Origin of the sequence: Micromonospora sp. NPDC048935, assembly GCF_043197875.1 — a bacterium.
Taxonomy (GTDB): Bacteria; Actinomycetota; Actinomycetes; order Mycobacteriales; family Micromonosporaceae; genus Micromonospora.
On sequence record NZ_JBICTZ010000011.1, the window covers coordinates 1 to 56750 of the forward strand.

49 protein-coding genes and 1 rRNA gene are annotated in these 56750 nt (G+C 72.0%); 34 read left to right on the top strand and 16 right to left on the bottom strand.

Translation table 11 applies throughout. From position 1 onward, the window contains the following. A 5S ribosomal RNA gene (rrf, locus tag ACGFIW_RS26215) occupies positions 1-89 on the top strand; the annotation flags it as partial. Positions 90-376: 287 nt separating this feature from the next. Here rrf and ACGFIW_RS26220 read toward each other — a convergent pair. Further along, positions 377-1063: a hypothetical protein gene (locus ACGFIW_RS26220; RefSeq protein ID WP_393320871.1), complete on the bottom strand. Its 687-nt coding sequence runs from the start codon at positions 1061-1063 to the stop codon at positions 377-379. Positions 1064-1132: 69 nt separating this feature from the next. Here ACGFIW_RS26220 and ACGFIW_RS26225 point away from each other — a divergent pair, with 69 nt between their 5' ends. From ACGFIW_RS26225 to ACGFIW_RS26235, 3 genes are read left to right on the top strand one after another with little or no spacing between them, the layout of a single operon-like run. Beyond that, positions 1133-3751, top strand: a complete 2619-nt coding sequence (locus ACGFIW_RS26225) for a valine--tRNA ligase (RefSeq protein ID WP_393320874.1) — start codon at positions 1133-1135, stop codon at positions 3749-3751. Next, the gene (locus ACGFIW_RS26230; protein ID WP_393320877.1) at positions 3748-5082 is read left to right on the top strand and encodes a bifunctional folylpolyglutamate synthase/dihydrofolate synthase; all 1335 of its coding nucleotides are present in this window, start codon (positions 3748-3750) and stop codon (positions 5080-5082) included. Before ACGFIW_RS26225 ends, ACGFIW_RS26230 begins: the two co-directional genes overlap by 4 nt. Further along, the gene (locus ACGFIW_RS26235; protein WP_393320879.1) at positions 5079-5504 is read left to right on the top strand and encodes a DUF4233 domain-containing protein; all 426 of its coding nucleotides are present in this window, start codon (positions 5079-5081) and stop codon (positions 5502-5504) included. The genes ACGFIW_RS26230 and ACGFIW_RS26235 overlap by 4 nt, the downstream gene beginning before the upstream one ends. Positions 5505-5552: 48 nt before the next feature. Here the strand turns inward: ACGFIW_RS26235 and ACGFIW_RS26240 are convergent, their stop codons facing one another. Then, positions 5553-7016 (bottom strand): VOC family protein, encoded by a 1464-nt coding sequence (locus tag ACGFIW_RS26240; protein WP_393320882.1) that lies wholly within the window; start codon positions 7014-7016, stop codon positions 5553-5555. Between the two features lie 141 nt (positions 7017-7157). On the opposite strand from ACGFIW_RS26240, the gene ndk reads away from it, so the two are divergent. After that, complete coding sequence (gene ndk, locus ACGFIW_RS26245) at positions 7158-7583, top strand: nucleoside-diphosphate kinase (RefSeq protein ID WP_357558912.1); 426 nt, start codon at positions 7158-7160, stop codon at positions 7581-7583. A gap of 56 nt (positions 7584-7639) precedes the next feature. Here the strand turns inward: ndk and sigJ are convergent, their stop codons facing one another. The 3 genes from sigJ to ACGFIW_RS26260 all read right to left on the bottom strand — a co-directional run bounded on the left by sigJ (position 7640) and on the right by ACGFIW_RS26260 (position 10487). Then, positions 7640-8518 carry an RNA polymerase sigma factor SigJ gene (gene sigJ, locus ACGFIW_RS26250; protein WP_393320885.1) on the bottom strand — a complete coding sequence of 293 codons (879 nt, stop codon included), beginning with the start codon at positions 8516-8518 and terminating at the stop codon, positions 7640-7642. Continuing rightward, positions 8515-8958 (bottom strand): carboxymuconolactone decarboxylase family protein, encoded by a 444-nt coding sequence (locus tag ACGFIW_RS26255; RefSeq protein WP_393320888.1) that lies wholly within the window; start codon positions 8956-8958, stop codon positions 8515-8517. The genes sigJ and ACGFIW_RS26255 overlap by 4 nt, the downstream gene beginning before the upstream one ends. Positions 8959-9464: 506 nt before the next feature. After that, on the bottom strand, positions 9465-10487 hold the full coding sequence (locus ACGFIW_RS26260) for an ArsR family transcriptional regulator (RefSeq protein WP_393320890.1): 1023 nt from the start codon (positions 10485-10487) through the stop codon (positions 9465-9467). A 310-nt stretch (positions 10488-10797) separates the two neighbouring features. Between ACGFIW_RS26260 and ileS the strand changes: the two genes are divergently transcribed. Further along, positions 10798-13944: an isoleucine--tRNA ligase gene (gene ileS, locus ACGFIW_RS26265; protein WP_393320893.1), complete on the top strand. Its 3147-nt coding sequence runs from the start codon at positions 10798-10800 to the stop codon at positions 13942-13944. A 96-nt stretch (positions 13945-14040) separates the two neighbouring features. Then, positions 14041-14727, top strand: a complete 687-nt coding sequence (locus ACGFIW_RS26270) for a lysophospholipid acyltransferase family protein (protein ID WP_393320896.1) — start codon at positions 14041-14043, stop codon at positions 14725-14727. A 74-nt stretch (positions 14728-14801) separates the two neighbouring features. Here ACGFIW_RS26270 and ACGFIW_RS26275 read toward each other — a convergent pair whose 3' ends face one another. Further along, entirely contained in the window at positions 14802-16112 is a 1311-nt protein-coding gene (locus tag ACGFIW_RS26275) for a hypothetical protein (protein WP_393320899.1), read from the bottom strand. Positions 16113-16190: 78 nt separating this feature from the next. Here ACGFIW_RS26275 and ACGFIW_RS26280 point away from each other — a divergent pair, with 78 nt between their 5' ends. From ACGFIW_RS26280 to ACGFIW_RS26330, 11 genes are all read left to right on the top strand, one after another. Further along, the gene (locus ACGFIW_RS26280) at positions 16191-18263 is read left to right on the top strand and encodes a TIGR03960 family B12-binding radical SAM protein (RefSeq protein ID WP_393320902.1); all 2073 of its coding nucleotides are present in this window, start codon (positions 16191-16193) and stop codon (positions 18261-18263) included. 256 nt (positions 18264-18519) lie between these two features. Continuing rightward, complete coding sequence (locus ACGFIW_RS26285) at positions 18520-18960, top strand: hypothetical protein (RefSeq protein WP_393320905.1); 441 nt, start codon at positions 18520-18522, stop codon at positions 18958-18960. 10 nt (positions 18961-18970) lie between these two features. Further along, a complete protein-coding gene (locus ACGFIW_RS26290) occupies positions 18971-20410 on the top strand; it encodes a WXG100 family type VII secretion target (RefSeq protein ID WP_393320908.1) in 1440 nt (479 codons plus the stop codon). 10 nt (positions 20411-20420) lie between these two features. Beyond that, positions 20421-21854 (top strand): type VII secretion-associated serine protease mycosin, encoded by a 1434-nt coding sequence (gene mycP / locus ACGFIW_RS26295; protein WP_393320911.1) that lies wholly within the window; start codon positions 20421-20423, stop codon positions 21852-21854. Between the two features lie 148 nt (positions 21855-22002). Further along, positions 22003-22815: a TIGR03936 family radical SAM-associated protein gene (locus ACGFIW_RS26300; RefSeq protein ID WP_393320913.1), complete on the top strand. Its 813-nt coding sequence runs from the start codon at positions 22003-22005 to the stop codon at positions 22813-22815. A 131-nt stretch (positions 22816-22946) separates the two neighbouring features. Then, positions 22947-26027, top strand: a complete 3081-nt coding sequence (locus tag ACGFIW_RS26305; RefSeq protein WP_393320916.1) for an Rne/Rng family ribonuclease — start codon at positions 22947-22949, stop codon at positions 26025-26027. Positions 26028-26144: 117 nt separating this feature from the next. Next, entirely contained in the window at positions 26145-26639 is a 495-nt protein-coding gene (locus tag ACGFIW_RS26310; protein ID WP_393320919.1) for a hypothetical protein, read from the top strand. Between the two features lie 320 nt (positions 26640-26959). Next, positions 26960-27274 carry a 50S ribosomal protein L21 gene (gene rplU / locus ACGFIW_RS26315; RefSeq protein ID WP_007464063.1) on the top strand — a complete coding sequence of 105 codons (315 nt, stop codon included), beginning with the start codon at positions 26960-26962 and terminating at the stop codon, positions 27272-27274. Positions 27275-27285: 11 nt separating this feature from the next. Next, positions 27286-27540, top strand: coding sequence for a 50S ribosomal protein L27 (rpmA, locus tag ACGFIW_RS26320; protein WP_074313740.1), 255 nt, complete (start codon positions 27286-27288; stop codon positions 27538-27540). Between the two features lie 97 nt (positions 27541-27637). Next, positions 27638-29107: a GTPase ObgE gene (gene obgE / locus ACGFIW_RS26325; protein ID WP_393320922.1), complete on the top strand. Its 1470-nt coding sequence runs from the start codon at positions 27638-27640 to the stop codon at positions 29105-29107. Positions 29108-29177: 70 nt separating this feature from the next. Next, a complete protein-coding gene (locus tag ACGFIW_RS26330; protein ID WP_393320925.1) occupies positions 29178-29627 on the top strand; it encodes a GNAT family N-acetyltransferase in 450 nt (149 codons plus the stop codon). 3 nt (positions 29628-29630) lie between these two features. Here the strand turns inward: ACGFIW_RS26330 and ACGFIW_RS26335 are convergent, their stop codons facing one another. Beyond that, on the bottom strand, positions 29631-30290 hold the full coding sequence (locus ACGFIW_RS26335) for a DUF6766 family protein (RefSeq protein ID WP_393320929.1): 660 nt from the start codon (positions 30288-30290) through the stop codon (positions 29631-29633). A 66-nt stretch (positions 30291-30356) separates the two neighbouring features. Then, on the bottom strand, positions 30357-30848 hold the full coding sequence (locus ACGFIW_RS26340) for a DUF4383 domain-containing protein (protein WP_393320932.1): 492 nt from the start codon (positions 30846-30848) through the stop codon (positions 30357-30359). 230 nt (positions 30849-31078) lie between these two features. Between ACGFIW_RS26340 and ACGFIW_RS26345 the strand changes: the two genes are divergently transcribed. From ACGFIW_RS26345 to ACGFIW_RS26355, 3 genes are read left to right on the top strand one after another with little or no spacing between them, the layout of a single operon-like run. After that, a complete protein-coding gene (locus ACGFIW_RS26345) occupies positions 31079-31924 on the top strand; it encodes a hypothetical protein (RefSeq protein WP_393320935.1) in 846 nt (281 codons plus the stop codon). A gap of 31 nt (positions 31925-31955) precedes the next feature. Continuing rightward, positions 31956-32423 carry a phage holin family protein gene (locus ACGFIW_RS26350; RefSeq protein ID WP_393320938.1) on the top strand — a complete coding sequence of 156 codons (468 nt, stop codon included), beginning with the start codon at positions 31956-31958 and terminating at the stop codon, positions 32421-32423. Beyond that, the gene (locus ACGFIW_RS26355; RefSeq protein ID WP_393320941.1) at positions 32420-33070 is read left to right on the top strand and encodes a DUF3618 domain-containing protein; all 651 of its coding nucleotides are present in this window, start codon (positions 32420-32422) and stop codon (positions 33068-33070) included. The genes ACGFIW_RS26350 and ACGFIW_RS26355 overlap by 4 nt, the downstream gene beginning before the upstream one ends. Here ACGFIW_RS26355 and ACGFIW_RS26360 read toward each other — a convergent pair. Further along, complete coding sequence (locus ACGFIW_RS26360) at positions 33060-34202, bottom strand: glycosyltransferase (protein WP_393320944.1); 1143 nt, start codon at positions 34200-34202, stop codon at positions 33060-33062. The genes ACGFIW_RS26355 and ACGFIW_RS26360 overlap by 11 nt on opposite strands. A 100-nt stretch (positions 34203-34302) precedes the next feature. Continuing rightward, entirely contained in the window at positions 34303-35550 is a 1248-nt protein-coding gene (locus tag ACGFIW_RS26365) for a cytochrome P450 (RefSeq protein WP_393320947.1), read from the bottom strand. 146 nt (positions 35551-35696) lie between these two features. Here ACGFIW_RS26365 and ACGFIW_RS26370 point away from each other — a divergent pair, with 146 nt between their 5' ends. Continuing rightward, a complete protein-coding gene (locus tag ACGFIW_RS26370) occupies positions 35697-36098 on the top strand; it encodes a hypothetical protein (RefSeq protein WP_393320950.1) in 402 nt (133 codons plus the stop codon). Positions 36099-36230: 132 nt separating this feature from the next. Here the strand turns inward: ACGFIW_RS26370 and ACGFIW_RS26375 are convergent, their stop codons facing one another. Beyond that, on the bottom strand, positions 36231-36449 hold the full coding sequence (locus ACGFIW_RS26375; RefSeq protein ID WP_030491749.1) for a DUF397 domain-containing protein: 219 nt from the start codon (positions 36447-36449) through the stop codon (positions 36231-36233). A gap of 69 nt (positions 36450-36518) precedes the next feature. Between ACGFIW_RS26375 and pepN the strand changes: the two genes are divergently transcribed. Then, complete coding sequence (pepN, locus tag ACGFIW_RS26380; RefSeq protein WP_393320953.1) at positions 36519-39035, top strand: aminopeptidase N; 2517 nt, start codon at positions 36519-36521, stop codon at positions 39033-39035. Positions 39036-39356: 321 nt separating this feature from the next. Here pepN and ACGFIW_RS26385 read toward each other — a convergent pair whose 3' ends face one another. Both ACGFIW_RS26385 and ACGFIW_RS26390 read right to left on the bottom strand, forming a co-directional pair. Further along, complete coding sequence (locus tag ACGFIW_RS26385; protein WP_393320956.1) at positions 39357-40571, bottom strand: FAD-dependent monooxygenase; 1215 nt, start codon at positions 40569-40571, stop codon at positions 39357-39359. Positions 40572-40730: 159 nt separating this feature from the next. Continuing rightward, a complete protein-coding gene (locus ACGFIW_RS26390; protein ID WP_393320959.1) occupies positions 40731-41393 on the bottom strand; it encodes a PadR family transcriptional regulator in 663 nt (220 codons plus the stop codon). An 818-nt stretch (positions 41394-42211) separates the two neighbouring features. Here ACGFIW_RS26390 and nadD point away from each other — a divergent pair. The 4 genes from nadD to ACGFIW_RS26410 all read left to right on the top strand — a co-directional run bounded on the left by nadD (position 42212) and on the right by ACGFIW_RS26410 (position 44927). Then, positions 42212-42808: a nicotinate-nucleotide adenylyltransferase gene (gene nadD / locus ACGFIW_RS26395; protein WP_238642693.1), complete on the top strand. Its 597-nt coding sequence runs from the start codon at positions 42212-42214 to the stop codon at positions 42806-42808. A 110-nt stretch (positions 42809-42918) separates the two neighbouring features. Further along, positions 42919-43329 carry a ribosome silencing factor gene (rsfS, locus tag ACGFIW_RS26400; RefSeq protein ID WP_357077026.1) on the top strand — a complete coding sequence of 137 codons (411 nt, stop codon included), beginning with the start codon at positions 42919-42921 and terminating at the stop codon, positions 43327-43329. Continuing rightward, complete coding sequence (locus tag ACGFIW_RS26405; RefSeq protein ID WP_393320962.1) at positions 43326-43985, top strand: histidine phosphatase family protein; 660 nt, start codon at positions 43326-43328, stop codon at positions 43983-43985. Before rsfS ends, ACGFIW_RS26405 begins: the two co-directional genes overlap by 4 nt. A gap of 48 nt (positions 43986-44033) precedes the next feature. After that, a complete protein-coding gene (locus ACGFIW_RS26410) occupies positions 44034-44927 on the top strand; it encodes a DegV family protein (RefSeq protein ID WP_393320965.1) in 894 nt (297 codons plus the stop codon). A 6-nt stretch (positions 44928-44933) separates the two neighbouring features. Here the strand turns inward: ACGFIW_RS26410 and ACGFIW_RS26415 are convergent, their stop codons facing one another. Further along, complete coding sequence (locus tag ACGFIW_RS26415; RefSeq protein ID WP_393320968.1) at positions 44934-45596, bottom strand: HAD family hydrolase; 663 nt, start codon at positions 45594-45596, stop codon at positions 44934-44936. Between the two features lie 472 nt (positions 45597-46068). On the opposite strand from ACGFIW_RS26415, the gene ACGFIW_RS26420 reads away from it, so the two are divergent. The 4 genes from ACGFIW_RS26420 (at position 46069) to ACGFIW_RS26435 (ending at position 50813) form a co-directional block, all read left to right on the top strand. Then, complete coding sequence (locus ACGFIW_RS26420) at positions 46069-46734, top strand: helix-hairpin-helix domain-containing protein (RefSeq protein ID WP_393321496.1); 666 nt, start codon at positions 46069-46071, stop codon at positions 46732-46734. Continuing rightward, a complete protein-coding gene (locus tag ACGFIW_RS26425; protein ID WP_393320971.1) occupies positions 46731-49136 on the top strand; it encodes a ComEC/Rec2 family competence protein in 2406 nt (801 codons plus the stop codon). Before ACGFIW_RS26420 ends, ACGFIW_RS26425 begins: the two co-directional genes overlap by 4 nt. 277 nt (positions 49137-49413) lie before the next feature. Next, on the top strand, positions 49414-50394 hold the full coding sequence (gene holA / locus ACGFIW_RS26430) for a DNA polymerase III subunit delta (RefSeq protein WP_393321499.1): 981 nt from the start codon (positions 49414-49416) through the stop codon (positions 50392-50394). Then, on the top strand, positions 50391-50813 hold the full coding sequence (locus tag ACGFIW_RS26435; protein ID WP_393320974.1) for a hypothetical protein: 423 nt from the start codon (positions 50391-50393) through the stop codon (positions 50811-50813). The genes holA and ACGFIW_RS26435 overlap by 4 nt, the downstream gene beginning before the upstream one ends. Before the next feature lie 155 nt (positions 50814-50968). On the opposite strand, the gene rpsT is transcribed toward ACGFIW_RS26435, so the two are convergent. Then, on the bottom strand, positions 50969-51235 hold the full coding sequence (gene rpsT, locus ACGFIW_RS26440) for a 30S ribosomal protein S20 (protein ID WP_030336508.1): 267 nt from the start codon (positions 51233-51235) through the stop codon (positions 50969-50971). A gap of 333 nt (positions 51236-51568) precedes the next feature. Further along, on the bottom strand, positions 51569-52555 hold the full coding sequence (locus ACGFIW_RS26445) for a phosphotransferase (RefSeq protein WP_393320976.1): 987 nt from the start codon (positions 52553-52555) through the stop codon (positions 51569-51571). 61 nt (positions 52556-52616) lie between these two features. Here ACGFIW_RS26445 and ACGFIW_RS26450 point away from each other — a divergent pair, with 61 nt between their 5' ends. From ACGFIW_RS26450 to ACGFIW_RS26460, 3 genes are all read left to right on the top strand, one after another. Beyond that, positions 52617-53153, top strand: a complete 537-nt coding sequence (locus ACGFIW_RS26450) for a DUF4240 domain-containing protein (protein WP_393320979.1) — start codon at positions 52617-52619, stop codon at positions 53151-53153. A gap of 116 nt (positions 53154-53269) precedes the next feature. Then, complete coding sequence (gene lepA, locus ACGFIW_RS26455; protein ID WP_393320981.1) at positions 53270-55147, top strand: translation elongation factor 4; 1878 nt, start codon at positions 53270-53272, stop codon at positions 55145-55147. 676 nt (positions 55148-55823) lie between these two features. Further along, positions 55824-56108: a GlsB/YeaQ/YmgE family stress response membrane protein gene (locus ACGFIW_RS26460; protein ID WP_357410540.1), complete on the top strand. Its 285-nt coding sequence runs from the start codon at positions 55824-55826 to the stop codon at positions 56106-56108. Positions 56109-56750 lie beyond the last annotated feature (642 nt).

The window sequence follows — 56750 nt, forward strand, 5'->3', positions numbered from 1 at the left end:
CCGGTTACATTCCGAACCCGGAAGCTAAGCCCTCCAGCGCCGATGGTACTGCACTCGTGAGGGTGTGGGAGAGTAGGACGCCGCCGGACAATCTTTCAGATAGGGCCACCCCGATACGGGGTGGCCCTATCTGCATGTCCCCATTCCTGTACGGGCGCGCCCGCCGAACGCGCCCCCGGATCCCGCTTGATCGACTCGACTTTCTTGATATCGGGCTATCTACGAGCGCGGGACACCCCGATATCAGCAAACCCGAGTCGATCAACAGGTAGACGGGGTATCCACGAGCGCGGGACACCCCGATATCAGTGAACCCGAGTCGATCAGGCGAGGGCTGGACGGGGCTCGACCTTGGGACGACGAGCCGTGTGTGGGGTCAGTTGCGGGTCTGCATGTCCTTGCGGAGGTCGCGGAGCAGGGCACCGGCGTCGGTGACCGATCGTCCGGGGAACATCGCCATCACGACGCTGCCGTGGTCGGCCCATCCGCACACCGCGAAGTCGCCGCCCTCGCCGCTGGTGCTGCCGCACCTCATCACGCCGCCCAGGTCGCCCGCGGGCACCTCGCGCAGCCCGTTCACCGCACCGGTCTCGTCGGACATGAGGCGGAACAGGCTCTCCAGGTCGCGTTCCGGCTGCCAGAGGAGCGTGGTGCCGCCGAAGATGAGCACCGAACGCTTGTCGTCGGCCGGGTCGCGGTAGACGGTGCCGAAGCTGCGGTCCAACTCGATGTCCGCCGCCAGGCCGCTGCGCAGGTAGTCGGCCGTGCTCTTCGCCCGTTCGCTGTCGTCCCGGGCCAGGCCGGCCACCTGCGGGGGTGAGGTGAGCTCGGTGTCCTTCTGCTGCGCCACCAGCCAGCCGGCGGCACCCAGCACACCGGCACCCGCGAGGCCGACCACCAGCGCGACCGTCCAACCGATCTTGCGCCGTCTCGACCAGCCGCCGGAGTGCTCGTCGGGGTCGCCCCAGGAGTCCCGGGTGCTGAGGTGGATCGGCTCTTCGGTCAGCTCGACCGGCTCGCGACCGCCGTCGAGCGACCGCTCGGTGAGATGTGCGTCGGACATAGCCGACACCGTACGCGAACCACAGGTGGCGCACGTCAGGTCCGCGGAAGCCCTCCGTAGACTTGTCAGGTGACCGAGAGACTGGATGCCCAACGCCCCGACGCCCCGACCCTTGCCGGCCAGTACCAGCCCGGCGAGGTAGAGCAGCGACGGTACGAGCAGTGGGTAGCCGCCGGCCACTTCCGGGCCTCCGCCGACAGCGACAAGCCCCCCTTCACCATCGTCATCCCGCCGCCGAACGTGACGGGCTCGCTGCACATGGGCCACGCGTTCGAGCACACCCTGATGGATGCGTTGACCAGGCGTAAGCGGATGCAGGGGTTCGAGGCGCTGTGGCTGCCCGGCATGGACCACGCCGGCATCGCCACCCAGAACCTGGTGGAGCGTCAGCTCGCCGCCGAAGGGCTGTCCCGCCACGACCTCGGCCGGGAGAAGTTCGTCGAGCGGGTCTGGCAGTGGAAGGCCGAGTCCGGTGGGGCGATCCTGGGGCAGATGCGTCGCCTCGGCGACTCCGTCGACTGGGACCGTGAGCGCTTCACCATGGACGAAGGGCTGACCCGCGCCGTCCAGACGATCTTCAAGAAGCTCTTCGACGAGGGCCTCATCTACCGGGCCAACCGGATCATCAACTGGTGCCCGCGCTGTCTGACCGCGCTCTCCGACATCGAGGTCGAGCACACCGACGACGACGGTGAGCTGATCTCGATCCGCTACAGCGACGAGGTCGTGGTGGCCACCACCCGGGCCGAGACGATGCTTGGCGACACCGCCGTGGCGGTGCACCCGGACGACGAGCGGTACCAGCACCTGATCGGCACCGAGGTCGAGTTGCCACTGACCGGCCGCCGCATCCCGATCGTCGCCGACGCGCACGTCGACCCGTCGTTCGGCACCGGCATGGTCAAGGTGACCCCGGCGCACGACCCGAACGACTTCGAGATCGGCCAGCGGCACGACCTGCCCGCGCTCACCGTGATGGACGAGCGTGGGGTGATCACCGTGCCCGGCCCGTTCGAGGGGTTGGACCGGTTCGAGGCGCGGCCCGCGATCGTGGCGGCGTTGCGTGAGCAGGGCCGGATCGTCGCGGAGAAGCGGCCCTACGTGCACGCGGTGGGGCACTGCTCGCGGTGTAAGACGACAGTCGAGCCGCGGTTGTCGTTGCAGTGGTTCGTCAACACCGCCCCGCTGGCCCAGGCCGCCGGTGACGCGGTGCGCGACGGTCGGGTCCGCATCGAGCCGGCCGAGTTGGCCAAGCGCTACTTCGCCTGGGTCGACAACATGCACGACTGGTGCATCTCCCGCCAGCTGTGGTGGGGGCACCGGATCCCGGTCTGGTACGGCCCGCAGGGCGAGATCGTCTGCGTCGGCCCGGACGAGCAGCCGCCGACCGGTGACGGCTGGCGGCAGGACGAGGACGTGCTGGACACCTGGTTCTCCAGCGCGCTCTGGCCGTTCTCCACGCTCGGCTGGCCGGAGCAGACCCCGGACCTGGCCAAGTTCTACCCGACGAGTGTCCTGGTCACCGGCTACGACATCCTGTTCTTCTGGGTCGCCCGGATGATGATGTTCGGCCTGTACGCGATGGACGGCAAGCAGCCGTTCGACGTGGTGGCCCTGCACGGCATGGTCCGTGACGAGCACGGCAAGAAGATGTCGAAGTCGTTCGGCAACGTAGTCGACCCGCTGGACTGGATCGACCGGTTCGGTGCCGACGCCACCCGGTTCACCCTGGCCCGGGGCGCCAACCCCGGGCAGGACGTGCCGGTCAGCGAGGAGTGGTGTCAGGGTTCCCGCAACTTCTGCAACAAGCTCTGGAACGCCACCCGGTTCGCCCTGATGAACGGTGCGCACACCACGGGCGCCCTGCCGCCGGCCGAGCAGCTCTCCACCGTCGACAGGTGGATCCTGTCCCGGCTGGCGCACGTCACCGCCGAGGTCGGCGAGCAGTTCGAGGCGTACGAGTTCGCCAAGGTGTGTGACCTGCTCTACCACTTCGCCTGGGACGACGTCTGCGACTGGTACGTGGAGCTGAGCAAGCCGGTGCTCGCCGAGGGCGGTGTACGGGCCGAGGCCAGCCGTCGGGTGCTCGGGCACGTGCTGGACCAACTGCTGCGGCTGTTGCACCCGGTCATCCCGTTCGTCACCGAGGAGCTGTGGCTCGCGCTGACCGGCGGCGAGACGGTGCAGACCGCCGCCTGGCCGGTGGCCGACCGGTCGCGTGTCGACGACGCCGCCGAGGCCGAGCTGGCCAGTGTGCAGCGCGTGGTCACCGAGATCCGGCGGTTCCGCTCCGACCAGGGGCTGCGCCCCACCCAGCGGGTGGCCGCCCGGTTGGACGGGCTCGCCGGGGCGGGCATCGACGCGCACGAGCCGCTGATCCGCTCCCTGGTCCGGTTGGACCCGGCCGGCGACGATTTCCAGGCCAGCGCCACGCTGGCCATGCCCGGTGCCGTCGGTGTCGCGTTGGACACCCGGGGGTCGATCGACGTGGCCGCCGAGCGGGCCCGGCTGACGAAGGACCGCACTGCCGCCGAGAAGGAGGTCGCGCAGGCCCGGGCGAAGCTCGACAACCCTGCCTTCATCGGCAAGGCCCCCGAGCCGGTGGTCGCGAAGATCCGCGACCGGCTCGCCACCGCCGAGGCCGACCTGGTCCGGATCGACGCTGCTCTGGAGACACTGTCCTCGTGACCGACCGTACCGAATTCGCCGCCGTCGAGGCCGAGCTGAACGCCCGTGGCTTCACCCGCATGGTCTTCGAGCTGGACCGGATCGAGTCGCTGCTCGACCTGCTCGGCAGCCCGCAGCGGGCGTATCCCGCGATCCACCTGACCGGCACCAACGGCAAGACCTCCACCGCGCGGATGATCGACTCGTTGCTGCGGGCGTTCGGGCTGCACACCGGCCGGTACACGAGCCCGCACCTGGAGACCGTGCGGGAGCGGATCAGCCTGGACGGGGAGCCGGTCAGCGAGGAGCGGTTCGCGGCGGTTTACCGGGAGATCAAACCGCTGGCCGAGCTCGTCGACGCGCGGTCGGACGAGCCGCTGACGTACTTCGACATGACGACGGCGTTGGCGTTCGCCACGTTCGCCGACGCGCCTGTCGACATCGCGGTGGTCGAGGTGGGCCTCGGCGGTGCCGAGGACGCCACGAACGTCATCCAGGCCGGGGTCTGTGTGATCACCCCGATCGGGCTGGACCACACCGAGTGGCTGGGTGACACGCTTCAGGACATCGCGCTGGCCAAGGCCGGCATCATCCATCCGGGCGCCACGGTGATCGCGGCGGCGCAGGAGGAGGAGGCCGCGGGTCCGCTCCTCGACCGCTGCGCCGAGGTCGGGGCGACCATCGCCCGGGAGGGCGCCGAGTTCGGCGTACTCGGTCGGGCGGTCGCGGTCGGCGGCCAGGTGCTGCGCCTGCAGGGCCTGGGCGGCGTCTACGACGACGTGTTCATTCCCCTGCACGGTGCCCACCAGGCGCAGAACGCGGCGGTGGCACTCGCCGCCGTGGAGGCGTTCCTGGGTGCCGGGGCACGACGTCAGCTGGACATCGAGGCGGTCCGGGAGGGCTTCGCCTCGGCCAGTTCCCCGGGTCGGTTGGAGCGGGTCCGTAACGCCCCGACCGTGCTGCTGGACGGGGCGCACAACCCGCACGGCATGAAGGCCACCGTGACCGCGCTCCAGGAGGAGTTCGCGTTCAGCAAGCTGGTGGCCGTGATCGGCGTCCTCGCGGACAAGGACGCCGAAGGTCTGTTGGAGCTGCTGGAGCCGGTGGTCGACCAGGTGGTGGTCACTCGCAACAGCTCGCCACGGGCGATGCCGACGGAGGAGCTCGCCGCGCTGGCCGCCGAGATCTTCGGCGAGGAGCGGGTGGAGTCGGCCGAGGAGATGCCGGACGCGATCGAGTTGGCCGTCGCGCTGGCCGAGGAGGACGTTCCCGGTGAGCTGAGTGGGGTCGGGGTGCTGGTCACGGGGTCAGTGGTGACTGTCGCCGACGCGCGCCGGCTGCTGAAGCGATGACCGGCCCAGAGCCGGAGCCGCACACCCCGACCGGCCCACCGGTCGAGCGGCCTGCGGGGGAGGAGCCCACCGCCGGGCAGCCGCGACGCTCCGGGTTGCGCAACCCGGAGAGGGCGGTCCGTGGCCTGGGCGCCGGCACGCTCAGCCTGGAGGCGCTGGTGCTGCTGCTGGCGATCCAGCCGATCCGGGTGGTCGGCGGTGACCTGAGTGGTGCCGCCATCGGCGCCGTGGTGGCGCTGGCGGTCGCCGCTGTCGTGGTCGCCGGCATGATGCGCCGCCCCTGGGCGTGGCACGCCGGCACGGTGCTCCAGGGCCTGCTGATGCTGGGCGGCCTGCTGCACTGGTCACTGCTCGCCCTGGGCATCATCTTCGCCCTGGTGTGGGCGTACGCGCTGCACGTCCGCCGGGTCATCCTGGGCTGACGCCGGAGCGGGTGGCGGCCCCGGGCCGGGTGGCGGCCCCGGGCCGGGTCAGGCCTCGGCGCGTTCGCGCCACTGGGTGAGCGCGATGCCGTGGCCGTCCGGGTCGCGGAAGGCCGCCGCCCACACCTCCAGCTTCGAGCCCCGGTTGACCACCCGGGGCGCGTAGGTGAATCGGACGCCCGAACCGCGGAGCCGTTCGTACGCCGCTTCGATGTCGTTGACCTCGAGGTTGACGTGCACCAGCCGACGGCTGATGGGTGCCGCCCCGGTCACCTCGCGCAGCACGAGCCGGGTCGTGCCGGAGGCGAGCACGGCGTTGCCGGCGCCCTGGTCGACCTCGCTGAAGCCGAGCACGTCGCGGTAGAAGTCGAGCGACCGGGACAGGTCGGTCACCAGCAGGGTGAGGCCCACCCCGCTGATCGGCGCGGCCGGGTCCCCGGCGAACCCGAAGATCGCCTCGTCCAGTTCCGCGTCGGTGACTGTCGCGCGTGCCGCCCCGGCCGTGGAGGGATCATCCAGCGGAAGATCGAGTGGATCCAGCGGGTCGGTCGCGCCCGGACCGGACCGCTGCGCGGGCGGCGGGTCGGCGATCCGGTCGGCGGTCGGCACGTCGCGCCGGTCGTCGGCCGGTGGGTCGACACGGTCGGCGGCCGGCACGTCGCTCCGGTCGGTCGTTGGGTCGCTCCGGTCGGCGGCGGGCTCGTCGAAGTGCTCCTCGGCGGGTGGGCGCGGCGCCGGGGTGGCCCGCCGGGGCAGCCCGCCACCGGCCTGCTGGTCGACGAGGACGCCCTCCAACACCACGGGACCGCCCGGGCTCTGGTGCATCACCACGCGCTCGCGGTCCTCGGGACGAACGCCCGAATCGTCGCGCAGCGGGTCGGGACGCAGGGGATCGGGGTGTGCGGGGTCGGGGCCGAGCGGGTCGTGGAACCGGTCACCGAGCGGGTCGCCGAAGTCGTCCCGGAAGTCGTCGTCCGGCGCACGGTCGGCCCACGGCGGAGCATCCTGCTGGATCAGCACCTCGTCCACGCCGTCGACGTCGGCGAACTCCGGCGGAAGGTCGGCGACGGCGGCGGCGGTCTCGGCGTGGGTGGGCACCTCGTCCCAGAGGACCTTGACGTGGCGCTGGTCGTCCAACGCGACACGGATCGGCAGGGCCTGGCCCAGCGACGGCCACTTCGAGACCGGCACCCTCGGCTCGATGATCTTCTTGGACCGGGGTGGCAGGCCAGGCGCGTCCAGCACCAGTTGCAGTTCGCAGCGGCCGAACGCGTACTGGGTGGGTGGTTCGGAGGCGCTGTGCACGTGCCCGACACCGACCACCCAGGTGCGCCCGCCACCGCGTACGGTCGCCAGCGCGATCGCCAGCACCAGCAGGGCGACCCCGAGAGCCACGATGGCCCAACTGGTCATGCCCAGCCCGAAGAGGACGACGAAGGTGGCCACGGTGCCCAGCACCGTGCCGATCAGCTTGCGTACCGGCGCGATGGGCCGGTTCCCGCCATTCGCCACAGTGGACCTCCCGGGGTCAGGGTCAGGCTAGGCCGGATCGGCCACCGGGGGAAAGACCGGCCGCCGCGCCGGCGCCGGGACCGGGTCGCTACGCTGACCGTACCGATCCCGAGCGTTCAGCGTGCACAGGAGGAACCCAGCGTGTCCAGCAACAGCCCGGATGAGCGCAGCCTCGTTCTGATCAAGCCCGACGCGGTCCGCCGTGGCCTGGTCGGCGAGGTTCTCTCCCGCTTCGAGCGCAAGGGGCTGCGGATCGACGCGATGGTGCACCGGACGATGGATGCCGCGCTCGCCGACCAGCACTACGCCGAGCACGTCGACAAGGCGTTCTACCCGCCGCTGAAGGACTTCATGACCAGCGGTCCGCTGGTCGCGCTCGTGCTCTCCGGAGACCAGGTCATCGACGTGGTGCGGGGGCTGGTCGGCGCCACCGACGGGCGGAAGGCCGCCGCCGGCACCATCCGGGGCGATCTGTCGCTGTCCAACCGGGAGAACCTGGTGCACGCCTCCGACTCGACCGACAGCGCCAAGCGCGAGATCGCGCTCTGGTTCCCCGAACTGGGCTGACCCGAGCCGGTTCGGCTGACGCGACCCGGCCAGGGGCGGCGCAACGGCACCGGGGCTCAGCCCACCGGTGGCAGTTTCGTCGGATTTCCGACCATGTAGATCCCGGTGATCCGTCCGCCGGCCGCGGCGATGGTCAACGTGTACCGACTGCCGTCCGCGCGGGTGACCACCACTGCGGGTTCCCCGTTCAGTTCGACCGGGTGCACGGTGATGGGATGGCGGCCGGGACCGTAGATCCCGACGTAGAAACGGGCGATGCGGTCCGCGCCGGTGACCGGGTTGCGGGCGGCCCGGACCCGCCCACCACCGTCGCTCCAGGCCGTGGCGTCCGCCGCGACCAGGCCGGTGAGCGTCGCCAGGTCACCGTCACGGGCGGCGGTGAGGAACGCGTCCAGCAACCGTTCCCGTTCTGCCCGGCTGGCGGTGAAGCGACGCTGCTCCTGACGGACCCGGGTGCGCGCCCGGTGGTGCAGTTGCCGACAGTCGTCGACGGACCGGTCCAGGATCTCGGCGATCTCCGCGTACGGCAGGTCGAAGGCGGTGTGCAGGACGTACACCGCCCGCTCCGGCGGGGTGAGCCGCTCCAGGACGTGCAACAACGCGGTGGAGAGCGAGTCGCGCAGCTCCGCGCGGTCCAACGGTCCGAACGGCGAGGGCGCGGTCGGCACCGGCTCGGGCAGCCAGGTGCCGACGTACGTCTCGCGGGCCGCCTGCCGCACGCGCAGCCGGTCCAGGGCCAGGCGGGTGACCACCCGGGACAGGTACCGGCGCGGTTCCGCCACCGCCGACCGGTCCACGCGAAGCCAGCGCAGGTACGCCTCCTGGAGCACATCCTCCGCGTCGTGGCGGCTGCCGAGCAGGCGGTACGCGAGCCCGAGCAGCATCGGCCGGTGCGCCTGGAGCGCACCGGCCGCCTCTGCCGCCTCGGTCGTCACACCTGTGCCGGGGGCTCCGTGTGCGTCGTCACGGCGATCCGATTCCACACGTTGATTGTGGCAATCGCGAGGACCAGATCGGCCAACTCCTTCTCCGACCAGACCTTCGCGGCGGTGTCCCACACCTCGTCCGAGACTCCGTGCTCGCCGAGCCGGGTCACCGCGTCGGTGAGCGCCAGCGCGGCCTGCTCCCGCTCGTCGAAGAACGACAGCGCCTCCCGCCAGGCGGACACCGCGAACAGCCGCCGGCTCGACTCGCCCGCGGCGAGGGCGTCGCGGCTGTGCATGTCCACGCAGAACGCGCAGCCGTTCAGGATCGACGCCCGCAGCTTGACCAGTTCCAGCACGGTGTGGTCGACGTTCGCCTGGACGTACTTCTCCAGGCCCGACACGGCCTGGTATCCCTGCGGCGCGACCTCGAAGAGCTTCATTCGTTGCATGACCAACTCCCTGTTCGATCCGACACCGTCACGACGGTGGGGCCGGGGCGTGTCGTGACAACCGCAGCGGTGACCCCGGTCACGCCGGTCACCCGGGCCGCCGGTCGCGGTCATCTCCGCCGCGGCGGGACGTCCGGTGCTCACCCACGGTCTGCGGAGCGGTGACGTGAGCGCGGACTCGGCGCCGGTCCGGACGCGGGCCGCCGGATGCCTGTCGAGGTGAGCCGGCGTGCCCGCCCCTGACCCGCCTGCGCTGGTCCTGAGGTTGACGGGCGGATCGGTGATCCACCCGCCCGGCAACCTCGTGCTCGACGGGGCGGCGTCGGGGGCCCGGGCGGGCCGAACGGCTCCCCGTTGCCAACCGTCAGGTTGACGCCGCGGACTGTCCGAACCTTCCGACGCCGGGGTCGTCCGCCGATGCGGTACGTGCGGCTTACCCCGACCGAGACCGGCAGGCTAGGAGCGATCGGGACGGCTGGGAAACGGATTCGGATCGAGCCGAATGCTCACGCCGAGGCGCTCGCCGGCTCGTCACCGATGAGCTGCACCAGTGCCACGCCTGCCGGTTCGAGGCCGTACAGCACCCGCCGGCCCACCCGGCGGCGATGCACCACACCGGCGGTGAGCAGCGCGGAGAGCTGTTCCGAGACGGTGCTCGGGGCGAGCCCCAGGGTGGCTGCGAGGCCGGCGGTGGTTGCCGGCCGGGTCAGTGCCCGCAGCACCTGGGCGCGACCTCGGCCGACCAGCACCGCCAGACGATCCGTGACCGGTGGTGTCGTCCCGGGCGCCGAGGCGGGCCCACCCTCGGCGAGCACCACCGCCCCGCGTGCCTGGTAGGAGACGGCGATGATCTCCGGATGGTCGGTGGCGCAGATGAGTGCTCCCTGCGAGAAGACCAGCGGAAGGAGCAGCAGCCGCTGGTTCACCGCCGTGATCTGCTGCTCCGACGGCTTCACAAGCGTCAGCACCGGCTTCTCCCAGCGCACCCGCTCGTGCAGGTCGGTCAGCATCGCGTCCGGGCCGTGCGCGGCGAGCGCCCGCGCCCGGTGCAGCACCTCCTCGTCCAGCGCCGCCCGCATCGCCGACCACCAGGGCGCGATTGCCGCCTCCCAGTACGCCTCGATGCCGTCGGCGAGCCGGTCCAGGGCGGCCTGCCGGTCCGTGACGAACGGGCTCAACCAGCCGGGCAGGTCGTCGGGGTGGTGGTAGCGGGGGATCTGCTCGGCGATCACCTCGGCCGGCGTCGCGCGCAGCTCGGCGAGCTGTTCGGCCAGGGTGGGCGCGGCCGACGTGGGGATCGGGCTGAGGAAGTCCGGTGCGGGTAGGCCGACGGTCAGCAGCTTGGCCGGCGCGGTCGCCGGCACCTCGGCGAGCACCCGCCGTGCGTGCCGCGCCCAGGCGGTGTACGGCCAGGGCGCCTCCTCCGGATGGCGCTGAAGCACGAACAGGCTGGTCAGCACCTCCCAGAGCGGGCTGATGGCGATCCGGGTGCGGGCCAGTGTGGGCTCGTCCAACTCGATCCGGATCACCCGGCCAGCCTAGGGTGCCGGCGTAGGCGTTCACTCGGCGGCGGCGCGGTGGGCGGGTCGAGTATCGTTGGGCACCGTAAGGCGACGACCCGGCCATCACCGGTGAGCCTCCGGAAGAACGGCCGGGTGACCGGCCTAGTAGAACCGGACGGGTGCGGCCCGTCACAGCCGACAATGAGCGGGCGGTCGATCCTGACCGCCAAGCGGGGTGGTACCGCGGGCCACCCGGGGAGCGCCGTCGAGGCGTACCCCGGAAGGTTCGTCCTCGCAGACCCACGTTGCGTGAGCTGCATGAGGAGAGCGACCCCCGATGGCCTATCCGTTGCACGACCCGACCGCTGCCGGTGTCCCGGCGAGCCCGGACCTGCCCGCGGTCGAGCGCCGGGTGCTGGAGCACTGGACGGCCGACAAGACCTTCGAGGCCAGCGTCGAGGCCCGTCCCGCCGGCACGGACGGCAAGAACGAGTACGTCTTCTACGACGGCCCGCCGTTCGCCAACGGTCTGCCGCACTACGGCCACCTGTTCACCGGGTACGTCAAGGACGTGGTGCCGCGCTACCAGACCATGCGCGGGCGGCACGTCGAGCGGCGCTTCGGCTGGGACTGCCACGGCCTGCCCGCCGAGGTGGTGGCCGAGAAGCAGCTCGGCATCACCAGCAAGGCGGAGATCATCGACCTGGGCGTGGCCCGGTTCAACGAGGCATGCCGCACGTCGGTGCTGGAGTTCACCCAGGACTGGGAGCGCTACATCAACCGGCAGGCCCGCTGGGTCGACTTCACCAACGACTACAAGACCCTCGACCTGGACTACATGGAAAGCGTCATGTGGGCCTTCAAGACCCTGCACGACAAGGGTCTGATCTACGAGGGCTTCCGGGTGCTGGCGTACTGCTGGCGCTGCGAGACGCCGCTGTCGAACACCGAGACCCGGATGGACGACGTCTACCGGGACCGGCACGACCCGACCCTGTCGGTGTGGTTCGGGCTGACCGCCGACGAGTCCGCCCCGGAGTTGCTGCGCGGGCCGGTCAAGCTGGGCGTCTGGACCACCACGCCGTGGACCCTGCCGTCGAACCTGGCACTCGCCGTCGGCCCCGACATCGAGTACGCGGTGCTGGAACGCGACGGTGACCGCTACGTCGTGGGCGCGGCGCGGCTGGCCGCGTACGCCAAGGAACTGGACGGCTTCGCGCAGGTCGGCACGGTGTACGGCCGGGACCTGGTCGGACGTCGCTACACGCCGCTGTTCGACTTTCTCGTCGAGCAGGCCGGGGACAACGCCTACCAGGTGCTCGGCGCGGAGTTCGTCACCACCGAGGACGGCACCGGGATCGTGCATCTCGCCCCGGCGTTCGGCGAGGACGACCAGAACGTCTGCAACGCCGCGGGCATCCCCACCATCGTCACCGTGGACGACCACACCCGCTTCACCGCCCTGGTCCCGCCCTACCAGGGTGAGCAGGTCTTCGACGTCAACAAGCCGGTGATCCGGGAGCTGAAGGAGCGGGGGGTGGTGCTCCGGCAGGACACCTACACCCACTCGTACCCGCACTGCTGGCGCTGTGACACCCCGCTGGTCTACAAGGCGGTGTCGTCGTGGTTCGTCGCGGTGACGCAGTTCCGGGACCGGATGGTCGAGCTGAACCAGGAGATCAACTGGACGCCCGGGCACATCAAGGACGGCTCGTTCGGCAAGTGGCTGGCCAACGCCCGGGACTGGTCGATCAGCCGGAACCGGTTCTGGGGCTCGCCGATCCCGGCGTGGAAGTCCGACGACCCGAACTACCCGCGCCTGGACGTGTACGGCTCGCTGGCCGACATCGAGCGGGACTTCGGCGTACGCCTGACCGACCTGCACCGGCCGGCGGTGGACGACCTGGTCCGCCCCAACCCGGACGACCCGACCGGGCAGTCGATGATGCGTCGGGTGCCGGAGGTGCTGGACTGCTGGTTCGAGTCCGGTTCGATGCCGTTCGCCCAGGTGCACTACCCGTTCGAGAACGCCGACTGGTTCGAGCACCACTACCCGGGTGACTTCATCGTCGAGTACATCGGGCAGACCCGCGGCTGGTTCTACACCATGCACGTGCTGGCCACCGCGCTGTTCGACAGGCCGGCGTTCCGCAACTGCCTGAGCCACGGCATCCTGCTCGGCTCGGACGGGCGCAAGATGTCCAAGAGCCTGCGCAACTACCCGGACGTCTACCACGTCTTCGACGCGTACGGCTCGGACGCGATGCGCTGGATGCTGATGTCCTCACCGGTGCTGCGCGGTGGGGACATGGCGGTCACCGAGGCGGGCATCCGCGACGCCGTCCGGCAGGTGCTGCTGCCGCTGTGGAACGTGTGGTATTTCTTCACGCTCTACGCCAACGCGGACGGGTACCAGGCGCGGCGACGTACCGACTCCACGCACCTGCTCGACAGGTACATCCTGGCGAAGACGAACGAGCTGGTGTCGACTGTCGGCGCGCAGATGGACGCGTACGACATCTCCGGCGCCTGCGCCACCGTCCGGTCCTACCTGGACGCGCTGACCAACTGGTACGTGCGTCGCTCCCGGGACCGGTTCTGGTCCGGCGACGTCAACGCCTTCGACACGCTGTCGACGGTGCTGGAGACGCTCTGCCGGGTGGTGGCGCCGCTCGCGCCGCTGACCGCGGAGGAGATCTGGCGCGGGCTGACCGGGGAGCGTTCGGTGCACCTGACCGACTGGCCCTCGGCGGAGGAGTTCCCGGCCGACCACGAGCTGGTCGCCGCGATGGACGCCACCCGGGCGGTCGCCTCGGCGGCGCTGTCGCTGCGCAAGGCCAAGGGTCTGCGGGTGCGGCTGCCGCTGTCCAGGCTGACCGTGGCCTCACCGGCGGCGGAGCAGTTGCGGCCGTTCGCCGACCTGGTCACCGACGAGGTCAACGTGAAGGCCGTGGAGTTCAGCGCGGAGCTGTCCGCGTACTGCGAGCAGGTGTTGACTGTGGTGCCCCGGGCGCTCGGCCCGCGGGTCGGCAAGCAGGTCCAGCAGGTGATCAAGGCGGTCAAGGCGGGGGACTGGGAGCTTGTCGACGGCGCGCCGGTGGCCGCCGGCGTCACCCTCGCCGAGGGCGAGTACGAGTTGCGCCTGGTCGCCGCCGACGCGGAGAACTCGGCGCCGCTGCCCGGCGGTGAGGGTGTGGTGGTGCTGGACACCGAGGTCACCCCCGAGTTGGCCGCCGAGGGGCTGGCCCGGGACGTGGTGCGGGTCGTGCAGCAGGCCCGCCGGGACGCCGACCTGGACGTCTCGGACCGGATCGTGGTGTCGGTGTCGGCGTCCGACGAGGTACGCGCGGCGGTGGCCGGGTACCTCGACTTCGTGGCCCGGGAGGTGCTTGCCGACTCGGTGGACTTCGCCGAGGGCGTGGACGGTTTCGCCGGCGAGGTGGGCGAGGGCGACCGGGTGACGGTCTCCGTCCGCCGGGTGTAGCTGCGGCTACGGACGCCCGTACACCTCCGTCCGGGAGGTGTCCGGGCGTCCGCTACCGTGACACCGCCTGTTCGCACCTGACCTGCCGGAGGACCAGTGCCCCTGCTCTACACCATCGGCAAGCTCGCCGTGGGGCCCACGCTGCGGTTGGCGTTCCGCCCGACCGTGGAAGGGCTGGAGAATGTGCCGGCCACCGGCGGCGCGATCTTCGCCGGCAACCACCTGTCGGTGGCCGACGAGCTGTTCCTCGGCACGGTCGTGCCCCGGCACCTGGCGTTCTGGGCGAAGTCGGAGTATTTCAAGGGCTCCGGTGTGAAGGGCGCGATCTCCAAGTTCGTCCTCACCGGCCTGGGTGCGATCCCGGTGGAGCGGGGCGGCGGTCGGGCCGCGCTGTCCGCGTTCGACGCGGCGATCCCGGTGCTCAAGAACGGTGACCTGGTGGTGGTCTACCCGGAGGGCACCCGCTCGCCGGACGGCAGGCTCTACCGGGGACGGACCGGCACGGTGCGGCTGGCGACCACGACCGGCGTGCCGATCATCCCGGTCGGCATGATCGGCACGGACAAGGCGCAGCCGATCGGCGCCCGGGTGCCCCGGCCCGGCGCTGCCAAGATCATTATTCGGTTCGGCAAGCCGATCGACCTGGCCGGACGGCCGACCGACCGTACCTCGTTGCGGCAGATGACCGACGAGATGATGAGCGAGATCCAGAAGCTCACCGGCCAGGAGTACGTCCCCCGCTACGCCCCGCCGCGCGCCCACCCGGACCCGACCCAGCCCTGACCCCGTCGTCGATCGAGAAGTCCACCGCCCTCGTGGGGCGGGAGCCTTCTTGATCGATGCTGGGTGGGTCGCCGTCAGCCCTTGGGCTGGATGATCTGTGCGCGCAGGGTGGCCAGCAGGGCGGCGCTGTCGGCGACGGAGAGCCGGGTGAACACCCCGGTGGCGATGCTGCCGTGGTCGACCGAGGTGCAGACCACCACGTCACCGCCATCGGACTGGCCGACCGCGCACCGCTCGTGCCGGCCCCGCACACCGGTGTCCACGCTCTCCGGGGCCTCCAGGGTGTAACGGTCGGTGAGCCGGCTGATCTCGGCCTCCGCGTCCGACTCCGGGCTCAGCCGAAAGCCCGTCCCGCCGAAGACCGTCACCTCCTTGCCCCCGGAGGTGGAGTAGACGCCGGCGAAGGTGTCCTCGGCCAGCAGGTGCTCGTTGCGTACCTCGGTCTCCAACCGCCGGGCGGCCTCCGCGCTGCGGTTGTCCTGACGCAGACTCAGATCGTCCACCTGGGCGGGCAGGGCGGCCTGCACCGGGTACTGGGCCGAGATCGGGAACCCGTAGTAGGCGGGGCAGCCGCAGCAGCAGGCCAGGGTGAGCAGCAGAAACCAGGGCCAGCGGCGACGTCGGCGGACCGGCACCGGCACGTACCCCTTGGGGGCCTGCCAGCCCGGCGGAGGCCCCGCCGGTGGCGCCACCGGCGGGGTGCCGGACCGCTTGCCCCGGCGCTGCTTCGGCACCCGGGGCGCGGGAGGCGGTGCGGGCGGCGACATCGGCCGGGCCGGCATCCTGGGCCCGGTGGCCTGTGGTGGCCTCGGGACGGCCGCCGGAGACACCGGGTGCGACCCGACCGAGCGAGTGGGTTGGCTGGGCCACTGCCGGGTCGCCGGCGGCGTCGGATGCGGCATCGTCGGGGGCAACGCGGGAAACGGCGGCAGCTCGGCGGAGGGCAGGTCCCAACCGCCGGTGTCCACGCCGGCCCACGGGTCGACAGGCGTCTGGTGCTCCGGAGGCCCCACCGGCGTAGGCGGCGGCGGGGTCGGCTCGGCAGACTCGCCCCACACCCGTCGGCGCGGCAGCGGGGGCGGCACCGGCGCCGAACCGCTCCACCTGGGCGCGGGGGTTTCCGCGGTGGTGGCCGGCTCGGGTCGGCCCGAGGCCGCCGGCTGATCCGGAGACTGGGGCTGCGTCGGCGGTGCCGGCTGGTCCGACACTCCCGGCTGGTCGGGCGGTGCCGGCTGGTCCGACGCTTCCGGCTGGTCGGGCGGTGCCGGCTGGTTCGGCGGTACGGGTGGGGAGGCCGGCTCGTCGGCGGACGCCGGATCCCGGTCCGGTGCCGCGCCGGGGGTGTTCCCGTCGGCCGGCCGTGCTCCCGGCTGGGGCTCGGGCATCGCGGCAATCTCCTCTCGCGCCGGTCCGAGGTTAGTACCGCGTCGCCACCGCCGGGCGGGCGCGTACCCTTGGGCATCATGAGTGCCCCGTCCACGACGCCGCGTGCGGCCGCGACCAACTCTCGCGACGACTCCGGCTCGGCGCCCCTGACGCCGAGCCGTGACCTGGAGCCGTCCGTCTGGTCCCAACTCGAACCGCTGCTGCCCCAGGTTTCCAAGCCCATCCAGTACGTCGGGGGCGAGCTGGGTGCGGTGACCAAGGACTGGGCCGCGGCGACAGTGCGTTGGGCGCTGATGTATCCCGACGCGTACGAGGTGGGCCTGCCCAACCAGGGCGTGCAGATCCTCTACGAGGTGCTCAACGAGCTGCCCGACACCCTCGCCGAGCGGACGTACGCGGTCTGGCCGGACCTGGAGACGCTGATGCGCACGCACGGCGTGCCGCAGTTCACCGTCGACGCGCACCGCGCGGTCCGCGACTTCGACGTGTTCGGCATCTCCTTCTCCACCGAGCTGGGCTACACCAACATGCTCACCGCGATCGACCTGGCCGGCATCCCGATGCTGGCCGCCGACCGCACCGACGCCGACCCGGTGATCGTGGCCGGCGGACACGCCGCGTTCAACCCGGAGCCGATCGCCGACTTCATCGACGCCGCGGTGCTCGGCGACGGCGAGGAAGCGGTCCTGGAGATCACCGCGATCGTCCGGGAGTGGAAGGCCGAGGGCTCCCCGGGGGGCCGCGACGAGCTGCTGCTGCGGCTGGCGCGCACCGAGAGCGTCTACGTGCCGCGCTTCTACGACGTCGACTACCTCCCGGACGGGCGGATCCAGCGGGTCGTGCCGAACCGGGCGGACGTGCCGTTCCGGGTGCACAAGCGCACGACGATGGACCTGGACGCCTGGCCGTACCCGAAGAAGCCCCTCGTGCCGTTGGCCGAGACGGTGCACGAGCGGTACGCGGTGGAGATCTTCCGGGGCTGCACCCGGGGTTGCCGGTTCTGCCAGGCGGGCATGATCACCCGGCCGGTGCGGGAGCGGTCGATCACCACGGTCGGGCAGATGGTCCGCGAGGGCCTGGAGTTCTCCGGCTTCAACGAGGTGGGTCTGCTCTCGCTCTCCTCGGCCGACCACTCCGAGATCGGCGACATGTGCTCGGGCCTCGCCCAGCAGTACGAGGGCACCAACGTCTCGCTGTCGCTGCCGTCGACCCGGGTCGACGCGTTCAACATCGACCTCGCGCAGGAGCTGTCCCGCAACGGTCGGCGGACCGGCCTGACCTTCGCCCCGGAGGGCGGGTCGGAGCGGATCCGCAAGGTCATCAACAAGATGGTGACGAAGGAAGACCTGATCCGCACGGTCGTCACCGCGTACACCAACGGCTGGCGGCAGGTGAAGCTCTACTTCATGTGCGGCCTGCCCACCGAGACCGACGAGGACGTCCTCGAGATCGCGGAGATGGCGCACGAGGTGATCCGGGCCGGTCGGGCCGCCACCGGTTCCAAGGACATCCGCTGCACGGTCTCCATCGGCGGGTTCGTGCCGAAGCCGCACACCCCGTTCCAGTGGGCCGCGATGGAGCGTCCCGAGGTCATCGACCACCGCCTCAAGATCCTCAAGCAGGCGATCAACGCGGACCGTTCGCTGGGCCGGGCCATCGGCTACCGCTACCACGACGGCGAGCCGTCGCTGATCGAAGGGCTGCTCTCCCGGGGTGACCGCCGGGTCGGCTCGGTGATCCGCAGGGTCTGGGAGAACGGCGGGCGGTTCGACGGGTGGAGCGAGCACTTCTCCTACCAGCGCTGGGTGGACGCGGCGGCCGAGACGCTGCCCGCGTTCGGGGTCGACCTCGACTGGTACACGACCCGGCAGCGCGAGGAGTTGGAGGTTCTCCCCTGGGACCACCTCGACTCCGGCCTGGACAAGGACTGGCTCTGGCAGGACTGGCAGGACTCGGTCAGCGAGTTCGAGCAGGACGACTGCCGGTGGACGCCCTGCTTCGACTGCGGCGTCTGCCCATCGATGGACACCGAGATCCAGATCGGCCCGACCGGCAAGAAGCTGCTGCCGCTCACCCCGCTGGGCGGCGACGGTATGCGCGTCCCGGCCGGCAACGGTGCGCACGTCAGGGCCGGCGAGCCCTCGGCCTGACCGCCCGCCGCGGGGGGACGCCCGGCTGCGGTGACCCCACAACTCTCCACACTCGACACGTCACCCGACGGGCCCGCGTTCTCGCGGGCCCGTCGGCATTTTTCGGCCCGCACAGCGCCACCAGCCGGTCCCGCCCCGCCATCGACGAGAGCCGGTGCGACGTGGTGGCGACCGGGGCTGCCCCGACCGGGCCACTGTCGATACGCTGCGTCTGACATGGACCGACCCGGCGGGTCGGTAACGGGGGAGGAAGCTCATGGGGACCATCCCGCCGCCGAACACCGGCGATCTACACGTCAGCGTCGAGGACCTGAACGCCGCGGCGGCGTACGTCGAGCGGCTGAAGCAGTACGTCGACGACACCATCATCTACGAGATGGAACGCGTCAAGGAGCGGATGAAGGGCGACAGCAACAACGCCCAGACCGTCCCGAACGGCACCCCCTTCGGCGCCTACGAGGACGCCCGCATGCAGTGGCAGGCACTGACCAGGTCCACGGCCAACATGGAGCTGCACCTCAAGACGCTGTCCCAGAGGCTCTCCTCTCTGAAGCAGGGCACCGAGGACATCGCCAACGCATTCCGGGACACCGAGGCGCGCAACGGTGCCAACGGCAAGGAGATCGAGCGGCTGCTCGAGTCGGCGGCCCCGCCGCCCGCCGCCGGCGGTGCGCCCACCTACCCGTACACGGCCTGAGGGGGACGTCATGGCTGGAGGAACCTGGGAGCGGTGCGTCCGCGAGGTGACGCTCTCCGCGGACCCGGAGACGGTCGGATCGGTCGGGCAGGGGTGGGGAAACCTCTCCTCCGGCCTGACGCAGCTGCGGGACGCGCTCGTCGGCCGATCGTTCGTCGGCCCCATCGCCACGGGTCAGGAGCGCCCGCACGTCGGTGGTCTGCCCGGGATGCTCGCCGGTTGGAAGGGCAGCGGCGGTGACGCCTACCGCGAGCATCTGGGCGAGATCGGCAAGCAGATCGAGGATCTGATCACCGATGCGACGAACGTCAGCGGCGCGTTGGCGCGGATCGAGACGGACATCCGCAGGGCGGTCGCCTCGATCCCGGTCCCACTGGGGGACGACTTCGGCATCAACGAGTGGAGCCTGCCCAACGGCACCGAGCTCGACGACGCCCGCGACGGCGAGAGCGCGTCGGGTTTCCTCGCCGCGCTGCGCAAGGACTACCAGAGCAACCCCGGGTCGTACGCCGACGGCGCGTTCCGCGACAAGGCCGACGACCTGGAGGCGACCATGAAGGTCGACGGTCAGGCGGGTGACCAGAAGCGGGGCGGGTGGTGGGACACCAAGGATCACCTGGACAACTGGTACCGGGACAACCAGCAGGCGGCCAACACCGCGATGTCCCCGCTGCCCCAGGCCGTCTACACCGAGCGTCCCAAGCTGGTGGTCAACGAGCCCTCGCCCGTCTCGGACGACTATCGTCCGGACGATCGCGTACCGCCGAAGGGCCGACCTGACATCGGCGGCGGTGGCGGTGGCGGTGGTGGCGGCGGCATCGGCGGCGTCCCGGGCATCGGCAGCCGGCCGCCGGGCGGCGGCGCCGACTTCAGCGGTGGGCCGACGTCGGTCGGCGGTCCGTTCTCCCCGTCCGGTGCCGGATCCACCGGCGGTGACACCGGCTCGTTCACCCCCGGGTCCACCGGATCGGGTTATCCGGGTGTCGACGACGGCTACAGCACCGGCCTGGCCGGTGCGGCGCCCAGCAGCATCGGCGGCTTGGGTGGTGGCCTCGGCGGCACCGGCCTCGGTGGGGCCGGCGGTGGTTTCGGCGGTGGCGTTGGCGCCGGCGGGATCGGGGCCGGCGGTGGTGGCCTGGGCGCGGCCGGCGGGATCGGTGTGGGCAGCATCCCCGGCATGGTGGGTGGTGGCAACGGCAAGGTGCCGCCGATGACGAGCGCGGCGAACGCGCTGCGTGCCGCCACCGGTGCGGGCGGCCCCGGCATGGCGGGCGGCGCGCGTGGCGGTGCTGGGATCGGCGGTGCCGGCATGATGGGCGGCGGCATGATGGGCGGTGCGGGCGGCGCCGGGCATGGCGGTGGTACGGGCTCCGAGCACTCGTCGTGGTTGACTGAGGACGACGATCCGTGGGGCCCCGGTGACGGGTCGTCCCCGGGCATCCTGCGATGAGGACGGACGGATGAGGGTGAACGTCGCAGCGCTCCGGCCGGCCGCGGCCTGCCTGCTGGCGGGGCTCCTGGTGGTCGGGGCCGCCCAACCGGCGGTCGCCGCGCCCCGGCGGGCCGAGCAGTGGTATGTGGACGAGCTGCGGATCGAGCAGGCGCACGAGCTGTCCACCGGGCGGGGCGTGGTCGTGGCCGTGCTCGACAGCGGTGTGGACGCCAACCATCCGGAGCTGAAGGGCCAGGTGCTCCCCGGTGGCCGCAGCGACGGCGGCAGCGGGGACGGCCGGACCGACGCGCAGGGGCACGGCACGCACATGGCCGGCATCATCGCGTCGACGAACGCCACCTCCGACGGCGTCGAGGGCGTCGCCCCCGGTGCCAAGATCATGCCGATCAAGCTGGACGTGTCCGGCGATGTGGGTTACGACGAGGCGGCAGTGAGCCTCGGCATCCGGATGGCCGTCGACGGTGGCGCCAAGGTGATCAACATATCGCTGGGCAAGCCGTCGGCAGTCACCCCGGAGGAGGAGAGCGCCCTCAGGTACGCCCTGGAGCGCGACGTCGTCGTGGTGGTAGCCGCCGGCAACACCGCCAAGGGCAGCGTCAAGGTCGACACTCCCGCCAACGTCCCCGGCGTGATCGCCGTGACCGGGACGACCCGGGGCGGCAGGTTCTGGTCCGGCTCGGTCCAGGGCCCGGAGGCGGTGGTCGCCGCACCTGGCGATGACATCTACAACGCCGGCCGGGACAAGGGCTACGGCTGGGGTGACGGCACCTCCGACTCCACGGCGATCGTCTCCGGTCTGGCCGCGTTGGTCCGATCGAAGTACCCGAACCTCGACGCCGCCAACGTGATCAACCGGATCATCCGCACCGCCCGGGACGCCGGCCCCGCCGGCCGCGACCCGCAGTACGGCTTCGGCCTGATCGACCCGGTGGCCGCACTGAGCGCGAACGTGCCGCCGGTCACCGCGAACCCACTGCTCGCCGCGACCGCCGCCCCCGCGCCGACCCGGACCGCCGACGCGGCCGAGGAGTTTGACGTCACCCAGCACGGCGACCGCGGTGGCCCCACGGACCAGCAGGTCATGGTGGTCGTCATCGGTGTTGCCGTGGTGGTGCTTCTGCTGGTGGGGCTGACGGTGTTCCTGATCTGGAACCGACGTCGGTACCGCCGTGAGGCGGCCCTGGCGGCCAACGTCCCGGACCACCTGCTCGACCAGGAGCCTCCCGGCGGATACGGGCCACCGGGTGCCGGTTACCCCCCGCCGTCCGGTTACCCCCCACCCGGCGCTGGTTACGCGCCGCCGTCCGGTTATCCACCACCTGCGGGGTATGCCCCGCCCAGCGGTGGATACCCGCCACCGTCCGGCCACGCGCCGCCCGGTTACGGCCCGCCGGGAGGGGCGCCACCGCCGCCCCCACCGGGGAGCGGCGACCGGTCCTGATCATGATGGCCGGCCGGATGACCTTCGGGTCGCCCGGCCGGCCATCGGCGTTCCAGCAGGTGATCGTCGCGGTGTCGACCGGTTTGAACCGGTTCGCCGGGCCGGGACGACCGCCCCGGGTGCGGACCGGCACGGGTCCTGCGCCAGGATGGTTGGACACGCAGGTCCACCCGAGGAGCCCACGATCGCCAGAAAGCCTCAACCCGAGGGCGGCCAGGCACCGGTCGTCCAGCGCGTCCGCATCCGGTACGCCAAGCGCGGACCGCTGCGGTTCACCTCGCACCGGGACTTCGCCCGGGCGTTCGAGCGCGCGCTGCGCCGGGCCGCCGTGCCTGTCGCGTTCTCCCAGGGTTTCCACCCGCACCCCAAGATCTCCTACGCCAGTGCCGCGCCCACCGGGGTGGCGAGCGAGGCGGAGTATCTGGAGATCGCTCTCCAGGCGGCGGTCGACCCGGAGCAACTGCGGGCCGCGTTGGACGCCGCGCTCTCGCCGGGGCTGGACGTGTTGGACGCCGTGATCGCCGAGGGGGGCAACCTGCCGGACCGGATCGAGGCGTCACACTGGCACATCGAGTTGCCCGAGGTGGAGACCGCCGTGCTCCGCGGCGCGGTGGACGCCTTCCTCGCGGCGGACGAGGTGCTGGTCGAGCGGATGACCAAGCAGGGTCGGCGCACCTTCGACGCCCGCGCCGCGGTGATATCGGTCGATGTCCTCGCGCCAACGCCGACGCCTTCCGGGGCGCCGGCCGTACCGTGTGCGATACTCGAACTGGTCGTGCGGCAGGTCACCCCGTCCGTACGGCCCGATGACGTCCTTTCCGGCCTCCGCGTGGTGGCCGACCTGGAGCCGCCGGTTTCGCCGAGGGTGACCCGGCTGGCTCAGGGCACGTTGACCGCGCAGGGTGCGATCGTGGATCCGTTGGATGCGGACCGCGACGGGGCAGCCATCGTTGGGCACTGACCGACGGTCCGTGCTCTGGCAGGCAGACTTCGGCGGTCGCGCACCACGCGCGCCCGGCGGAAACACTTTTGCGGCGACCCTGCGTGGCAGCGCTCACCCGCGCCCGGGGCAGCCAGAACTGGAGAACGTCCATGCTCGAGAACGAGCCCGAGGGCGGCGAACGGACCGGTTCACAGCCGGCCGGGGAAACCGCCGACCAGAGCACCACGGCCGACGGCGCCACTGCCGTCGGTTCGGCGTCGGTGGACCCGGGTGGCGCGGAGAGCGCCGAGCCGGCCGCGCCGGTACGACGCACCCGGTCGACCCGCCGGCGTGCCGCCCCGCTGAGCCAGCCGGAGCAGACCGACGCGCCGGCTGAGGCGTCCACCGGCGAGGCCGGCAGTGCCGAGTCGCCGCAGGCGGAGGTCTTCGCCCCGATCTCCGGCGACCAGGACGTCGCCCCCAAAACCCCCCGACGCCGCCGCAAGGCCACCCCGGTCGAGACGACCGCCGAGGAGCCGCTCGTGGCCGCCTCCGCGGAGTCGGCCCCGGCCGACGTGGTTCCACCGGTGAAGGTGACCCGTACCCGGCGCAAGAAGGCCACCCCGGCCGCCGTCGAGGAACCGCCAGCGGTCGCGGAGCCGGTCGTCGAGGAGCCGGCCGCCGCGGAGGAGCCGGTCGTCGCGGAGCCGGTCGTCGCGGAGCCGGTCGTCGAGGAGCCGGCGGAGTCCGATCTGCGCGAGGCCGAGGCCGAGCTGAACGACACCCCGAGCACGACCGCCCCCGGGTCGCCCTGGGCCAGCTCCGGCGAGGTGGCACCAGGTGTCGCCGTCTCCGGTGTGACAGATGAGCCGAACGAGCCGGCCGCGGTCGAGCCGGAGCAGCCGCGTACGCGTCGTCGTCGGGCCGCCCTCTCCGCGCCCACCGTGCTGTTCATGGCACCCCAGCCGGACGCCGTGCCGGTGACCCGGCCGGTCGAGCCCGCTCCCGTCGCCGAGGAGCCGGCGGTGGAGGAGGCCGTGGAGCCGTCCCGCCGCCGTCGGCGTGGTCGCCGCGACGCCGAGCCGGTGGAGCCGGTCGAGGCGATCGAGGCCGAGGAGGAGCCGACCGAGGAGGCCGACGAGGCCACCGAGGCGGATGAGGACGACGAGGACAGCGCCGCCGCGCGCCGTCGCCGCCGGCGTGGTCGCCGGGGTCGGGGTCGGGGCAAGGGCGGGGCCGACGACGCCGAGGACGAGGATTCCGAGGAGGCCGCGCAGGCCGACGAGGAGGAGACCGCCGAGGCCGAGGCCGAGGGTGACGAGGACGAGGAGACCGAGGGCGGGGACGGCCTGACCCGCCGCCGCCGTCGTCGTCGTCGCCGGGGTGCGGGCGACACGGAGGGTGCCGCCGACGACGGCGTACCGACCGTGGTCAAGATCCGCGAGCCGCGCCGGACGGTCGACGAGGTGCAGGGCGTGTCCGGTTCGACCCGGCTGGAGGCCAAGCGTCAGCGCCGCCGCGACGGTCGGGAGCAGCGGCGTACGCGGCCGCCGATCCTCAGCGAGTCGGAGTTCCTGGCCCGCCGGGAGGCGGTCGACCGGGTGATGGCGGTCCGCCAGCGCGGTGACCGCACCCAGATCGCCGTCCTGGAGGACGGGGTGCTTGTCGAGCACTACGTCACCCGCAACTCCTCCGGCACGATGGCCGGCAACGTGTACCTGGGCAAGGTGCAGAACGTGCTGCCCAGCATGGAGGCGGCGTTCGTCGACGTCGGCCGGGGCCGCAACGCGGTGCTGTACGCCGGCGAGGTCAACTGGGACACCTCCGGTCTGGAGGGGCGGGCCCGCTCGATCGAGCAGGCGCTGCGCTCCGGCGACTCGGTGCTGGTCCAGGTCACCAAGGACCCGATCGGGCACAAGGGCGCTCGGCTGACCAGCCACATCGCGCTCTCCGGCCGGCACCTGGTCTACGTGCCCAACGGCAACGCCTCCGGGATCAGCCGCAAGCTGCCGGACAACGAGCGCAAGCGGCTGCGGGACGTGCTCAAGAAGCTGGTTCCGGACGGCGCGGGCGTGATCGTCCGGACGGCCGCCGAGGGTGCCACCGAGGACGAGCTGGCCCGTGACGTCAAGCGGCTCCAGGCGCAGTGGGAGGACATCCAGGCCAAGGCCGCCGAGGGTGGCGCCCCGGCGCTGCTCTACGGGGAGCCGGACCTGGTCATCCGGGTGGTCCGGGACCTGTTCAACGAGGACTTCCGCGAGCTGGTGATCGAGGGCGAGCAGTCGTACGACATCGTCGAGTCGTACCTGTCGCACGTCTCCCCGGATCTGGTCGACCGGGTGCGTCGGCACGTCGGCACGAGCGACGTCTTCGCCGAGTACCGGATCGACGAGCAGATCATCAAGGGCCTGGACCGCAAGGTCTTCCTGCCCTCCGGCGGCTCGCTGGTGATCGACCGCACCGAGGCGATGACGGTGGTGGACGTCAACACCGGCAAGTACACCGGCTCCGGGGGCAACCTGGAGGAGACCGTCACCCGCAACAACCTGGAGGCGGCGGAGGAGATCGTCCGTCAGCTCCGGTTGCGGGACATCGGCGGCATCGTGGTGATCGACTTCATCGACATGGTGCTGGAGTCGAACCGTGAGCTGGTGCTGCGCCGACTCACCGAGTGCCTGGGCCGGGACCGCACCAAGCACCAGGTCACCGAGATCACCTCGCTCGGTCTGGTGCAGATGACCCGTAAGCGGATCGGCGCGGGTCTGCTGGAGGCGTTCAGCGAGACCTGCGAGTGCTGCAAGGGTCGCGGCGTGATCATGCACACCGAGCCGGTGCCGGAGAAGGCACGCCCCGCCGGTGCCGGGGAGAAGGTCAAGGCCGTCGCCTCGTCGGTGGCCGCCGCCCCGGCCGCCGAGCAGGGCACCGCCTCGTCCCGGCGCCGGGCGCGCAAGAACGCCCCGGTCGAGCGGGCCGCGGTCGAGGTCGTCGACACCGACACCGACATCGAGACCAGCGCCGAACCGGACGCCGACTACCAGGACACGATGGGCTACGACCTGTCGCGCTACGAGTCGGACACCGCCGCCGCACCGGCGATCTCCGACAGTCAGCAGGGGGAGTCGGCCCGGCTGGCCGCGGCGGACGACCCGGACGCGCTCGCCGACGCCGACGGCGACGAGGACACCGCCGAGGGTGGCGGCGGCCGCCGCCGTTCCCGTCGGGGTGGCGCCCGCCGGCGGACCCGCCCCTGACCGCCTGACCGGCCACGTGTTTGACGAGGTCCCTTCCCCGGCAAAGTGACGGGGGAGGGACCTCGCCGTCGCTGCCATCCCGGCCCAGAGTCGGCCGTCCCGGGTCAGGAGAAGAAGATGCGTCGTCTGTTTGCCGTCACCGCACTGGTCACCGTGCTCTTCGGTGCCGCGGGGTGTGACACCGACCGGCCCGTGGGCGCCGGGCCGAGCGGCGTGGCCACCGGAAGCGCCGGTGACCCTTCCGCCGGAGCGTCCGCCCGGCCGGCCAGTGGTGGCGTGGCGGGGGGCGCCACGGAGGTCTGCGCCGCCGCCCAGCAGGCCAGCACCACTGCCGTCCGCACGTACGTGGCGGAGCTGGGCCAGATGGTCGCGGCGATAGGGGCCGGCGACAGCGGCACGGCCGAGGCCGCTCGCGGACGGGCCGAGGCGGCCCTGGCCGGCTGGCGGACGGAGCTGCGCAAGCAGTCGGAGCGAACCACCGATCCGCAGCTCAAGACACTGCTCACCGACCTCGGCACCGAGGTCGCCGCGCTCGGTGCCGACGTCGAGTCGATCGACGAGACCGAACTCGACAGGCTCCAGCAGCGCCTTGATCAGCTCTGCGCGCGCTGACCAGGGCCTGTTTCATCAGGGCGGTCGAGCCGAGGCGGAGTCCGGGCGGCGATCCGGCAAGGCGCGGCTTCGTCCGGATACCGGTGTTGTATTCGGACGAAACCGCAACGCCGCCGGGCCCGCCGCAGGCCGGCCAGTTCTGCTGAAACAGGCCCTACGGCGGGCCGGTTTGGGGTCCGGGCCGGCGATGGCGTACTCTTGCCTGCGGCCCACCTTTGGTGTGCCGAGTTCCCGTGTGCCCGCGCCGCCGTGCACTGCTACCCGGCGAGCCGCCGCGGGGACGACCGCCAGCAGCCTCAACGACAGGGAGTCCGCCTCCGATGTACGCGATCGTCAAGACCGGCGGCAAGCAGTACAAGGTCGCCGAGGGCGACGTGATCGAGGTCGAGAAGCTCACCGGTGCCCCCGGTGACGCGGTGAAGCTCACCGCGGTGCTCCTCGTCGACGGTGACGACCTGGTGACCGACGCGGCGAAGCTTGCCGAGGTCGCGGTGTCCGGCGAAATCGCCGCGCACACCAAGGGCCCGAAGATCCGGATCCACAAGTTCAAGAACAAGACCGGCTACCACAAGCGCCAGGGTCACCGCCAGCCGTTGACCCAGGTCAAGGTGACCGGCATCTCCAGCGGGAAGTAGGTCGTCGTCCAATGGCTCACAAAAAGGGTGCGTCCAGCTCGCGTAACGGTCGTGACTCCGCGGCCCAGCGACTCGGCGTGAAGCGCTTCGGTGGTCAGGTCGTCAGCGCCGGTGAGATCCTCATCCGGCAGCGTGGCACCAAGTTCCACCCCGGTGACCTGGTCGGCCGTGGCGGCGACGACACGCTGTTCGCGCTGTCCGCCGGTGCGGTCCTCTTCGGCACCAAGCGCGGTCGCAAGACCGTCAGCATCGTTCCGCAGCAGTAGTTCTCTTCGCTCAAGCGGGCCGCGGACCTCCGGGTCCCGGCCCGCTTAGCCTTTTTCGCGCAGTGCGGGGTCGGACCTCGCTGGAAGGATTGACGCCGTGGCAACGTTCGTTGACCGGGTCGTTCTGTATCTGCAGGCCGGCGATGGTGGGCACGGCTGTGTCTCGATCCACCGCGAGAAGTTCAAGCCCTTCGGCGGGCCGGACGGCGGTAACGGCGGGCACGGCGGCAGCGTGTCCCTGGTGGTCGACCCGCAGGTCACCACTCTGCTCGACTTCCACTTCCACCCGCACGTCAAGGCCGACAACGGCAAGGGCGGCGCCGGGTCGAACCGGGACGGGGCCAACGGCCGCACCCTGATGTTGAAGGTGCCTAACGGCACCGTCGTGCAGACCACCGACGGCACCGTGCTGGCCGACATGGTCGGCGCCGGCACCACCTTCGAGGTGGCCCGGGGCGGGCGCGGCGGGCGGGGCAACGCGTCGCTGGCCAACGCCAAGCGCAAGGCGCCGGGCTTCGCCGAGCTGGGTGAGCCCGGTGACCAGCTGGACATCGTGCTGGAGCTGAAGAGCGTCGCCGACGTGGGCCTGGTGGGCTTCCCGTCGGCCGGCAAGTCGTCACTGATCTCGGTGATCTCCGCCGCGAAGCCGAAGATCGCCGACTACCCCTTCACCACCCTCGTGCCCAACCTCGGCGTGGTCCGGATGGACAACCACACCTTCACCGTCGCCGACGTGCCGGGTCTGATCCCCGGCGCGGCCAACGGCAAGGGGCTGGGCCTGGAGTTCCTGCGGCACATCGAGCGCTGCGCGGTCCTGGTGCACGTCATCGACTCGGCGACCCTGGAGCCCGGCCGTGACCCGGTGGCCGACATCGACGCCATCGAGGCCGAGCTGAGCCAGTACGGCGGGCTGGCCGACCGCCCCCGGCTGGTGGCCGTGAACAAGGTCGACGTGCCGGACGGGCGGGACCTCGCCGAGATCGTGCGCCCCGACCTGGAAGAGCGCGGGTACCGGGTGTTCGAGGTCTCCGCGGCCACCCGCGAGGGGCTCAAGGAGCTCACCTACGCGATGGCCGAGCTGGTCGAGGCGGAGCGCAAGGCCGCGCCGCCGGCCGAGCCGACCCGGATCGTGATCCGTCCGATCGCGGTGGACGACGACGGCTTCACCATCACGGCCGAGGCGGACGGGTCGTTCACCGTTCGCGGTGTCCGACCGGAGCGCTGGGTCAAGCAGACCAACTTCGACAACGACGAGGCGGTCGGCTACCTCGCCGACCGGCTGGCCCGGCTCGGCGTGGAGGACAAGCTGGCCAAGGCCGGCGCGGAGCCCGGTGACCTGGTCCGGATCGGTGAGCGCGAGTTCGACTGGCAACCGACGCTCTACGCCGGCGTCGATTTCGTTCCCGGCAACCGGGGCACCGACGTCCGCCTGGAGGAGAAGTCGAACCGGCTGTCCGCCGCGGACCGGCTCGCTGCCCGCAAGGCCCGCCGGGTGCGGTCGGCGGACGAGGTGGGCGCGGACGCGACCGACGACCTCGACGACGACGACGAGGACGACGCCGAGTAGCCCGTTGCGCTCCGTGATCGGGTTGATTTCCGTAAACCTCCGCGAAATCCACCCGTCCTAGCGTGGGGTGATGTTGATCGAGTCTCGGCCCGCCACCGATCCGGAGATCGCCGCCCTGATCATCGCCCAGCAGCGGGAGCTGCTGGCGGCCGATGGCGGGTTGGACGGGCAGGTCTTCGTCCCTCACGACGACGTCCGCTACCTGGCGGTGGTGGTGAACGGTCGTGCGGTCGCCTGTGGCGGGCTCCAGACGATCGATGCCGAGACCGGCGAGATCAAGCGGATGTACGTCCGGCCCGCGTACCGGGGGCGGGGCATCGCCCGGCAACTGCTGGCCGCGCTGGAGGAGTGCGCGTTCCGGCAGGGGCACTCGGTGGTCTGCCTGGAGACGGGCACCTACCTGCCGGCGGCGATCGCCCTGTACACGTCGTGTGGCTACCACCAGGTCCCGGTCTACGGCGAGTACGTGGGCAACCCGTACAGCATCTGCTTCGCCAAGCGACTGCCGGTCGCGGCCTGACCCTCAGGCGCCGGTGGTGGCGTGCGCGACGGTCACCGGCTTCGACTCGGGTGAGGCGTGCTGGCGCAGGATGATGCTCAGCAGGATCAGCGCTCCGACGGCAAGGAACTCGCTCTGCCAGTTCTGCATGGACTGGAACCAGAAGTCGCTGGTGCCGAGGAACTCCCACACGCCGATCGGGGGTGCCCCGCTCTGTAGAGCCTGCTCCTGGTTGTATGCCGCGGTGCCGCCGAGCAGGTGACCGACGAACGAACCGGCGAAGATCAGCAGCAGCGCGAGGGAGAGGCTGTTGCGGTAGATCACCAGTGGCAGGCCGCCGACGCGTACCGGCCAGGGTGACTGCGGGGTCGCCCGACGCTCGTCGTCCTCCGGCCGGTCGGTCTGGTCCACCGGCTTCGACTCGGCGGAGCCGCGCTGCACCAGGTGGGCGGTGAGCAGCACGTACCCGCCCATCTGGAGGAACTCCGACTCCCAGTTCTCGAAGACCGACTCGATGAAGTGCCCACTGGTCAGGTACGCCGGCCAGCTCAGCGGCGCGGCACCGAACTCGGTCAACTCCTCGTTATGGGTCTGCCAGCCGAAGACGCTCTGTAGCACCAAAAAGATCAAGAACGCGCCCAGCATGGCGACGGTCAGGGCGTTGTCGCGTAGCCAACGAGGCATATCGCACCTCCTTCGCTGATCGAGTTACCCCGGCGGGTGCGCCGGCAAAACCCCCGTAGCTCCAGGTCAGTGTCGGTCGGCTGGGTTGTCCAGGCGCCCGCCGGTGCCCGCCTGGCTGGACAGCAGCAGCCCGAGCGCGAGCATCCCGAAGCCGAGTGCGAGGTGCAGCCAGTTGTCGGCGTCGTTGACCGGCAGGATGTTCGCTCCGCTCTCGGCGTCGACGGCCTCGATGCCCAGGCCGTACAGCCAGAGCGCGAGGTAGGTCGCGCCGCCGGCGGCCAGGAACACGCGGGCCCCGGCGACGCTGCGGGCCAGCACCAGACCGGCCAACCCGAACAGCAGGTGCACCGCGTTGTGCAGGATCGACACCTGGAACAGCCCGAGCAGCCGCGCGTCCGAGTGGTGCCCGGCGAATCTCAGCTCCCCGTAGTCGGTGGTGACGCCCGGAACGAAGCCGAGGATGCCGATCAGCAGGAAGACCCCCGCCACAACCAGCGCGGCAACCCGCACCCGGGGTCGGGGGCCCGCCGGTCGGCCACCTCGCACGCCTCGTGCCATCGCTGCCCCCTTCGTGGATCTGCCAGCCTCGCGAACCGCACTGTCCGCAGCGGCGACATGACGCAGCCCGACGATCCTCCATTTTGAAGTCGATCCGGCCACCCCCGCAGAGAAACGCGCGAAGAGGTATGGAAGCCGAAACGCAGGGTAGGGGATTGGTGAGCGGCTGTAGCACCAATCACCGCATCCCCCAGCACAACCGCGACGACTTTCTGAGCGGAAGGGAAATCATGTCTTACGATCTTTCACCCACGTCTTCCACGTACGGGCAGCAGTCGACAAACGGCGGCGGCGTCCGTGACCAGGCCCGCCAGGTCGGCGCCGAGGCCGCGCAGGCCGGCGGCGCGGTCGCCCAGACCGCCAAGGAGCAGGGCACCGAGGTCGGCCGTGAGGCGGCCCGGCAGGCGCGCAACCTGTACGGCGAGGCCCGCGCCCAGCTCGCCAGCCAGACCGGTGAGCAGCAGCGCCGCGCGGCCGGTGGGCTGCGGTCGCTGGCCGACGAGATGCGTTCGATGGCCGAGCAGGGTGGCCAGGCCGGTCCGGTGACCGAGCTGGCCCGCCAGGCCGCCGACCGGGTGCACGGCGTCGCCGGTTGGCTCGAGCAGCGCGAACCGGGCGACCTGATCACCGAGGTACGCGACTACGCGCGGCGCAACCCGGGCACCTTCCTGGTCGGCGCGGCCGTTCTCGGTGTGTTGGCCGGCCGTCTCACCCGTGGCATCTCCGCTGCCGGCGACGACTCCGGCGAGGGCACCTCGACCTACCGGGGTGCCGGGGCGTACGACCCGGAGCGGACCGCCGTGATCCCGACGCAGCCGCCGGCGCCCCGCGCGGTGCCGGACGCCGTTCCGCCGGGCGGCTACCTCGACCCGACACCCGGTACGCACACCGAGCCGACGTCCGGCGGTTACGCCGAGCCGACGTCCGGCGGCTACGCCGCCCCGACGCCCGGCGGCTACGCCGACCCCAACGGGGGTGGCTACCCGGAGCACTCCGGCACCGGGCAGCCGCTGCCGCCGGTCCAGCAGACCGACCCGCTGCCGGGCGTGCCGTCCAGCGGCAGCACCCGCCCGTGAGCCACCGACTCGTCCGAAGGGAGGCGACGGCATGAGCATGCCGACGCAGGGGCCCGGCCCGGGCTCCGGTTACCACCCCGACGCGGGTGCTCCGCACACGGCGGCGGAGGTGAAGGGCAGCTCCATCGGTGAGCTGATGCGCCAGGTGACAAGTGACCTGTCGACGCTGATGCGCCAGGAGGTCGAGCTGGCCAAGGCCGAGGTCCGCCAGGAGGGCAGGAAGGCCGGCAAGGCCGCCGGGCTCTTCGGCGGTGCCGGTTTCGGTGGCTACATGGTGGCGCTCTTCGTGTCCATCGCCGTGTGGCAGTTCCTGGACAACGTCATGGACTCCGGTCTGGCCGCGCTGATCGTGGCCGTGATCTGGGCCGCGGTCGCCGCCGTCCTCTACTCCATGGCCAAGAAGAACGCCCAGCACGTACGCGGGCTCAAGCAGACGAACGACAGCGTGCAGCGGATCCCCGACGCGCTCAAGCCGCACCCGGAGGGAGTCACCCGATGAGCACCGACCCCGATCAGATCCGCCGGGAGATCGAAGCCACCCGCAACAGCCTCAGCTCCGATGTGGACGCCCTGGCGTACAAGGTCAGCCCCAGCCGCATCGTCGACGACCGCAAGCAGCGGGCCCGTTCCGCTCTGCAGAATGTGAGGGACAAGGTCATGGGAACCGCGTCTGACCTCGGCCACGGCACCGGCCAGGCCGCGCACTCGGTGGGCGACCGCGCCTCGTCGGCGGCCTCCAGCGTCAGCGACGCCGCGCACTCGGCGGCGACCTCCGTCAGCGACGCCGCGCACAGCGCGCCGCGGGTGATCCGGCAGAAGTCCCAGGGCAACCCGCTCGCCGCCGGTCTGATCGCGTTCGGGGTCGGCTGGTTGGCGTCGTCGCTGATCCCGGCCTCCCGCCGCGAGCAGCAGGCCGCGACGCAGCTCAAGGAACGGGTCGGCGAGCACGGTGGCGCGGTGAAGGAGAAGCTGAGCGAGGTGGCCAACGAGCTGAAGGAGGAGCTGCGCGAGCCCGCCCAGCAGGCCGCCCAGTCGGTGCGGTCCACCGCTCAGGACGCCGTGCACGCGGTCAAGGACGACACCAGGTCGGCCGCGTCCGACGTCAAGGACCACGCCCAGCAGGCCCGGCACCAGGTCAGCCCCTGACCCCACCCCCACCCTCCAGCCCCGCCGATCGTGCAGTTTCGGTCGGGTGTTTGCCCCAGTAAAGGGCGTCTTGTCGCGACCGAAAGTGCAAGATCGCGTGGGTTGGGGGGTGGTGTGGGGCGGGGTTGGCGGCTCGGCGGATGTGAGAGTCGCCGTAGCGGACGCCGCCACGCAGGACCCGCTGGGCCAGCGCCAGCCAGCCGCACACCCCGCGCTCCAGCAGCCAGAGTGGGGCCGCCAGTGCCGTGGTCGGCGGGAACACCCGGTCGCCGCCGGCGCGACGACGACCCGCCTCGGCCAGGGCGACCACCCCGGCCGCCACGCCGAGCAGCAGCCTGGGCCGGCGCGACGCGACCGCCGCCGCCAGCCCCGGCAGGACCGCGAGCGCGGTCAGCAGGCGAGCCGGCTGGGCCAGGTCGTCGTACGCCTGGCGGACCCGTTGGCCACGGAAGTGCGCCGCGTCCGGCGGTAGGCGGCGGACGTACAACCAGGCCGGCCTGGCCTCGACGCCGCCGTACCCGCGCACGGTACGGATCAGCTCCAGGTTCTCGAAGAGCACGTCCGGGTCGTACCCGCCCATGCCGAGGAAGGTGCCGCGCCGCACCGCGAGGGTGCCCGGGTAGTCATCCCCGAGCGCCCGGTTGAGCAGCGTCCGGCCGGTGTCCCACCAGGCGTGCCAGGGCAACGGGTCGAAGTAGTTCTGCGGTCGCACCAGATCGACCCGGCCCAGCAGTCGGTGCACGGCGGTCAGCCCGGCCTCGTCGTACCGGACGTCGTCGTCGGCGATCACCACGTGCTCGTGGCCCGCCGCGCGGACACCGGTGTGTACGCCGATCACCTTGCCGTTGAGCCCACGCTCGCCGGGGTCGGGCGGGACGTGCCGGACCAGCCCTCGCCAGGCGTCGGCGTGCCGCGCGAACAGGTCCGGTGCCGAGGCGTCGACCACGATCACCTCGACCCGTTCGGCCAGCCACCGCAGGTAGCCGGTCAACTCGGCCAGACCGCTGTCCGTGTGGCAGCGCAGCGGCAGCACGTACGTCATCGGCAGGTGGACCGGCGACGTGCCGGCGCGGTCGACGCCCGCCCGGTGTGCGGCGCGCCGGGCGTCGCCAACTGGGCCGAACAGGGACATCCGCTGTGCCTCCTCCGCGGGACCGCTGCGAACCGGCGGCTGAGCAGCGCCTGCCCACGTCCGCGCCGGTCAAACCGACGGCCGGGGATGCGGGCGGAGGTCAGCCGGTGCGCCGGACGTTGGTGAGGGTCAGACCGAGCGGCGGCAACGCCGGCATCCGGTGCAGGTCCAGGGCCAGGTCCTGGACGGGTACGTCGTAGCGCATGGTGCCGGTCAGGTTGGCGACCGCCCGTTTCATCAGGTCGATGGTGATCCACTCGCCCGCGCAGCGGTGCCCCGCCCAGTGCTCACCACCGCCCTGCGGGATCAACTCGAACGGGTCCACGTGTCGGCCGGCGAACCGCTCCGGGCGGAACAACTCCGGCTCCGGCCAGAGGGCCGGGTGGTGGTTGGTGCCGTACAGGTCGAGCAGCACCCGCCGCCCCCGGGGAAAGCGGTGGCCCTGCCACTCGAAGGAACGCCGGACCCGGGCCGCCGCCATCGGGAAGAACGGGTAGTAACGGCGTACTTCCTGGACGAAGTTCTCGGTGGCCTCGTCGTCGTCGCGGACCCGTTCCCGCCAGCCCGGATGGTCGTGCAGGGCGAGCGCCGCGAACGCGATGTACTGGTCCACGGCCACCACCGGCCGCAGCACGTTGAGCAACTCCACCGCCGCGACCCGGCGGGGCAGGAGCCGGTCCTGCCGGTCCCGGTGCTCGGCGATCACCGCCAGGGCGCTGCCGGGCGGCGCCGGGGAGAGACCGACCCGGGTCCGTTCGATCAGGTCGGCGAGCCAGCGCTCGGTGCGGCCACGGGCGAGCCGTCCCCGCCAGTGTCGGAGGCCGACCACCGCCGGCGCCTCGATCATGGCGTGCAGCTCGACGGCACGCCGCTCGACGTGCGCCGTGGGCAGCGGCACCCCGGCCCAGGCGCAGACCACCCGGGTCAGCATGCGGCCCAGCTCGTCGTAGAGCGGCAGCGGCCCGCCGGCCTCCCAGGCGGGGATCCGCGCCTGCCACTCGTCGTCGAAGAGCTGACCGAGCTGCCGGATCGCGGTCGGCGTCATGATCGACATGAACATGGCCTTGCGGTCGGCGTGCTCCGGCCCGTCCAGCCCCTGCACGCCACGCCGACCGGTGAGGGTCCGCTGCACCCGCAGCGGCATCGCGGTCGCCCGTTGGAAGCGTTCGTTGTCGTAGAACAACACCGCCGCCGGCCGGCCGCGCAGGCAGATCGTCGGCGCGAGCAGGATCCGGGTCTGGAAGACGTCGCTGCCGTACCGCTCGCACCGCGCACCGATGAACCGGTAGCCGGTGCGGAGCAGCGCGAGGGTGCTGTCCGGGCTGCGGTCGACCGGCATGGTCGCCATCACGTCTCCTCACAGGCAGGTGCGGCCGGTCACCCCGGCCGGCTGCGTCTACCCCCGACGCCGCCGCTGAATCCCCGCGCCGGCTGGCCCCTCCCAGGAGCGGCGGAACTTGGTTTGCTGCTGGTGGGGCAACCACGGGAGGGCGGATGCGCGACAACAGATCGCCGCACTGGCGGCAAGGGCGAGCGACCGGGGCACCGGGCGCGGGCCGCGACGAGCGGCCACTGATCGGGCCGCCCCGACGGCCGACCCGACCACCGCGGTTCTTCACCGTGCACCTGGGCTTCACCGCGCCGGACGCGACCGACGCCCGCGAGCTGGCCGTCTCGTACGCGGAGGCGTTGACCCTGCTCCGCCCGGAGGTGGCGCTCGGGGCGGCGGCCCTGTCGCCGGCCGATGCCTGGCAGCGGGCCGTGCGGCTGTTCTGCGGGGCGGTCGGCCCGGACGGCGAGCGCTGCGTCGACGTGGCCGATCATCCGGGCTTCCACCACGCCCCGGGTCCCGGCGGTCTCGGCTGGGGTGACGGCGATGGCCCGCGCGTCGGGTGACCGCTGCCCGCTGCGGCGCACCGACCGCCAACGGGGCGGGCGACGACGGCGAGCGGCACCCCCGACCACGACCGGTGTCGCCGTGCCGGTGCCCGGATCACCGGCACCGGCACGGCGACAGCGTGCGGGCGATCAGTCCAGATCAAACTCGCCGTCCTGGGCGCCGGCGACGAACGCGTCCCACTCGGCCTGGGTGAAGACCAACACCGGGCCTTCGGGCTCGGCCGAGTTCCGCATGCCGATCAGGTCGTCGACGAAAGCGACCTCGACAGCGCTGTCGGAGGTGTCCCCTTCGGCCCGCTGCCAGACCGCCCGTGAGAGGTCGAAGTCGCCCTTGGGGTGCTGCGCCATGGTTCTTTCCTCCAGTGCCGAGGGTCGTGTGGTGACCGAGGGTCGATCCCCATCGGGCAGGATAAGCGGATGCCGAGCCTGACCCGTGTAGAGGCGACCGCGCGTGGCGCGGCGATTACTGTCGAGTCCTATCAGGTGGACCTCGACCTGACCGGCGGCGCGGAGCTGTTCCGCTCCCGCGTCGCGATCCGCTTCCGGGCGGCCACCGACACCGCGACCTTCGCCGAGGTCAAGCCCGCGAAACTGCTGACGGTACGCCTCAACGACCGCGACCTCGACCCCAACCTGCTGGCCGACAACCGGCTGCCGCTCACCGACCTCGCCGAGGAGAACACCCTCGTCGTCGAGGCGGAGATGGCGTATTCCAACGCGGGGGAGGGGATGCACCGCTTCGTCGACCCGGCCGACGGCGAGACCTACCTCTACGCGGTCAGCTTCCTCGACAACGTGCAACGCATCTTCGCCGCGTTCGACCAGCCCGACCTCAAGGCACCCGTCGTCCTCGCGGTGACCGCCCCACCAGAGTGGACGGTCTCCAGCAACGCCGAGGTGGCTGCCACCCCGGCACCGGGTCGCTGGGAGTTCGCCCCGAGCGCGCCGCTGGCCACGTACTTCTTCTCGCTGATCGCCGGGCCCTACCACGTGCGGCGGGCCGAGCACGACGGCGTTCCGCTGGGCATCTACTGCCGCCGGTCGCTCGCCGAGCACCTGGATGCCGACGCCGAGGAGATCTTCACCATCACCCGGCAATGCCTGGACCGGTTCCACCAGCTCTTCACCGAGCGCTACCCGTTCGGCAAGTACGACCAGGCGTTCGTGCCGGAATTCAACGCCGGCGCCATGGAGAACCCGGGCATCGTCACCTTCCGCGACGACTACGTGTTCCGCTCGGCGGTCACCGACACCGAGCGCGAGCAGCGGGCCACCACCATCGCCCACGAGATGGCGCACATGTGGTTCGGCGACCTCGTCACCATGCGCTGGTGGGACGACCTGTGGTTGAACGAGTCCTTCGCGGAATACCTGGGCACCCGGGTCACCGCCGAGGCGACCCGCTTCGGCCAGGCATGGACGACCTTCGCGATGCGCCGCAAGGCCTGGGGGTACGCGGCCGACCAACGCCCCTCCACCCACCCGGTCGCCCCGGAGGAGGTCGCCGACACCGACGAGGGCCTGCTCAACTTCGACGGCATCTCCTACGCCAAGGGCGCCAGCGTGCTGCGGCAGTTGGTCGCGTGGCTCGGTGACGAGGCGTTCCTCGCCGGCCTGAACGCGCACTTCGCCGAGCACCGCTTCGGCAACGCCACGCTCGCCGACCTGCTGGTCAGCCTCTCCACCGCCAGCGGTCGGGACCTGTCCGGCTGGGCCGAGGTGTGGTTGCGCCGGCCGCAGGTCAACACCCTGCGCGCCGAGGTCACCGTCGACGCCGACGGCCGCTACTCCGAGGTGGCCGTGGTGCAGACCGCGCCGGAGTCCCACCCGGTGCTGCGCCCCCACCGGATCGGTGTGGGCCGCTACTCGGTCGACGGCACCGTCCGCCGCGACGACGTCGACATCGACCCCACGGCCGACGGTGGCCGGACCGTGCTGGAGGCCCTGGCAGGCACTCCGGCCGCCCAGCTGTTGCTGCTCAACGACGGTGACCTCACCTTCGCCAAGGTGCGCCTCGACCCGGCGTCGGCGGAGGCCGTCGCGCGGATGCTGCCCGACCTGGCCGACCCGCTCACCCGGGCGATCCTGTGGGGCGAGGCACTGGACGCCGCGACAGACGGCGAACGGCCGGTCAGCGGCGTGGTCGATCTGATGGCCGCCGCGCTGCCCACCGAGACCGAGGTGATCATCGCGGAGGACGTGCTCACGCTCAGCCGGTCATTGGTGGACCGCTACCTCGACCCGCTGGCCCGGTCCGCGGCGTTGGCCCGGGTCGCCGAGGCGTGCCAGCGGTTGCTCGACGGCGCACCGGCAGGGGAGTCGTTGCAGTTGGCCGCCGCTCGGGGATGGATCGCCGCGACCACCGACGCGGACCTGCTCGTCGGTTGGCTCGCCGGCCGTGACGTGCCGGCCGGGCTGCGGGTCGACGCGGAGCTGCGCTGGGCGGTGCTGCGCCGGTTGGTGGTGCTGGGCGTCGCAGGCGAGGCCGAGATCGCCGTCGAGGCGGCCGCCGACAACAGCTCCACGGGTGCCGAACGGGCCGCCCGCTGCCGGGCCGCCCTGCCCGACCCGGCCGCGAAGCAGGCGGCCTGGGAGATCATCGTGCGGGACGCCGAGCTGTCCAACCGCCTGCTCGAAGCGACCGCCGAGGGGTTCTGGCAACCCGAGCAGACCGAGCTGACCGCCGCGTACGTCGAGCGGTATTTCACCGACATGCCGGCCGCCGCGAGCCGGCGTACCCCGTGGACGGCCGACCGGGTCGCGAAGCTGGCGTTTCCCCGCTACGCCGTGGCGCAGCCGACCCGGGAGGCGGCCGCGGCGCTGCTGGCCCGCGACGACCTGACCCCCGGCCTGCGCCGGGTGGTCACCGACGCCGACGACGACCTGCGCCGCGCGCTTGTCGCCCGGACAGCGGTGGCCGCCGCCGCGGCGTAAAGCCCCACGGACGCGTTGGGTGGTCGGTCGAGCGCGTCGGCGTGCGGTCAGGTGGGCGCGCTGCGTGCGGATGGTGGGTCGCCGGGGTGCGTCGGGGTGCGGTTGGGCGGCGCGCGGTGACGGCTGGGCGGGACGCGGGATGTGGTTGACGGGGCGCGCGGGGGCGGGTTAGCCGCGCCCCGCGCCCTGCGCCCCGCGCCCTGCGCCCCGCGCCCTGCGCCCCGCGCCCTGCGCCCCGCGCCCTGCGCCCCGCGCCCTGCGCCCCGCGCCCTGCGGCCCCGCGCCCTGCGCCCCCGCGCCCCTGCGCTCGCGCTTGGCGGTTTATCGCAGCGCGGGCTCCGTCGTGACCGGGGCGTCCCAGTCGATGACGTAGCGCTGCTCGTGGGCGGTGGTCTTCTCCGGATCCAGCACCGTGCGCACCATCAGCGGCATCAGCAGCGGCATCAGCGTCCGGGCGATCGGCCCCGGTGCCTTGGCATGGTTGATCCGGGCCGCGCGGGCGGCGACCTTCTCCACCCTGGCCCGGCGTAGCCGCACGTACGCGGCGAACGCGGTCTCCACGCCCGGCAGGTCGCGAAGGCAGCGGGCGAGTTGTACCGCACTTTCGATGGCCAGCGAGGCGCCCTGCCCGGAGCTGTTCGACGGCGCGTGCACCGCGTCGCCGACCAGCACCATCCGCCCCCGGTGCCAGTGCGGCACCGGCGGCATGATCTGCAACGAGCCGGCCACCTGTAGCGCGTCGGCGTCGCTTGTCGCCGTCAGCTGCCGGCCCGGGTCGTCGTCGCCGTAGCTGCTACGCAGTGTTTCCAGCCACTGTCGCGCCGGCACCGCGCGGGCCTCGACGAGGCTCATCGGCCGCTGCTGCGGCAGGTTGGCCCCCCACCGGGTGCCGCCGCCGGGCTCCGGCCAGTACAGGTAGTAGCCCCGTTGACCGAACGCGAAGGTCATCGTGCCCGGCTCGACGTCCACCTCGTGCCGTGCGACCGCCTCGAAGCTGAGCAGTCCGGTGAACCGGGGGCCCGGCGCGGCCGGATCGATGAGCCTGCGGACCGTGGACCGGATACCGTCCGCGCCGACGAGGATGTCGGCGGTGGCGGTGCTGCCGTCCTCGAAACGGACCGTCACACCGCTGTCGGTCTGCTCGGCGTCGACGAGCCGCTTGCCGTACGCGAACGCGACGCCCTCGGCGACCGCGCGGTCGTGCAGCACCCGGTGCAACTCGGCCCGGTGCACCACGCGCAGCGGCGGCACCCCGGCCAGCGTCGGCAGGTCGATGTGGCGACGACCCACGGCCATCGCGCTGCGCTCGATCGGGGTGGCGACCGCCGTCACCGCCGCGTCCGCGCCGACCACGCGCAGGGCCGCCACGCCGTTGGGCGCGAGGGCGAGGGTGCCGCCGATGCCGCCGACCCCGCTGGCCGTGGCGGGGTACGCCTCGTAGACGGTGGCGGTGATGCCGGCGCGGCGCAGCGCGAGCGCCGTCACCGGTCCGGCGATGCCGCCGCCGATGACGATCGCTGTTCGTACCGTTGTCATGGTCTCTCCCTGGGTGTCGTCGGTCCGTGCGCGTGCGAACCGACCTGGGAGGGAGCCCGGCTATCCTCTGATTGCCGCTTCGGGCCGGGTGCCTTCCCAGGTGTCGGTTCGAGGTAAGGGCTCCGGCGGGGTGTTGGCGCACCCCGCCGGAGTCGTCTGTCAGTCGGTGGTCTCCGAGGTCGGGGTGCTGGTCCCTCCGGCCAGTTCGGTCAGCTCGGCCGGCATCTCGCCGGTCTCGTGGAAGGCCCGCCAGGTGTCCAGCCCCGGATAGCTGCCCGAGGACAGCTCGGTGAGCAGACCACGCAGCCAGGCTGCCTCCGCCTCCCGCAGGGCGAGGTCGTACTCCGACTCCACCAGGAACAGCCGCGGGATCTCCCGCAGGTGGGCGTCGAGCGTCTCGCGGTCCCGCCGGAGAGCGTCGTCCAGCAGGTCGAGCCGCTGACGAAGCAGGTCGGTGGCCTCGTCGGGGTGCAGCGCGGCGAGGACGGACAACCCGGCGCGGAAGCGGGGATGCTCCGGCATTGGCGTGGAGACCAGCTCGCGCGCCCAGTCGACAAGCTCGGCACGCCCCGCGTCGGTGATCCGGTAGACGGTGCGTTCCGGGCGTCGTCCCTCGCGGACGCTCTCCACCGCGTCGATCAGGCGGTGCTTCTCCAGGTTGCGGATCACCGTGTAGAAGGAGCCCCACTTGAACTCCATGTCCTGGTCCTTGCCCCAGGCCCGCAGCGCGGTGGCGATCTCGTACGGGTGCATCGGCCGTTGGACAAGCGCGGACAGCACGGCCAACGCGAGCAGATTGCCGACCTTGCGCCGCTTCGGCACGATGCCCCCAGGCTCGCTCGCTTCCAACTACTCGTACGCAAGTATATGCACACGAGTGGCCCCGTCGCGATCCCGGACGGGGTGACCGTCCGGGGTGCCGTGACCGCCGGGGTGCCGTGACCGTCCGGGGTGCCGTGACCGTCCGGGGTGCTGTGACCGTCCGGCGTGCCGTGACGCCCGGGGTGCCGCGACCGCCCGGCGTGCCGCGACCGCCCGGCGTGCCGTGCGTGCCGTGACCCTGCGTGCGTGGCGACCCTGCGTGCGCCGCGGCCTTGTGCGTCGTGACTCCGCGGCCTTGCCCGCCGTGAGCCCTCGCCCGCCGTGAGCCCGCGCGCGTTGATCGACTCGGTTTCCTTGAAGTCGCGGTGTCCGGGCCGGTGTGACGCACCGACTTCCTGAAAGGCGAGTTGATCATCGCTGCGACGGGTTGCCTTTCCGGCATGTCGCGGTGTCCCGGCGGCCGGGGGAACGCCGGGCCGGGCCGGGTCCCCGGGTCCGGGTCCGGCCAGGGGTGGGGCGCCCGTGCGGATCGGGGTGGGGGTGCTCGTGCGGGTCGGGGTGGGGCGCCCGTGTGGGTCGGGGTGGGGTGCTCGCGCGGGTCGGGGTTGGGGTGCTCGCGCGGGCCGGCGTGGGGTGCTCGCGCGGCCCGGGGTGGGCGGCCCGGGGTGGGCGCCTCGCGCGGCCCGGGGTGGGCGGGCCGGGGTGGGTGCCTCGCGCGGCCCGGGGTGGGGTGTTCGGGCGGGCGCTCAGCCGGGCCGGGGTGGTCGGTCCCGACGGGCCGGGGTGGTCGGTTCCGACGGTCGGCCTACGATCATCGGGTGGAGGAAGATATCCGGCGGATCGGGATCATGGGTGGCACCTTCGACCCGATCCACCACGGTCACCTCGTCGCGGCCAGTGAGGTGGCGGACCGGTTCGGCCTGGACGAGGTGGTCTTCGTCCCGACCGGGCAGCCGTGGCAGAAGGCCGACGAACCGGTCAGCCCGGCCGAGGACCGTTACCTGATGACGGTCATCGCCACCGCCTCCAACCCTCGCTTCCAGGTCAGCCGGGTCGACATCGACCGGAGTGGGCCGACCTACACCGTCGACACCCTGCGCGACCTCCAGGCCGAGTACGGCCCCAAGGTGCAGCTGTTCTTCATCACCGGGGCGGACGCACTGCAACGCATCCTGTCCTGGAAGGATCTGGACGAGATCTTCGAGCTGGCCCACTTCATCGGGGTGACGCGGCCCGGGTTCCCGCTGACCGACAAGCATCTTCCGGCGGACACGGTCAGCCTGATCCAGGTGCCCGCGATGTCCATCTCGTCGACCGACTGCCGCGCCCGGGTCGCCCGGGGCGAGCCCGTCTGGTATTTGGTGCCCGACGGTGTGGTGCAGTACATCGCCAAGCGAAGCCTCTATCAGGGCTGACCACGCCCGATTCCGGCTGGTTTGTACATTCAACCGACCAGAACTGCGCGGTCGGGGCGTCGCCGGGTATGAGACGCTTGGAGGATCGCACGCTTGATCGAAGGAGAACGGTGACAGTTTCCGAACGCGCTCACGAGCTGGCTATCGCGGCCGCCCAGGCTGCTGCCGACAAGAAGGCGCAGGACATCACGATCATCGACGTCGGCGACCAGCTCGCCATCACCGACGCGTTCGTGCTCGCCGCCGCCCCCAACGAGCGTCAGGTGCTGGCCATCGTGGACGCCATCGAGGAGAGCCTGCTCGAGCTGCCGGACAAGGCCAAGCCGGTGCGGCGCGAGGGTGAGCGTGGTGGCCGCTGGGTGCTGCTCGACTACGTCGACATCGTGGTGCACGTCCAGCACACCGAGGAGCGCGAGTTCTACGGGCTCGACCGCCTCTGGAAGGACTGCCCCACCATCCCGTTCGTCGATCGCGACCTGGTCGAGGCCGACGCCAGCGGGTCGTCCGCCGCCGCCGAATGACCCGACTGATCGTCTGGCGGCACGGCAACACCGACTGGAACGCCGCCAACCGCGTCCAGGGGCAGACCGACGTACCCCTCAACGAGCTGGGTCGCGACCAGGCCCGCGCCGCCGCCCCGCTGCTCGCGGCGCTGCGGCCCGACGCGATCGTGGCCAGTGACCTGAGCCGCGCCGCGGAGACCGCCGCGGCGCTCGCCGCGCTGACCGGGCTTCCGGTCCGCACCGACGCCCGGCTGCGCGAGCGGCACTTCGGCCAGTGGCAGGGACTGCACCTCACCGAGGTCGCCGAGCGTTTCCCCGAGGAGTACGCGCGGTGGCGGGCCGGCGATCCCGACCCGGGTGCTGATCTCGAACCCCTGCACGATCTCGGCGAACGGGTCGGCGTCGCCCTGCGGGAGGCGGCCGAAGCGGCTCCCGGCGGCACCGTGGTGATCGCCACTCACGGTGGCGGCTCCCGGCAGGGCATCGGTCGCCTGCTCGGGTGGGACACCGGCGTGCTGCGCACCATCGGTTCGCTGGCCAACTGCCACTGGAGCGAGCTGCGGCACGACGACCGCGCGCCGACCGTCGGGCGCCCACACGACGTCAGCGGGTGGCAGTTGCGGGCGCACAACGTCGGCCTGGTCACCGCCCCGGTCGCCGTCGACGCGATCTGAGCGCTCGCGCCTCGGCGTTCGAGGGCTCGATCGGCTAGCGTGCCGGGCATGCCCGTCGCGGTTGTCATCGACTCCACCGCCTACCTTCCGCCCGAGCTGGTGCAGGCGCACCGGCTGACCGTCGTGCCGTTGACCGTCGTGCTCAACGGCGCGGAAGGGCTGGAGGGGGTGGAGACCGGGCCGGCCGACGCGACCCTGGCACTGAGCGCCCGCCGGGTCACGGCGACCACATCCCGACCGGCACCCGAGCAGTTCGCGCGGACGTACCGTCAGTTGCTCGACACCGGCGTCGACGGGATCGTCTCGGTGCACCTCTCCGCCGCGCTGTCGGGCACGGTGGAGGCGGCCCGGCTGGCCGCCGCCGACCTGGGCGGCCGCGTGGAGGTGGTGGACAGCCGCTCGGCGGGCATGGGGCTGGGCTTTCCGGCCATCGCCGCCGCCACCGCCGCCGCGGCCGGCGCCGACCCTGATGGGGTACGCGACGCGGCGCTCGCCGCCATAGCCCGTACCACCGTCTGGTTCTACGTCGACACGTTGGAGTTCCTCCGCCGGGGTGGCCGGATCAACGCGGCCGAGGCGCTGTTCGGCACCGCCCTGTCCGTCAAGCCGATCATGCACATGCCGGACGGGGCGATCGTGCTCCGTGAGAAGGTCCGTACCGCCAGCCGGGGAGTGGCCCGCCTCGTGGACCTGGCCGTCGAGGCGGCCGGTGACGACGACGTGGATCTCGGAGTGCACCACCTGGCCGCGCCGCAACGGGCCGAGGCGCTGCGCACCGCGTTGACCGGGCGGCTCGGCGACCGGCTGCACGACACGTACGTCTCCGAAGCGGGTGCGGTAGTCGCCGCGCACGCCGGGCCGGGCCTGGCCTGCGTGGTCGTCCACCGTCGCCCGGACAGCCCACGTCGTCGAGGCGGCAGCGGCGGATCTGGAGCATGCTGACCGTGACTACTGGATGATTTCGACGAGCCGAGTCAGGTCCGCCATCTCGTATGCGACGGGTGTGTCGTCCGGCCGGGTGTGCCCGCGGTGGTTGAGCCACACCGCCTGGATGCCGGCCGCGTGCGCCCCGTACACGTCGGAGCTTGTCGAGTCGCCCACGTGCAGCACTTCGTCCGCACCCAGGTCCAGTGCGGCGAGCGCTCGGGTGAACATCTCCCGGTCCGGTTTGTAGGCGCGGACGTCCTCGCTCGTCACGACGGCGGTGAAGGCCAGGCCGTGGTGCGCCATTGCCGCGTCCAGGTCGGCGCGGTCGACGTCCGACACGACGCAGATGGGCACCGTGACCCGGGAGAGGAACTCCCGGGTGCCTGGACGTAGCGGCGGCGACTGCCAGTACTCGAACTGCGCCGCGCACAGCCTGGCCGGGTCACCGGCGCAGCCCACCTCGGCCATCACCCTGGACAGGCTGCGCGTCGCGCACTGTCGTAGCGTCCGGAACTGTGGGCCGGTGGCGACCGCCTCGTACTCCCGCGCCCACGCCTCCATGACCTCTCGTCCAGCGACGGTCGTGGAGGCGCCGGCGGCTACCTGGTCAGCTATCGCCTGCATGATCGCGTCGTCGTCTTCGACCACAGTGCCGTAGAAGTCCAGCAGCAGTCCCTTGATCACCTTCGCAGCGTAGTCGTCGCCGCGGCCGGAGGGCTCGGCCAGGTCAGTGACTGCTGGTAGCGAGCCGGATCCCGAAGGCGGTGACTGAGACGGCGTAGCCGGGCGCCCCGGGGGCTTTGCGTAGCAGCCTGACGGCCGTCAGCCTCGCTGCCGAGCCTCGTGCGCCGTGGGGGCCGCACTCTCGGCCAGGCTCACACGCGGATGCCCCGGGGCGGAGACCGTTAGCAGATTCGCGCTTGATCAGGGCGTTGTCCACAGTGGGTTCAGTTGTCCACAGGGTGACGTCGCGACACCCCACCGCATTCGCCGTCGCCCGTAGCGTCGCCCTGTGTCACACGACGAGGAGACCGAGGTACGCCAGCGCCTGCGCCGGCTGACGCACGCGCCGCCGGACGGCTCGTCACCCACGGCCGGGGCAACGCTCGCGGGCGTACCTCTGGCTGGGGTGCTGCCACCCCGGGCCGGGGCGCCGGTGGCGGAGCCGGGCGCGGGCGTACCCCTTGCCGTGGAAGGGCCGGTGACCCCGCGGCTGTCCGGGCCTGGCGCGTTCGACCCGGGGCGACGCGGTGTGCGGGCGCTGGCGGTCGTCGCGGCGGTGGTGGTGCTGGCCGCCGCCGGATGGGCCTGGCGGTCCCGGCCGCACGCCGAGCCGGTCGCACCACTGGGCAGCGAGGCCGCGGCGGCCACTCCGGCGGGCGACCTCAGCGCGTCCGGCTCCGGTGAGTTGGTGGTGGCGGTCGCCGGCAAGGTTCGCAAGCCCGGGTTGGTGCGGTTGCCGGCCGGGTCCCGGCTCGCCGACGCGGTGCAGGCGGCCGGCGGCCCACTTCCCGGGGTCGACGTGGCACTGCTCAACCCCGCTCGCAAGGTCACCGACGGCGAGCTGATCGTGGTCGGGGTGACGCCGCCGCCGGGCGCTCCGGCGGCGGGTGGGGCGGCCCCGGCTGCCGGGCCGCTGAACCTCAACACCGCCACCCTGGCGCAGCTCGACGCGCTGCCCGGGGTCGGGCCGGTGCTCGCCCAGCGCATCCTCGACCACCGGGACCAGCACGGCGGGTTCAAGGCCGTCGGCGACCTACGCCAGGTCGACGGGATCGGCGACGCACGGTATGAGCAGCTCAAGGATCTGGTGACGGTGTGAACAGCGGTGACCCGACACCACCGAGCCGCCTGAGCGCTGCGGAGGCTCAGACGCCAGCGGATCTGCGGCTCGCCGGGCTGGCCGTGGCCGCGTGGCTCACCGCGCTCGCCGGCCTGCATCTCGGCACCCGCTCGCTCCTGCTGGCAGCCGGGGTGGTGGCCATCCTGACCGCGTGCGTCGCCCTGCACCTGCTCGGCCGCCTCGGTCGCCCGCGGGCCGCGGCGCGCCGCCACGGCTGGATCGCCGTCGCGGTCGGCCTCGGTGTGGTGTGCGCCGGGGCGGCCACCGCGGCCCAGCTCGCCATCCGGGACGCCCCGCCGATCCGTGCCCTGGCCGAGCAGCGCGCTCCGGTCACCGCCGAGCTGGTGGTCCGGGACGATCCGCGCCCGATCCGTTCCGCCGGGCGACCGGGGATGCTGCTGGTGCCGAGCGAACTGGTCCGTCTCACCGGCCCGGACGGTCGACGCATCCACGCGTCGGTGCGGCTGCTCGTCCTGGCCACCGACCCGGCCTGGCATGGGCTGCTGCCCGGGCAACGCCTCACCGCCGATGGTCGGCTCGGCGTCGCGCGCGGTGGTGATCTCACCGCGGCCGTGCTCAGCACCAACGGCCCGCCGCAGCGGCACGGTGTGTCGTCCTGGGCGCAGCGCGCCGCCGGCACCCTTCGCGCCGGTCTGCAACGGGCCTGCGCACCGCTGCCGGACGATCCGGGCGGGCTGCTGCCGGGGCTGGTCGTGGGAGACACCAGCCGACTGCCTCCGGCCGTCGAGGAGGATTTCCGGGCAACCGGCATGACACATCTCAATGCTGTTTCGGGGAGCAACGTCGCAATCGTGGTCGGCGCGGTGCTGTTGCTTGCTCGTTGGGCGCGAGCCGGTCCGTGGCTCGCCGTTGGGCTCTGCGCCGTGGCGCTTGTGGGCTTCGTCATCCTGGTCCGCCCGTCACCGAGCGTCGTGCGCGCCGCGACGATGGGGGCGATCGGGCTCGCCGCGCTTGCCGCCGGTCGTCCCCGCGCCGCGCTGCCCGCGCTGGCCGCCGCCGTCACGCTGCTGGTGCTCGTCGACCCGGAGTTGGCCGGCGATCCCGGGTTCGCGCTCTCCGTGCTGGCCACCGGTGGCCTGTTGCTGCTCGCGCCGCGCTGGCGGGACGGGCTGCGCCGGCGTGGCGTGCCGCCCGGCCTGGCGGAGGCGTTGGCCGTACCGGCAGCCGCGCAACTGGCCTGCGGGCCGGTCGTCGCCGGTATCTCCGGCACGGTCAGCCTCGTGGCGGTGCCGGCCAACCTGCTCGCGGTGCCGGCCATCGCGCCGGCGACGGTGCTGGGCGTGTCGGCGGCCATGGTGTCGCCGATCTGGCCGTCCGGTGCCGAGATCCTCGCGTGGCTGGCGAGTTGGCCGGCCTGGTGGCTGGTGGTCATCGCCCGACAGGGCGCCCGGCTGCCGGGCGGCACCCTGCCGTGGCCCGGCGGCGTCCCGGGGGCGCTGCTGCTGACCGTGTTGACAGTCGCACTGCTGATCGCGGTGCGCCGCCCCCTCGTACGCCGGCTGGTGGCGGTCGTCGGCGTCGCCTCGGTGCTCGGTGCGCTTCCGGTGCGGCTGGTGTTCGTTGGCTGGCCGCCGCCGGGTTGGGTCGTGGTGGTCTGCGCGGTGGGTCAGGGCGACGCCGTGGTGTTGCCTGTCGCGCCCGGCCGGGCGGTGGTGGTCGACGCCGGGCCGGAGCCGGGTGCGGTGGACGGCTGCCTGCGTCGGCTCGGCGTACGGGAGGTGCCGCTGCTGGTGGTCAGCCACTTCCACGTTGACCACGTGGGTGGGGTGGCCGGGGTGTTCCGGGGGCGGCGGGTGGGCGCCGTGCTGGTGCCGTCCTCGACGGATCCGGAGAGCGGCCGGGACCTGGTCCGGGTGGCGGCGACCGCCGGCCGGGCCGCGCTGCTCACCACCGTGGCCGGTGCCCGTCACCCGATCGGGGGCGTCGACCTGCTGGTGCTCGGCCCGCCGTACCCGCTTGCCGGCACCAGGTCCGACCCGAACAACAACTCGTTGGTGGTGCGCGCCACGGTGGGCGGGGTGCGGATCCTGCTGCCCGGCGACGCGGAGACCGAGGAGCAGCACGCGCTGCTGGCGCGGGCGACGCCCGGCCAGTTACGGGCGGACGTGTTGAAGATCGCCCACCACGGTTCGGCGTATCAGGACCCGGGCTTTCTCGACGCGGTGCGGCCGGCGGTCGCGTTCGTGCCGGTGGGCAGCGGCAACACCTACGGCCACCCGAACCCGGGGATACTGGCCCGGCTGAGCAGGGGTGGTGCCCGGGTGCTGCGTACCGACACCGACGGCGACCTGGCGGCGATCCGGGCCGACGATGGCCTGGCCGTGGTGCGGCGGGGAATACCACCGGGCCGGCGATCCTGAGCCTCATCGGGAGCGGCCCGGTCGGAGCGCGTCGATCCACTTCGGGGCTCGTCGAGATCGGGCATCACGCGATATTGCTGACCTTGGGTGGATCAGGCCCGGGGCTGCCTGGCGGCGGTCGGCCGGGTGCCGGCCAGCCCGCGTCCCAACCAACCCAGTGACACGAATTGTGAAATAAGCGGTCAATTGAGATAGATGTCTGGATTTGCGCTGAGTGCGGGCTGCGCCGACCAAGCAGCGAATGAGCAGGCACGATCCCGGCGTGGGCCGTGCGAATATGGGCGGCGTGACCGCCGCCAACCTCGCTCCCATTCTGCTCGTCCTCGGTGACGAGGAGTTACTCGCCACGCGCGCGGTCACCGAAGCTGTCGCGAAGGTTCGCAGTGCCGACCCCGGGGCGGACGTCCGCGAGTACCAGGCCGGTGCGCTCGCCGTCGGCGAGATCGCCGAGATGCTCAGCCCTTCGCTGTTCGGCGGGAGGCGACTGCTGATCCTGCGCTCCGGTCAGGACGCCCGGAAGGACCTGGTCGCCGCGCTACTGGCGTACGCGAAGGACCCCGACCCGGAAGTCCAACTGCTGGTGCTGCACCTGGGCGGCGCCAAGGGCAAGGCGTTCGCCGACGGGCTGCGGGCGGCCGGCGCGACGGTCGTCCCGGCGGCCAAGCTCAAGGGGCACCGCGACCGGGTGGCCTTCGTCCGTGACGAGATCCGCCGCGCTGGCGGAAAGTGCACCGACGACGCGGCCGAAGCGCTCATCGCGGCGGTCGGCAACGACCTGCGCGAACTGGCCGCCGCCTGTTCCCAACTGATCGCCGACACCGACGGGCGGATCAGCGCCGACACGGTGAGCCGCTACTACCGGGGCCGGGTCGAGGTGACCGGCTTCACGGTGGCGGACGCCACCATGGTCGGTGACGTGCCGGCGGCACTGGAGGCGCTGCGCTGGGCCCTGCACGTCGGGGTCGACCCGGTGCCCATCGCCGATGCCCTGGCCGACGGGGTACGCACGGTGGCCCGGGTGGCGTCGGCCGGGCGGGGCAACGCGTACCAGCTCGCCAGCAGCCTCGGCATGCCCGCCTGGAAGATCGAGCGGGCGCAGCGGCAGGGGCGCGGCTGGACGCCGGAGGGCCTGGTCCGGGCCATGCAGGTCGCCGCCGAGTGCAACGCCGCCGTCAAGGGCGGCTCCGACGACCGGGCGTACGCCCTGGAACGCGCGGTCTTCTCGGTCGCGGCAGCCCGGCAGGGCGGCACCAGGTGACGGGGACGAACCGCCCGGCGTGGGCCACTGTCGCCGTCGACCAGGAGCGGTATCGACCGCTCTACGCCCGACTCCTCGGCCTCCGGTTCGTCAACCCCGGTGGCGTGCTGTGCTTCCTCTTCTTCGAGGGCACCATCGCGCTGGCCGTGCTGCTCGCCCTCGCCGAACTGGTCACCTGGTGGGCGGTCCTGGTGCTACCCGCCGTGGTGGCGGCGATGGTCAAGCTCAACGACATGGTGGCCGCGATCGTGGTCCGTTCCGCCGCGCTCGTGCCCGAGCAGGAACGGGATCGTTTTCGCCGGCAGATGGAGCCGGTCGTCGGCCGAGCCCGAGTGGAGTGGGTCTCACACCGCGTCGGCGGCGTGGTGATCACCGCCGACCCGGCGCCACCCACCCGCCGCGCCGACCCGTCCTGCTGAATACTGACGCGTTCGGCTGAGCGCCAGCCTGTCAGGGCGAACCCGACTCGCCGGATTGAGCGGTTGATCTGCGGACACGGTGTCGGCCTGCGGAGACACGCGGAAGCCCCGGGCCGAGGCCCGGGGCTTTCCGAATCAGTCTGACGGTGAAGTCGTCAGGCGGAGAGCGCAACCACGCGCTTCGCGATCGCGGACTTGCGGTTCGCGGCCTGGTTGGAGTGGATCACGCCCTTGCTGACGGCCTTGTCCAGCTTGCGAGAGGCGTCCAGCATGAGCGCGGTGGCCTTCTCGACGTCACCGGCCTCGGCAGCCTCGTGGAACTTCCGGACGGCGGTCTTCAGCGACGACTTGACCGACTTGTTGCGCAGCCGGGCCTTCTCGTTCTGCCGGTTGCGCTTGATCTGGGACTTGATGTTCGCCACGCGACAGCCTCGTCTTGATAGCTCGGGTTGGTCAGCTTCTGCGCGAGATGACGAACATGCGTCACCGCTGCGCGAAGAGCCAGGTTACCAGGTCGCCCGGGACGAGCCAAAACGGCTCGGCTCGAAGCGGCGTCCGCCCGGGTCGTGGGCTCACCCGGACAGTCGACGCGTGATCCACTCGGCTTCCTGGAAACCGGGGTAATCGCCTGCGGCTGACAGCCCGACTTCAAGAAACCCGAGTCGATCACGGGCCGCCGGGCCGTCGGGGCGCCGGGCCGCCGGGCCGTCGGGGCGTCGGGCCGCCGCACTGCCGAAGCCGCCGGCCGGGACGCGTCACCGCCAACCCTGACGGCGAGCCAGCCAGTCGAGCAGTTGCTCACCGCTCCACCGTTGGTGGGCGGGCAGGTGTGGCGAGGCCGTCGGCGGTGCCGCCGCGGCGCCGGTGAGGTAGTAGCTGGCAAGTGCGGCCAGGGTCGCGTCCAGCGCGTCCGGGGGTGCACCCGCCGCCGCCGGGTGCGCCGCGAAGAGCCGGTCCGCGTCCAGCCCGCTGGCGTACGCGGTGAGCAGCAGGCCGGCCAGGTCGAACCAGGCCGGCCCGGAGCACACCCAGGTCCAGTCGCAGAACCAGGCTCGTCCGTGCGCGTCGACCAGGACGTTGTCGACCCGCAGGTCGCCGTGGATCAGGCCGGTCGCCTCGTCGGCATACCGGGGGAGGAGGGACTCCAACTCCACCAACTCGGCCAGCCGGCCACGGACCGGGGGCGGTAGCGCGGGGGTCGGCTCGCGACCGGCGGCGACCTCCTCCCACCAGAGGATGTCCGACCGGGCCAGGTCCGCCAGGCGCGGCAGGCCGAGCGCGGTCAACTCGGCCGGCGGGTCGGCCAGGGCGGCGGCGACCTCGGCGTACGCGGCGAGGGTCGCGTCCAACTCGGCAGGCACCCAGGGCAGGTGCGGGGTGCGGCCGTCGACGGCGTCGGTGCAGAGCACGAACCAGCCCGCCGCCGACAGGGTCCACCGGGGGCGGGGCGCCGGCAGGCCGCCCGGCAGCCGGTCCAGGATCGCGGCCTCTCGGGCGTACCAGTCGACCAGATGCGGTTGCTCGGCGGCGGGTGCCGCCTTGACGAAGGCCCGGCCACCGTCGGCGGTGTCGAGCACCGCGGCGAAGCCGCGGGTGAAGCCCGCGCCCGCCACCCGGGCGGTGACCACCGGCGCGCCCAGCCGGTCCGCGACCGCGGCCCGCAGCGCCGCCGGCAGCGTCGGCCACGACGGGCGCAGCGCACTCGCGTGGTAGGGCACCGGCGGCAGCGGGGGAGGGGACACCCCACCATGCTGCCCCGGGGTACGTGCGCGGCGCACGGTGACACTGCCAGACTGCCAAGCCATGAGGACCGAGGACTTCTGGCAGTTGATCGACGAGGCTCGGGCCGGTGGCGGGGGAGAGCCCGGGCCGGTCGCCGCCCGGGCCGTCGCGCTGCTCGCCGCGCGCGACCCGGAGGACATCATCGGGTACGCCAAGCACCAGACGCGGGTGTTGGCCGCCTCGCACAAGGCCGACCTGTGGGGCGCGGCGTACCTGATCAACGGTGGCGCCTCGGCCGACGGCTTCGAGTCCTTCCGGGGCTGGCTGATGACCCAGGGGCGAGCGGTCTTCGCCCGCGCGGTCGCCGAACCGGACTCCCTGGCCGAGTTGCCCCAGGTGCGGGCGGCCTCGCTCAGTGGCGAGGAGTTCTCCGCCGAGCGGATGCTGTCGGTGCCGTGGGACGCGTACCGCAAGGCCACCGCGGCCGACCTGCCGGCGGACCGCGACCCGGTGCGGACGCCTGACCTCAACGACTTCTGGGACTTCGACGACGAGGACGAGGCGCGTCGACGACTGCCCCGGCTGGCCGCGCTCTTCGTCGAGCCACCGCTGGAGTGAGGGGTCCTCGGGCCGATCCATCGCCCGCGCAGTGGGCGCACCCCGGCGGCGTGGGAACATAGAGGGGGTCGGCGGCGCGCCGGCCTGTTCACGTCAGCCGACCAGAACGGACCGCTGTGCCACCGAAGCTCGATCCCGGCGCGAACGCCCCTGGTGCCACCGACCCCGGTCGCATCCGGAACTTCGGCATCATCGCCCACATCGACCACGGGAAGTCGACCCTGGCCGACCGGATGTTGCAGCTCACCGGTGTGGTCGACCCCCGGCAGATGCGCGCGCAGTACCTGGACCGGATGGACATCGAGCGCGAGCGCGGCATCACCATCAAGAGCCAGGCCGTCCGGATGCCGTGGACCATCCGCGAGGGTGAGCGGGCCGGTGAGCACGCGGTGCTCAACATGATCGACACCCCGGGGCACGTCGACTTCACCTACGAGGTGTCCCGGTCGCTGGCCGCCTGCGAGGGTGCCGTACTGCTTGTCGACGCCGCGCAGGGCATCGAGGCGCAGACCCTTGCCAACCTCTACCTGGCGCTCGAGAACGACCTGCGCATCATCCCGGTGCTCAACAAGATCGACCTGCCGGCCGCCCAGCCGGAGAAGTACGCCGAGGAGTTGGCCCACCTGATCGGCGGCGACCCCGCCGACTGCATCCGCGTCTCCGGCAAGACCGGCGAGGGGGTGCCGCACCTGCTCGACGAGATCGTCCGGCAGTTCATCCCGCCGGTCGGCGACGCCGAGGCCCCCGCCCGGGCGATGATCTTCGATTCGGTGTACGACGTCTACCGCGGCGTCGTCACGTACGTCCGGGTCATCGACGGCCGGATCAGCGCCCGGGACCGGATCAAGATGATGTCCACCGGGGCCGTGCACGAGCTGCTGGAGATCGGCGTCATCTCACCCGAGATGGTCAAGGCCGAGGCGCTCGGCGTCGGCGAGGTCGGCTATCTGATCACCGGTGTGAAGGACGTCCGGCAGTCCCGCGTCGGTGACACGGTCACCATCAACAGCCGGCCGGCGGCCGAGGCGTTGGGTGGCTACAAGGACCCGAAGCCGATGGTCTACTCCGGCCTCTACCCGATCGACGGGTCCGACTACCCGAACCTGCGCGAGGCACTCGACAAGCTCAAGCTCAACGACGCCGCCCTGGACTACGAGCCGGAGACCTCCGGTGCGCTCGGCTTCGGTTTCCGCTGCGGCTTCCTCGGCCTGCTCCACCTGGAGATCATCCGGGAGCGGCTGGAGCGCGAGTACAACCTCGACCTGATCTCCACCGCGCCCAACGTCGTCTACCGGGCCATCACGGACGACGGCGTGGAGATCGTCGTGACCAACCCGAGCGAGTACCCCACCGGCAAGATCGCCGAGGTGTACGAGCCGGTGGTCCGGGCCACCGTGCTGACGCCCAACGACTACGTGGGCGCGGTCATGGAGCTGTGCCAGGGCCGGCGCGGCACCCTGCTCGGCATGGACTACCTCTCCGCCGACCGGGTGGAACTGCGCTACACGCTGCCCCTCGCCGAGATCATCTACGACTTCTTCGACCAGTTGAAGAGCCGTACCAAGGGATACGCCTCGCTCGACTACGAGCCCTCCGGCGAGCAGGCGTCCGACCTGGTGAAGGTGGACATCCTGCTGCACGGCGAGCCGGTGGACGCGTTCAGCGCCATCGTGCACAAGGACAAGGCGTACAACTACGGCGTCACCATCGCCGCCAAGCTGCGTACCCTTATCCCGCGCCAGCAGTTCGAGGTGCCCATCCAGGCGGCCATCGGCAGCCGGGTCATCGCCCGGGAGACCATTCGGGCGATCCGCAAGGACGTGCTCGCGAAGTGCTACGGCGGCGACATCAGCCGTAAGCGCAAGCTGCTGGAGAAGCAGAAGGAAGGCAAGAAGCGGATGAAGATGGTCGGCCGCGTCGAGGTGCCGCAGGAGGCCTTCATCGCCGCCCTCTCCTCCGACTCCGGCGACGGCAAGGCCGCCGGAAAGAAGTAACAGCTCCTGCTCCTGCCTCTGCCTCTGCTCCTGGTCCTGCCTCTGCTCCTGTCTCGGTCCCGTCCTCGTCGACGGCGTCTCGTGGGCGGGTGCGCTCGATGTCGGCGTGGGGTGTCGGCGCGGGCCATGATCCGCGCAGTTGCGGGGAAACTGCTGTCTCGATTCCGGTCGAGACGGCAGTTTCCCCGTAGTTGTGCGGATCTTGCCTGCTGCGCAGCGGGGTGTCGGTCGACGTCGGGTGGCGGGGTGGCCGGGGCCGGTAGCCCGTACTACAGGTGCAGGCGTCGCTTGGTCCCGACTTGTCTTGGGTCGGTCTTGCGTTGGGCCGGCTCGCCTACCCGAAGTCTGCTTGGCCCGGTCCGTCTCCTGCCCGTCCCGTCCCCCGGGTGTGCTCCCTCCATCGGCTCGTCCTGCTTCCCGGTGGGTGCCTTCGTTCGGGGGCGCGACCACCTGCTACGGAGAATCTTTCTGGCGCTGCCACGAGGTGAACGGGTCGACGAGATGGGCTCCGACCTGTGTGGACGCGATTTCGCGCCAACCGACGCACCCACAAGGCATCGGCGAATGTCGTTCTTCTCTGCGGTGAGTCGGTTTGGATTTTCGGTGGGGCGGGCACTTAGCGGTCACGACAGGAAGCACACACCGTGTGTCGAACATTCTTTGAAGGAGGGCGACCGTGGAGTTCACCGTCTGGGGCATCATCACTGCGATCGTTGTTGGTCTCATCGTCGGCGCGCTCGGCCGCCTGGTTGTTCCGGGTCGGCAGAACATGCCGATCTGGCTGCACCTGCTGATCGGTATCGGCGCGGCCCTGCTCGGCACGGTGCTGGCGCGGGCCATCGGCATCGCGACCGAGACGAGCGGCATCGACTGGGGCGAGCTGCTGGTGCAGGTCGTGGTTGCGGCGATCGCCGTCGCGCTGGTGGCCGGCGTTGGTGGCCGCCGCCGAGTGACCCGGTAACGCCGACCAAGTTCCGTACCACCACCCCACCTCCGATGGGCGCCCGGCCGACAGGTCGGGCGCCCATCGGCGTTCTCCCGGCGGGTGTCTTTCCCGATGGGGGTGTTCTCGTGTTCTCTCGTGTTCTCCCGCCGGGGCGTGCCTGCGCTGGGTGTTCTCCTGCCGGGACGTCCTTCCCGCTGCGGTGTTCTCCCCGTCGTGCCGTCCCCGCTGCGGTGTTCTCCCCGCCGTGCCGTCCCCGCTGTGGTAGCCAATCACCGCACTGCGTTGGGTGATCCCGCGCTCTGTCGGCTGCTCCCCGCGTTCCGTTGGGGTCCCTGCGCCCCAGTTGGGTGCGTTCCGGCCTCTGCCGGACGTGGCCTGCGTTCTGTAGGCGTCTGCTGAGCGTCGGATCGCGGTGATCCACTCCGCTTTCAGGAAATCGGGCTGTCCTGCCGGGCTTGATGCCGCGACATCAAGGAACCCGTGTTGATCATCGTGTGCCGCGGACTGCCGGCCCGTGGCCTGGTGGTCCGGCCCGGTGGTGCGGTGGCCTGCCCCGGCTCGGCGCGGCCTGTCCCGCCTCGGCGCGGTCCGGCCTGTCCCGGCTTGGCGCGGCGCGATCCGGCGCGGCCCGGCCCGGCGCGGTCTGGTCCGGCGCGG

Bases quoted from the DNA above. Each gene is read 5' to 3' on its own strand.
- ACGFIW_RS26375 (WP_030491749.1), bottom strand. From the start codon at position 36,449: ATGGCGCAGCACCCCAAGGGCGACTTCGACCTCTCACGGGCGGTCTGG.
- ACGFIW_RS26280 (WP_393320902.1), top strand. From the start codon at position 16,191: ATGAGTGCCCCGTCCACGACGCCGCGTGCGGCCGCGACCAACTCTCGC.
- rplU (WP_007464063.1), top strand. From the start codon at position 26,960: ATGTACGCGATCGTCAAGACCGGCGGCAAGCAGTACAAGGTCGCCGAG.
- ACGFIW_RS26410 (WP_393320965.1), top strand. From the start codon at position 44,034: ATGCCCGTCGCGGTTGTCATCGACTCCACCGCCTACCTTCCGCCCGAG.
- ACGFIW_RS26330 (WP_393320925.1), top strand. From the start codon at position 29,178: ATGTTGATCGAGTCTCGGCCCGCCACCGATCCGGAGATCGCCGCCCTG.
- pepN (WP_393320953.1), top strand. From the start codon at position 36,519: ATGCCGAGCCTGACCCGTGTAGAGGCGACCGCGCGTGGCGCGGCGATT.
- ACGFIW_RS26360 (WP_393320944.1), bottom strand. From the start codon at position 34,202: ATGTCCCTGTTCGGCCCAGTTGGCGACGCCCGGCGCGCCGCACACCGG.
- ACGFIW_RS26335 (WP_393320929.1), bottom strand. From the start codon at position 30,290: ATGCCTCGTTGGCTACGCGACAACGCCCTGACCGTCGCCATGCTGGGC.
- ACGFIW_RS26255 (WP_393320888.1), bottom strand. From the start codon at position 8,958: ATGCAACGAATGAAGCTCTTCGAGGTCGCGCCGCAGGGATACCAGGCC.
- ACGFIW_RS26450 (WP_393320979.1), top strand. From the start codon at position 52,617: ATGAGGACCGAGGACTTCTGGCAGTTGATCGACGAGGCTCGGGCCGGT.
- rpmA (WP_074313740.1), top strand. From the start codon at position 27,286: ATGGCTCACAAAAAGGGTGCGTCCAGCTCGCGTAACGGTCGTGACTCC.
- ACGFIW_RS26385 (WP_393320956.1), bottom strand. From the start codon at position 40,571: ATGACAACGGTACGAACAGCGATCGTCATCGGCGGCGGCATCGCCGGA.
- ACGFIW_RS26405 (WP_393320962.1), top strand. From the start codon at position 43,326: ATGACCCGACTGATCGTCTGGCGGCACGGCAACACCGACTGGAACGCC.
- ACGFIW_RS26355 (WP_393320941.1), top strand. From the start codon at position 32,420: ATGAGCACCGACCCCGATCAGATCCGCCGGGAGATCGAAGCCACCCGC.
- ACGFIW_RS26290 (WP_393320908.1), top strand. From the start codon at position 18,971: ATGGCTGGAGGAACCTGGGAGCGGTGCGTCCGCGAGGTGACGCTCTCC.
- ACGFIW_RS26370 (WP_393320950.1), top strand. From the start codon at position 35,697: ATGCGCGACAACAGATCGCCGCACTGGCGGCAAGGGCGAGCGACCGGG.
- ACGFIW_RS26365 (WP_393320947.1), bottom strand. From the start codon at position 35,550: ATGGCGACCATGCCGGTCGACCGCAGCCCGGACAGCACCCTCGCGCTG.
- mycP (WP_393320911.1), top strand. From the start codon at position 20,421: ATGAGGGTGAACGTCGCAGCGCTCCGGCCGGCCGCGGCCTGCCTGCTG.
- ACGFIW_RS26235 (WP_393320879.1), top strand. From the start codon at position 5,079: ATGACCGGCCCAGAGCCGGAGCCGCACACCCCGACCGGCCCACCGGTC.
- ACGFIW_RS26220 (WP_393320871.1), bottom strand. From the start codon at position 1,063: ATGTCCGACGCACATCTCACCGAGCGGTCGCTCGACGGCGGTCGCGAG.
- ACGFIW_RS26275 (WP_393320899.1), bottom strand. From the start codon at position 16,112: ATGCCCGAGCCCCAGCCGGGAGCACGGCCGGCCGACGGGAACACCCCC.
- ACGFIW_RS26350 (WP_393320938.1), top strand. From the start codon at position 31,956: ATGAGCATGCCGACGCAGGGGCCCGGCCCGGGCTCCGGTTACCACCCC.
- holA (WP_393321499.1), top strand. From the start codon at position 49,414: ATGGGCGGCGTGACCGCCGCCAACCTCGCTCCCATTCTGCTCGTCCTC.
- ACGFIW_RS26310 (WP_393320919.1), top strand. From the start codon at position 26,145: ATGCGTCGTCTGTTTGCCGTCACCGCACTGGTCACCGTGCTCTTCGGT.
- ACGFIW_RS26340 (WP_393320932.1), bottom strand. From the start codon at position 30,848: ATGGCACGAGGCGTGCGAGGTGGCCGACCGGCGGGCCCCCGACCCCGG.
- ileS (WP_393320893.1), top strand. From the start codon at position 10,798: ATGGCCTATCCGTTGCACGACCCGACCGCTGCCGGTGTCCCGGCGAGC.
- ACGFIW_RS26285 (WP_393320905.1), top strand. From the start codon at position 18,520: ATGGGGACCATCCCGCCGCCGAACACCGGCGATCTACACGTCAGCGTC.
- ACGFIW_RS26305 (WP_393320916.1), top strand. From the start codon at position 22,947: ATGCTCGAGAACGAGCCCGAGGGCGGCGAACGGACCGGTTCACAGCCG.
- ACGFIW_RS26300 (WP_393320913.1), top strand. From the start codon at position 22,003: ATGGTTGGACACGCAGGTCCACCCGAGGAGCCCACGATCGCCAGAAAG.
- ACGFIW_RS26345 (WP_393320935.1), top strand. From the start codon at position 31,079: ATGTCTTACGATCTTTCACCCACGTCTTCCACGTACGGGCAGCAGTCG.